Annotated in this window: 49 protein-coding genes, 1 tRNA gene and 1 pseudogene (1 of these 51 cut by a window edge); 21 read left to right on the top strand and 30 right to left on the bottom strand. The window is 71.5% G+C overall.

The features are described 5' to 3' along the window. The 7 genes from ABZ857_RS15100 to ABZ857_RS15070 form a co-directional block, all read right to left on the bottom strand. A protein-coding gene (locus tag ABZ857_RS15100) for an HPP family protein (protein ID WP_357043155.1) crosses the window boundary here: on the bottom strand, positions 1-402 show its 5' portion. 156 nt of this gene lie to the left of the window's left edge; the window shows 402 of its 558 coding nt (coding positions 1-402); its start codon is at positions 400-402; its stop codon lies beyond the left edge, outside the window. Between the two features lie 2 nt (positions 403-404). After that, on the bottom strand, positions 405-1,121 hold the full coding sequence (narI, locus tag ABZ857_RS15095) for a respiratory nitrate reductase subunit gamma (protein WP_357043100.1): 717 nt from the start codon (positions 1,119-1,121) through the stop codon (positions 405-407). Beyond that, on the bottom strand, positions 1,118-1,777 hold the full coding sequence (narJ, locus tag ABZ857_RS15090; RefSeq protein ID WP_357043098.1) for a nitrate reductase molybdenum cofactor assembly chaperone: 660 nt from the start codon (positions 1,775-1,777) through the stop codon (positions 1,118-1,120). The genes narI and narJ overlap by 4 nt, the downstream gene beginning before the upstream one ends. Further along, positions 1,774-3,378, bottom strand: a complete 1,605-nt coding sequence (narH, locus tag ABZ857_RS15085; RefSeq protein ID WP_357043096.1) for a nitrate reductase subunit beta — start codon at positions 3,376-3,378, stop codon at positions 1,774-1,776. Before narH ends, narJ begins: the two co-directional genes overlap by 4 nt. Beyond that, positions 3,378-7,106 (bottom strand): nitrate reductase subunit alpha, encoded by a 3,729-nt coding sequence (locus ABZ857_RS15080; protein ID WP_357043094.1) that lies wholly within the window; start codon positions 7,104-7,106, stop codon positions 3,378-3,380. The genes narH and ABZ857_RS15080 overlap by 1 nt, the downstream gene beginning before the upstream one ends. Positions 7,107-7,790: 684 nt before the next feature. Next, complete coding sequence (locus ABZ857_RS15075; protein WP_357043092.1) at positions 7,791-7,943, bottom strand: hypothetical protein; 153 nt, start codon at positions 7,941-7,943, stop codon at positions 7,791-7,793. 188 nt (positions 7,944-8,131) lie between these two features. After that, positions 8,132-8,920, bottom strand: coding sequence for a helix-turn-helix domain-containing protein (locus ABZ857_RS15070; protein ID WP_357043090.1), 789 nt, complete (start codon positions 8,918-8,920; stop codon positions 8,132-8,134). Positions 8,921-9,143: 223 nt separating this feature from the next. On the opposite strand from ABZ857_RS15070, the gene ABZ857_RS15065 reads away from it, so the two are divergent. The 4 genes from ABZ857_RS15065 (at position 9,144) to ABZ857_RS15050 (ending at position 13,745) form a co-directional block, all read left to right on the top strand. Beyond that, positions 9,144-9,557, top strand: a complete 414-nt coding sequence (locus tag ABZ857_RS15065; protein WP_357043088.1) for an RNA-binding S4 domain-containing protein — start codon at positions 9,144-9,146, stop codon at positions 9,555-9,557. 23 nt (positions 9,558-9,580) lie between these two features. Next, on the top strand, positions 9,581-9,733 hold the full coding sequence (locus ABZ857_RS15060) for an HAD hydrolase-like protein (RefSeq protein WP_357043153.1): 153 nt from the start codon (positions 9,581-9,583) through the stop codon (positions 9,731-9,733). Between the two features lie 870 nt (positions 9,734-10,603). Continuing rightward, entirely contained in the window at positions 10,604-12,088 is a 1,485-nt protein-coding gene (locus tag ABZ857_RS15055; protein ID WP_357043086.1) for a hypothetical protein, read from the top strand. A gap of 46 nt (positions 12,089-12,134) precedes the next feature. Then, positions 12,135-13,745, top strand: coding sequence for an SMI1/KNR4 family protein (locus ABZ857_RS15050; RefSeq protein ID WP_357043084.1), 1,611 nt, complete (start codon positions 12,135-12,137; stop codon positions 13,743-13,745). Positions 13,746-13,786: 41 nt separating this feature from the next. Here the strand turns inward: ABZ857_RS15050 and ABZ857_RS15045 are convergent, their stop codons facing one another. Both ABZ857_RS15045 and ABZ857_RS15040 read right to left on the bottom strand, forming a co-directional pair. Next, positions 13,787-17,830 carry a discoidin domain-containing protein gene (locus ABZ857_RS15045; protein ID WP_357043082.1) on the bottom strand — a complete coding sequence of 1,348 codons (4,044 nt, stop codon included), beginning with the start codon at positions 17,828-17,830 and terminating at the stop codon, positions 13,787-13,789. Between the two features lie 174 nt (positions 17,831-18,004). Continuing rightward, positions 18,005-18,466, bottom strand: coding sequence for a TetR/AcrR family transcriptional regulator C-terminal domain-containing protein (locus ABZ857_RS15040; protein WP_357043151.1), 462 nt, complete (start codon positions 18,464-18,466; stop codon positions 18,005-18,007). Positions 18,467-18,513: 47 nt separating this feature from the next. Between ABZ857_RS15040 and ABZ857_RS15035 the strand changes: the two genes are divergently transcribed. The 4 genes from ABZ857_RS15035 to ABZ857_RS15020 all read left to right on the top strand — a co-directional run bounded on the left by ABZ857_RS15035 (position 18,514) and on the right by ABZ857_RS15020 (position 23,312). Next, on the top strand, positions 18,514-18,936 hold the full coding sequence (locus tag ABZ857_RS15035; protein ID WP_357043080.1) for a hypothetical protein: 423 nt from the start codon (positions 18,514-18,516) through the stop codon (positions 18,934-18,936). Positions 18,937-19,070: 134 nt separating this feature from the next. Further along, positions 19,071-20,999, top strand: a complete 1,929-nt coding sequence (locus ABZ857_RS15030) for a Xaa-Pro dipeptidyl-peptidase (RefSeq protein WP_357043078.1) — start codon at positions 19,071-19,073, stop codon at positions 20,997-20,999. A gap of 95 nt (positions 21,000-21,094) precedes the next feature. After that, positions 21,095-21,985, top strand: coding sequence for a DUF4429 domain-containing protein (locus ABZ857_RS15025; RefSeq protein WP_357043076.1), 891 nt, complete (start codon positions 21,095-21,097; stop codon positions 21,983-21,985). A gap of 79 nt (positions 21,986-22,064) precedes the next feature. Continuing rightward, a complete protein-coding gene (locus tag ABZ857_RS15020) occupies positions 22,065-23,312 on the top strand; it encodes an endonuclease Q family protein (RefSeq protein WP_357043074.1) in 1,248 nt (415 codons plus the stop codon). A 42-nt stretch (positions 23,313-23,354) separates the two neighbouring features. On the opposite strand, the gene ABZ857_RS15015 is transcribed toward ABZ857_RS15020, so the two are convergent. Both ABZ857_RS15015 and ABZ857_RS15010 read right to left on the bottom strand, forming a co-directional pair. Continuing rightward, positions 23,355-23,792 carry a hypothetical protein gene (locus tag ABZ857_RS15015; protein ID WP_357043072.1) on the bottom strand — a complete coding sequence of 146 codons (438 nt, stop codon included), beginning with the start codon at positions 23,790-23,792 and terminating at the stop codon, positions 23,355-23,357. 74 nt (positions 23,793-23,866) lie between these two features. After that, positions 23,867-24,238 carry a hypothetical protein gene (locus tag ABZ857_RS15010; RefSeq protein ID WP_357043070.1) on the bottom strand — a complete coding sequence of 124 codons (372 nt, stop codon included), beginning with the start codon at positions 24,236-24,238 and terminating at the stop codon, positions 23,867-23,869. A gap of 56 nt (positions 24,239-24,294) precedes the next feature. Between ABZ857_RS15010 and ABZ857_RS15005 the strand changes: the two are divergent. Next, positions 24,295-24,471, top strand: a pseudogene (locus tag ABZ857_RS15005) (transcriptional regulator); the annotation flags it as partial. 176 nt (positions 24,472-24,647) lie between these two features. Here ABZ857_RS15005 and ABZ857_RS15000 read toward each other — a convergent pair. Beyond that, positions 24,648-24,721: transfer RNA gene (locus tag ABZ857_RS15000), tRNA-Lys, on the bottom strand. A gap of 123 nt (positions 24,722-24,844) precedes the next feature. On the opposite strand from ABZ857_RS15000, the gene ABZ857_RS14995 reads away from it, so the two are divergent. After that, entirely contained in the window at positions 24,845-25,693 is an 849-nt protein-coding gene (locus ABZ857_RS14995) for a MoxR family ATPase (RefSeq protein WP_357043068.1), read from the top strand. Next, a complete protein-coding gene (locus ABZ857_RS14990; RefSeq protein ID WP_357043066.1) occupies positions 25,690-27,045 on the top strand; it encodes a VWA domain-containing protein in 1,356 nt (451 codons plus the stop codon). The genes ABZ857_RS14995 and ABZ857_RS14990 overlap by 4 nt, the downstream gene beginning before the upstream one ends. Positions 27,046-27,117: 72 nt before the next feature. Here the strand turns inward: ABZ857_RS14990 and ABZ857_RS14985 are convergent, their stop codons facing one another. Then, positions 27,118-27,885 (bottom strand): nuclease-related domain-containing protein, encoded by a 768-nt coding sequence (locus ABZ857_RS14985; RefSeq protein WP_357043064.1) that lies wholly within the window; start codon positions 27,883-27,885, stop codon positions 27,118-27,120. 152 nt (positions 27,886-28,037) lie between these two features. Between ABZ857_RS14985 and ABZ857_RS14980 the strand changes: the two genes are divergently transcribed. Beyond that, entirely contained in the window at positions 28,038-28,685 is a 648-nt protein-coding gene (locus ABZ857_RS14980; protein ID WP_357043062.1) for a TetR/AcrR family transcriptional regulator, read from the top strand. Here ABZ857_RS14980 and ABZ857_RS14975 read toward each other — a convergent pair whose 3' ends face one another. Genes ABZ857_RS14975 through ABZ857_RS14960 form a run of 4 tightly spaced genes read right to left on the bottom strand, consistent with a single transcriptional unit; the run spans position 28,686 to position 33,217 of the window. Beyond that, positions 28,686-29,870 (bottom strand): acyl-CoA dehydrogenase family protein, encoded by a 1,185-nt coding sequence (locus tag ABZ857_RS14975; RefSeq protein ID WP_357043060.1) that lies wholly within the window; start codon positions 29,868-29,870, stop codon positions 28,686-28,688. It abuts the gene before it with no gap. Then, positions 29,867-31,039: an acyl-CoA dehydrogenase family protein gene (locus ABZ857_RS14970; RefSeq protein ID WP_357043058.1), complete on the bottom strand. Its 1,173-nt coding sequence runs from the start codon at positions 31,037-31,039 to the stop codon at positions 29,867-29,869. The genes ABZ857_RS14975 and ABZ857_RS14970 overlap by 4 nt, the downstream gene beginning before the upstream one ends. 6 nt (positions 31,040-31,045) lie before the next feature. Next, on the bottom strand, positions 31,046-32,266 hold the full coding sequence (locus ABZ857_RS14965; RefSeq protein WP_357043056.1) for an acyl-CoA dehydrogenase family protein: 1,221 nt from the start codon (positions 32,264-32,266) through the stop codon (positions 31,046-31,048). Next, complete coding sequence (locus tag ABZ857_RS14960; protein WP_357043054.1) at positions 32,267-33,217, bottom strand: phosphotransferase family protein; 951 nt, start codon at positions 33,215-33,217, stop codon at positions 32,267-32,269. Between the two features lie 119 nt (positions 33,218-33,336). On the opposite strand from ABZ857_RS14960, the gene ABZ857_RS14955 reads away from it, so the two are divergent. Next, entirely contained in the window at positions 33,337-33,915 is a 579-nt protein-coding gene (locus ABZ857_RS14955) for a GNAT family protein (protein WP_357043052.1), read from the top strand. A 107-nt stretch (positions 33,916-34,022) separates the two neighbouring features. Here ABZ857_RS14955 and ABZ857_RS14950 read toward each other — a convergent pair whose 3' ends face one another. Then, positions 34,023-34,607 carry a TetR/AcrR family transcriptional regulator gene (locus tag ABZ857_RS14950; RefSeq protein ID WP_357043050.1) on the bottom strand — a complete coding sequence of 195 codons (585 nt, stop codon included), beginning with the start codon at positions 34,605-34,607 and terminating at the stop codon, positions 34,023-34,025. Between the two features lie 68 nt (positions 34,608-34,675). Here ABZ857_RS14950 and ABZ857_RS14945 point away from each other — a divergent pair, with 68 nt between their 5' ends. Beyond that, the gene (locus ABZ857_RS14945; protein ID WP_357043048.1) at positions 34,676-35,812 is read left to right on the top strand and encodes an FAD-dependent oxidoreductase; all 1,137 of its coding nucleotides are present in this window, start codon (positions 34,676-34,678) and stop codon (positions 35,810-35,812) included. Positions 35,813-35,833: 21 nt separating this feature from the next. On the opposite strand, the gene ABZ857_RS14940 is transcribed toward ABZ857_RS14945, so the two are convergent. The 3 genes from ABZ857_RS14940 to ABZ857_RS14930 all read right to left on the bottom strand — a co-directional run bounded on the left by ABZ857_RS14940 (position 35,834) and on the right by ABZ857_RS14930 (position 38,364). Continuing rightward, a complete protein-coding gene (locus ABZ857_RS14940) occupies positions 35,834-36,721 on the bottom strand; it encodes a DMT family transporter (protein ID WP_357043046.1) in 888 nt (295 codons plus the stop codon). A gap of 169 nt (positions 36,722-36,890) precedes the next feature. Then, the gene (locus ABZ857_RS14935) at positions 36,891-37,829 is read right to left on the bottom strand and encodes a hypothetical protein (protein WP_357043044.1); all 939 of its coding nucleotides are present in this window, start codon (positions 37,827-37,829) and stop codon (positions 36,891-36,893) included. Positions 37,830-38,007: 178 nt separating this feature from the next. After that, positions 38,008-38,364, bottom strand: a complete 357-nt coding sequence (locus ABZ857_RS14930) for a VOC family protein (RefSeq protein WP_357043042.1) — start codon at positions 38,362-38,364, stop codon at positions 38,008-38,010. A 128-nt stretch (positions 38,365-38,492) separates the two neighbouring features. Between ABZ857_RS14930 and secA2 the strand changes: the two genes are divergently transcribed. Beyond that, positions 38,493-40,760 carry an accessory Sec system translocase SecA2 gene (secA2, locus tag ABZ857_RS14925; RefSeq protein ID WP_357043040.1) on the top strand — a complete coding sequence of 756 codons (2,268 nt, stop codon included), beginning with the start codon at positions 38,493-38,495 and terminating at the stop codon, positions 40,758-40,760. Positions 40,761-40,800: 40 nt separating this feature from the next. On the opposite strand, the gene ABZ857_RS14920 is transcribed toward secA2, so the two are convergent. Then, positions 40,801-41,769, bottom strand: coding sequence for a hypothetical protein (locus ABZ857_RS14920; RefSeq protein ID WP_357043150.1), 969 nt, complete (start codon positions 41,767-41,769; stop codon positions 40,801-40,803). Positions 41,770-42,650: 881 nt separating this feature from the next. Between ABZ857_RS14920 and ABZ857_RS14915 the strand changes: the two genes are divergently transcribed. Next, positions 42,651-44,522: a LamG-like jellyroll fold domain-containing protein gene (locus ABZ857_RS14915; RefSeq protein WP_357043038.1), complete on the top strand. Its 1,872-nt coding sequence runs from the start codon at positions 42,651-42,653 to the stop codon at positions 44,520-44,522. Positions 44,523-44,567: 45 nt separating this feature from the next. Here the strand turns inward: ABZ857_RS14915 and ABZ857_RS14910 are convergent, their stop codons facing one another. Both ABZ857_RS14910 and ABZ857_RS14905 read right to left on the bottom strand, forming a co-directional pair. Continuing rightward, on the bottom strand, positions 44,568-45,893 hold the full coding sequence (locus tag ABZ857_RS14910) for a lanthionine synthetase LanC family protein (protein ID WP_357043036.1): 1,326 nt from the start codon (positions 45,891-45,893) through the stop codon (positions 44,568-44,570). Between the two features lie 379 nt (positions 45,894-46,272). After that, positions 46,273-46,680: a VOC family protein gene (locus ABZ857_RS14905; protein WP_357043034.1), complete on the bottom strand. Its 408-nt coding sequence runs from the start codon at positions 46,678-46,680 to the stop codon at positions 46,273-46,275. 150 nt (positions 46,681-46,830) lie between these two features. Between ABZ857_RS14905 and ABZ857_RS14900 the strand changes: the two genes are divergently transcribed. Both ABZ857_RS14900 and ABZ857_RS14895 read left to right on the top strand, forming a co-directional pair. Next, the gene (locus ABZ857_RS14900; RefSeq protein ID WP_357043032.1) at positions 46,831-47,280 is read left to right on the top strand and encodes a pyridoxamine 5'-phosphate oxidase family protein; all 450 of its coding nucleotides are present in this window, start codon (positions 46,831-46,833) and stop codon (positions 47,278-47,280) included. Next, a complete protein-coding gene (locus tag ABZ857_RS14895) occupies positions 47,280-48,284 on the top strand; it encodes a zinc-binding alcohol dehydrogenase family protein (protein WP_357043030.1) in 1,005 nt (334 codons plus the stop codon). Before ABZ857_RS14900 ends, ABZ857_RS14895 begins: the two co-directional genes overlap by 1 nt. Here ABZ857_RS14895 and ABZ857_RS14890 read toward each other — a convergent pair. Both ABZ857_RS14890 and ABZ857_RS14885 read right to left on the bottom strand, forming a co-directional pair. Then, on the bottom strand, positions 48,271-48,750 hold the full coding sequence (locus ABZ857_RS14890) for a CBS domain-containing protein (protein ID WP_357043028.1): 480 nt from the start codon (positions 48,748-48,750) through the stop codon (positions 48,271-48,273). The genes ABZ857_RS14895 and ABZ857_RS14890 overlap by 14 nt on opposite strands. Next, entirely contained in the window at positions 48,747-49,445 is a 699-nt protein-coding gene (locus ABZ857_RS14885) for a CBS domain-containing protein (protein WP_357043027.1), read from the bottom strand. Before ABZ857_RS14885 ends, ABZ857_RS14890 begins: the two co-directional genes overlap by 4 nt. 130 nt (positions 49,446-49,575) lie before the next feature. Between ABZ857_RS14885 and ABZ857_RS14880 the strand changes: the two genes are divergently transcribed. Beyond that, positions 49,576-51,234: an FAD-dependent oxidoreductase gene (locus tag ABZ857_RS14880; protein ID WP_357043025.1), complete on the top strand. Its 1,659-nt coding sequence runs from the start codon at positions 49,576-49,578 to the stop codon at positions 51,232-51,234. Further along, a complete protein-coding gene (locus tag ABZ857_RS14875; RefSeq protein WP_357043023.1) occupies positions 51,231-52,679 on the top strand; it encodes an ATP-binding protein in 1,449 nt (482 codons plus the stop codon). The genes ABZ857_RS14880 and ABZ857_RS14875 overlap by 4 nt, the downstream gene beginning before the upstream one ends. 71 nt (positions 52,680-52,750) lie before the next feature. On the opposite strand, the gene ABZ857_RS14870 is transcribed toward ABZ857_RS14875, so the two are convergent. Next, a complete protein-coding gene (locus ABZ857_RS14870) occupies positions 52,751-52,990 on the bottom strand; it encodes a transposase (protein ID WP_357043021.1) in 240 nt (79 codons plus the stop codon). Positions 52,991-53,218: 228 nt separating this feature from the next. On the opposite strand from ABZ857_RS14870, the gene ABZ857_RS14865 reads away from it, so the two are divergent. After that, a complete protein-coding gene (locus tag ABZ857_RS14865; protein ID WP_357043019.1) occupies positions 53,219-54,076 on the top strand; it encodes an NAD(+)/NADH kinase in 858 nt (285 codons plus the stop codon). A 270-nt stretch (positions 54,077-54,346) separates the two neighbouring features. On the opposite strand, the gene mgrA is transcribed toward ABZ857_RS14865, so the two are convergent. The 3 genes from mgrA to ABZ857_RS14850 all read right to left on the bottom strand — a co-directional run bounded on the left by mgrA (position 54,347) and on the right by ABZ857_RS14850 (position 56,761). Further along, a complete protein-coding gene (mgrA, locus tag ABZ857_RS14860; protein ID WP_357043017.1) occupies positions 54,347-55,342 on the bottom strand; it encodes an L-glyceraldehyde 3-phosphate reductase in 996 nt (331 codons plus the stop codon). A gap of 118 nt (positions 55,343-55,460) precedes the next feature. Beyond that, positions 55,461-56,087 (bottom strand): alpha-ketoglutarate-dependent dioxygenase AlkB, encoded by a 627-nt coding sequence (locus ABZ857_RS14855; RefSeq protein ID WP_357043015.1) that lies wholly within the window; start codon positions 56,085-56,087, stop codon positions 55,461-55,463. A 29-nt stretch (positions 56,088-56,116) separates the two neighbouring features. Further along, positions 56,117-56,761 carry a hypothetical protein gene (locus ABZ857_RS14850; protein ID WP_357043013.1) on the bottom strand — a complete coding sequence of 215 codons (645 nt, stop codon included), beginning with the start codon at positions 56,759-56,761 and terminating at the stop codon, positions 56,117-56,119. Between the last annotated feature and the right edge of the window lie 180 nt (positions 56,762-56,941).

The following is a 56,941-nucleotide window of genomic DNA, read 5'->3' as shown; positions in this document are numbered from 1 at the left end:
GACGATGAGTGTCGTCGCGCCACCGGGCGGATGCCACACGTCGCCGAGCAGCATGCCGGCCGAGGCCAGGAGCAGAGCGACCGCGACAGCGGCGACCCTGCGCCCGTCGGGGTGGGAGAGGTTGGCCCCGGCACGGGTGAGCCCGGTGACCGTCAGCGCCGTGTACCCGGCCGTCGCGCTCACCAGGTGTCCCAGGACGGTGTTCCGGGGGCTCGCGGTGGGGGCGGAGGCGGCGGTCAACGCCAGGAAGATGGTCGGTCCCAGGGAGGGGAAGACGAACGGCTGGCCGGTCAGGCACGCGATCACGGCGGGGACGGCAATGCACAGGGCGGCTTGGACCGCCGTGCCGACCGCCTGCCGGGCGGCCTTCCGTCGCGGCGGTACGACGCGCGGCGGCGGCATGGTCACCGTGCGACACCGCGACCGGCGCGTACGCCGGCGGACGCGCCACGTGACCGATAGACGATGTACGGACGCACGAGGTAGCCCAGGGGAGCCGCGAAGGCGTGCACCAGGCGGCTGAACGGCCAGAGCGCGAACAGCAGCATCCCGGCCGCGGTGTGGAACTGGAACACGAACGGCGCGTGCGCCATGGCGGACACGTCGGGGTCCAGCACGAACAGCGTGCGGAACCACACCGAGACCCCGAGGCGGTAGTCGTAGGAGCCGGTGGTCGACCCGACCAGGGTCGTCCACAGCCCGGCCAGCAGGACGGTCACCAGCACCGGGTAGAGCAGGCGGTCGCCGCGGCTGGTGGTCCGGCGCACAGCGGGCACCCGCAACCGCCGCCACAGCAGGATCGCCAGCCCCGCGACGGCGGCCAGACCGGCCGCGCCGCCGACCACCAGCGCGTTCTCCCGATAGACGGACTCGGGCAGCCGCAGCGCGTTCGTCACGCTCTCGGGCACCAGCATCCCGATCACATGGCCGGCGACGACGAACAGCAGCCCGAAGTGGAAGATCGGGCCCCCGACGCTCAGCAGACGGCTCTCGTGCAACTGGCTGGAGCGGGTCGTCAGCCCGAAACGGTCGTAGCGATAGCGCCAGATCGATCCCGCCACGAACAGGACCAGCACCAGGTAGGGCAGGACTCCCCACAGGGCGATCTGCAGATGTCTCACCGGTGGCCTCCTCGCGGTCCGGCGGAGTAGGCGTCCAATCCCGCGTCCAATCCCGTGTCCAATCCCGCGCCCGGACCCGCGTCCAATCCCACGTGCTCGACCGGCGGATCGGCCTCGGCGGTCGTCTCCCCGGCCCGGCGGCGCCGCGCGGGCGCCGCCTCCGGCAGGGTGGTCAGCACCGCCTCCACCACGTCGGCATAGGGGCTGCCGAAGTCGTCCAGGGCCGACCTCAGCCGGCGCAGACCCGGGACGTGCTCCCGGAGGAGCGACTCTCCGGGCTCGGGGCAGCGGGCGGAGAACTCGAGCATGACGGGCAGGAAGTCCGGGAGCTCGGTGTCGTCGGGCCGCCAGCCGGCGGCTCGGTACACGGATTTGACCCGGGCGAGCGACATGCCCCTCCGGCGGGTGTCGCCGTCGGCGTAGTAGGTCATGTAAAGGGTGCGGCGGCGGCTGCGATCGAACGTCGCCACGTAGTCGGCGGCGAACCGGATCGGGTCGGCCCCGGCGGCACCCGCGCAGAACCTGCCCAGTGCCGTGGCCGCCTGACGGGGCAGCGCGCCAAGCGTTTGCTCCACCAGCGACAGCCGCGACGGCCAGTCGTCGCCGGGGTAGACGAGCAGCAGGGAGGCCGCCTGGCGTACGGCGGGCCGCGTCACCGCCCGCCCTCCGTACGCGGCGGGAACAGACCCGCGGGCAGCCCCTTGCCGTCCCAGTTCAGCAGGTTGATCCGCCCGCGCAGCCGGTCGTCGCCCTCGGCGCGCGGCGGAGCGTGGAAGGCGGCGGCCCCGGCGCCCGTCTCCAGCATGCCGGGCCCGCCGGGCGTCTCCAGGCCGCACCCGTGGGCGGCGTCGTCACCGCCGGTCCTGGCGGCGTACGCCGTGGGGATGACGTACCGCTCGTCGTACTTGGCCAGCGCCAGCAGGCGGTACATCCGCTCGATCTCGGCCGGTTCCATGTCCACCCGCGCCGCGATGCCGGGGTCCGCGTCCTCGCCGAGGTTGAGCCTGCGCATGTGCGCCCGCATCGCCGCCAGCCTGCGCAGCGCCGCCTCCACCGGCGCGATGTCGCCCGCCGTGAACAGCCCGGCCAGATAACCGAGCGGAATGCGCAGGGACTCGATCGCGCCGAACAGGTTCCCCACGTCCTCGCCGTCGTGACCGGTGCCGGCCAGCGCGTCCACGATCGGCGACAGCGGCGGCACGTACCAGACCATCGGCATGGTCCGGTATTCCGGGTGCAGCGGCAGCGCGACGCGATACCGGGAGATGAGCGAGTACACCGGCGACCTGCGTGCCGCCTCCACCCACTCGTGCGGGATGCCGGACGCCTCGGCGGCCGAGGCGACGGCCGGGTCTCCGGGGTCGAGGAAGCAGCCGAGCTGGGCGGGGTAGAGATCCTCCTCACGCGGCACCGAGGCGGCCTCGCCCACCCTGTCGGCGTCGTAGAGGATGACACCGAGGTAGCGCAGCCGGCCGACGCACGTCTCCGAGCACACCGTCGGTTCCCCGGCCTCCACCCGCGGGTAGCACAACGTGCACTTCTCGGCCTTGCCGGTCTGGTGGTTGAAGTACACCTTCTTGTACGGACACCCGGTCACGCACATGCGCCAGCCCCGGCACCGGTCCTGGTCGACCAGCACGATGCCGTCCTCCACCCGCTTGTACAGAGCGCCGGACGGGCAGGCGGCGACGCACGACGGATTGAGGCAGTGCTCGCAGATGCGCGGCAGATAGAACATGAAGGACTCTTCGTACTGCAACCGCACATCGTCGCTGATCTTCCGCAGCACCGGGTCGCCCGCCAGGTGCCCGGGCCCGCCGCCCAGGTCGTCGTCCCAGTTCGGACCCCAGGTGACGGCCATCGGCCGCCCGTCCACCAGCGAGCGGGGCGGGGCGGTGGGCACGTCCTCACCGAGCGGCGCGCTGGTCAGGTTGTCGTAGTCGTAGGTCCACGGCTGGTAGTAGTCGTCCAGCAGGGGAAGCTCGGGATTGGCGAACAGGCGGGCCAGCCGCCGGGCCCTGCCCCCGGCCCGGGGCACCAGCCGGCCGTGCGCGAGCCGCCAGCCGCCCTTCCACCTGTCCTGGTCCTCGTAGCCGCGCGGATACCCCTGCCCCGGGCGGGTCTCGACGTTGTTGAACCAGACGTACTCGGTGCCCGCACGGTTGGTCCAGGTCTGCTTGCAGGTCACCGAACACGTGTGGCAACCGATGCACTTGTCCAGATTCATCACCATGGCGATCTGGGCCATCACCCGCATCAGTAGCTCACCTCCTGGGAGCGGCGGCGTACGACGGTCACCGCGTCGCGCTGGTTGCCCGTCGGGCCGTAGTAGTTGGGGGCGAAGCACAGCTGGCCGTACCCGCCGATGAGATGGCTCGGCTTGATCAGCAGCTTCGTCAGCGCGTTGTGCACGCCGCCGCGGCGGCCGGTGGCCTGCGACTTCGGCACGTTCACCAGGCGCTCCTGCACGTGGTACATGAACACGGTGCCCTGGGGGATGCGGTGCGAGACCACCGCGCGGGCGACCACGACGCCGTTGGCGTTGACCGCCTCGATCCAGTCGTTGTCCGCGACCCCGATCGCCTCGGCGTCCTGCACGCTGATCCAGATGACCGGGCCGCCGCGGGCCAGCGTCTGCATCAGCAGGTTCTCCTGGTATTCCGAGTGGATGGACCACTTCGAGTGCGGCGTGAGATAGCGGACGCGGACGGAACGCCCCTCGCCGGGGGCGCCCGGCCCGGACTCGCCCAGCGCCGCCATGTCCAGGGGCGGCCGGTAGATCGGCAGTTGCTCGCCGAGCTCGGCGATCCAGTCGTGATCGAGATAGAAGTGCTGGCGCCCGGTCAGGGTGTGCCACGGCTTGCCGTGTTCCACGTTGATGGTGAACGGCGCGTATCGGCGGTCCGCGGCCTCCTTGCCCGACCACTCGAAGCTCGTCCCCGCGAACACCGGCCGGTCCTGGGTGTCCGAGAAGACCGTCCTGCGCTCCGCCACCGAGGCGCCCAGCTCCGCCAGCTTCGACGACGTTCCGCAGCGGCGGTCCAGCGCGGCGAAGCCCTCCGCCGCGATGCGCCCGTTCGTGGTGCCCGACAACGCCAGGATGGCTTCGCAGAGCTTGACGTCGGTGTCGAGCAGCGGCCTGCCCGCCGCCGGTCCCGAGTCCGCCCGGCCGCACCGCGCGGCCAGCCAGGCCGCCTCCGGCCCCGCCTTGACGGTGACGCCCTTCACCGTCATGCCCAGCTTCTCCGCCAGCGGGCCGAACGTCCCCAGCTTGTCGGCGATCGCGGTGTAGTCCCGCTCCACCAGGGAGAACGCCGGAAGGTTACGGCCCGGCTCGGCCGGACATCCGGCTTCCCGCCAGTCCGGCACCCGGCCGCCGGGCTGAGCCGTCTCGGCGGGGGTGTCGTGCTGCAAGGCGGTGGCCACCAGGTCGTAGGCGACGTCGAGGCGGCCCGCCGCCAGCTCGCCGAGCTTGCGGGCCAGCCCGTGGAAGATCTCGAAATCGGTGCGCGCCTGCCAGGGCGGGCTGATCGCCGGGGAGAAGGCGTGCACGTACGGATGCAGGTCCGTGCTCGACAGGTCGTGCTTCTCGTACCAGGTCGCCGCCGGGAGCACCAGATCGGCGAACAGCGTGGTCGAGGTCATCCGGAAATCCAGGGCGAGCAGCAGGTCGAGCTTGCCGAGCGGCGCGTCGTCACGCCACGCGACGTCCCGCGGGCGCGCCTCCGGCGGAGCCTCCCGCGCGCTCGCGCCGTCCTGCGCCCCCAGCAGATGGCGCAGGAAATACTCGTTGCCCTTGGCCGACGATCCGATCAGGTTGGCCCGCCACACCGTCAGCACCCGCGGCCAGTTCCCCGGCGCGTCCGGGTCCTCGCACGCGAAACCCAGCCGGCCGGCCGCGACCTCGTCGGCCACCCATCTGGCGGGATCGCGGCCGCTCGCCCTGGCCTGCTCGCCCAGCGTCAGCGGGTTGACGGAGAAGGTCGGATACGACGGCATCCAGCCCAGCCGGGCCGACTGCGCGAGCAGGTCGACGGTGTGCCTGCCGGCGAACAGCCCGGGGCCCGCGGCGCTCGACAGCGCCGCGGCCGAGAAGCTCTCGTACCGCCACTGGCAGGTGTGCAGATACCAGTACGGCGTGCCGGCCATCTGCCGGGACGGCCGCACCCAGTCGGCGGCCGTCGCGAGCTGCTGCCAGCCCGTGAACGGCCTGACCTTCTCCTGCCCGACGTAGTGCGCCCAGCCGCCGCCGTTGACTCCCTGGCAGCCGGTCAGCAGCAGCAGCGAGAGGAAGGACCGGTAGATCGTGTCGGAATGGAACCAGTGGTTGGTCCCCGCCCCCATCACGATCATCGCCCTGCCGCCGGTCTTCTCCGCCGTCGTGGCGAACTCCCTGGCGATGCGGGCCACCTGCCCGGCGGGCACCGAAGTGATCTGCTCCTGCCAGGCGGGCGTACACGGGAGGGACGGGTCGTCGTAGCCCGTCGGCCACCGCCCGGGCAGCCCCGGCCGGGCCACCCCGTACTGCGCGAGCAGCAGGTCGAACACGGTGGTCACCACCCGCCCGGCCACCCGCCGGACCGGCACCCCGCGCCGGACCACACCCGACGGGTCGTCGAAGCGCGGCAACACCACCTCGACGCTCTCGACGCTCTCGACGCCCTCACCACCCTCACCGCCCTCGCCGTACAGGCTGAGCAGCGGGTCGACGTCGCCGAGGTCCAGGGTCCACCGCCCGGCGCGGTCCTCGTCCCACCGGTCGCCGAGGGTCCCGCCGGGGACGACGGGAACGTCCCGCCGCGCGTCCACGAGCACCGGCCGCCACGCGGCGCCCTCGTCGGCGCCGAGCCCGGCGTCCGCCGCGGTGACGAACTTGCCCTGCACGTAGCCGCCGTCCTCGTGCTCCTGCAACGTCACCAGGAACGGCAGATCGGTGAAGCGCTTGACGTAGTCGGCGAAGTACGGCACCTGCCTGCGGACGAAGCACTCCGTGAGGATCACGTGCCCCATCGCCATGGCCACCGCGGCGTCGGTCCCCGGATGGGGATGCAGCCACTCGTCGGCGAACTTGGTGGCGTCGGAGTAGTCCGGCGAGACGACGATCACCTTCTGCCCGCGATACCTCGCCTCGGCCATCCAGTGCGCGTCCGGCGTACGCGTCACCGGGACGTTGGACCCCCACAGCAGCAGGTAGGCCGCGTCCCACCAGTCGGCCGACTCCGGCACGTCCGTCTGGTCGCCGAACACCTGGGGCGACGCGATGGGCAGGTCGGCGTACCAGTCGTAGAACGACAGCATCGGGGCCCCGATGAGCGACATGAAACGCGCGCCCACGGCGTGCGACGCCATCGACATCGCCGGAATCGGGGAGAAACCGGCGACCCGGTCCGGCCCGTAGGTCCTGATCGTGTGGACGTGGGCCGCGGCCGCGATCTCCAGCGCCTCCTCCCATCCGATCCGTACCAGGCCCCCCTTGCCGCGGGCCGCCTGGTATCGCCGCCGCTTCGCGGGATCGGTGGTGATCTCCTCCCACGCCGCCACGGGATCCCCCAGCCGCGCCCTGGCCTCGCGGTACATCTCCACGAGCACTCCCCGGGCGTGCGGGTACCGCACGCGGGTGGGCGAGTAGGTGTACCAGGAGAACGCGGCTCCGCGCGGGCAGCCCCGCGGCTCGTACTCCGGCCGGTCGGGGCCCACGCTCGGGTAGTCGGTCTGCTGCGTCTCCCACGTGATCAGGCCGTCCTTGACGTACACCTTCCACGAGCACGACCCGGTGCAGTTCACCCCATGTGTCGAGCGCACGACTCTGTCGTGCGCCCACCGCTCCCGGTAGGGAGCGTCGTTGACGCCCTGATCGGTCCGGTACAGAGCCCGCAGGTCCGGCGTCGTCTCCGCCCGGTGCAGCAGCCTGCCCGCCTGCAGGAGCCGCTCCGCGGCGGTCGCCGCCGCCTGCTCCACGGCCCCCCGATATCTACGGTTGAACATGTCACGACCTCCCTGCGGCCGGCGGCCTTCGGAGATTCGAGTAAGACGATCGCCCCGATCATCCGGCGATTACTCGCGCCGAGAGGCGTTTTTATCACGGACGCTCTCCGCATGGAATATCCCGGCGTGGCCACACATTTCCATGCCATCCGAAATCACGGGCGAACGGGATGCCGAAAAAATGCGGGGAGGTAATCCGGTGTGAAATTCACCACTTCCGAGGCGGGTCGGCGCGGCCGGCTTTGACAGCCGCTCACAGTGCGTAGTGTCCGCAGGCCCGGCGCCAGACGCGCGTCACGATTGCACAAGGCAAACTCGCGCACCTCAGGCGCCCATCGGTGAACATCCAATGAATTACGACGGTGACCGGGAGTCGCCACGACAAAAAGGTCACGGTCGGCAACGATCTTATGAGGACTTTACCGGGAGAGGCCTCTCCGCGTTTTGAGGAGTTACGCGGACCGGGTCGCCCGAGGTGGTCACGGCGTCCATTTCCAGATCATGGGACTGGGCCGGGCCGGCGGCACGTGCTGTGGGCGCCGGATAAACCGATCGATTCCCGGCGGGCACGCGGACATCATGGCGGGCATGAAGCACCGCAAGGGTTCCGGCCGCCAGGTCGGCCTCGCCGTGCGCGGTGACGCCGATGCTGATGGTGAGGGCGATGAAGGCCGCCTCGCCGGGTCAGCCGCCGCTCCCGTCCCCTGGCACGTCCGGGGTCGGCGGCGTCGTGACGAAGTGCTGGATGTCACGGATGATCGTGGCGGGGGTGTAGCCGTGCGCGCTGGCCCAGCCGAGTGCCGCGAGAGCCACCGCGACCAGGATGAGGAAGGACATGCACCCTCCCCGGCGGGGCGGCCGGAAGTCGCTGAACCTCTGGTTGACCCCTCGCTGGTGTTCCTGCTGGGCCTGCCTCGCTGCCCGTTGACCCGGATCCGGAAACACGCACGCCCTCCCATGCCCTGCCGCATCGCCGGATTCAGGATGGGGATGGGCACCGCACGCCGACAAGGCGGCCGGGTCACTCAGTGACCCGCGGGCAGCGCTTCCTGCGGAAGGCCGGTCGCGCGGAGTTCGGCCTCCAGGTCCGCCGCCTGCCGTACCAGGGCGGCGCGCAGGGCGGGGGCGGCCAGCGAGCCGGTGCGCCCGGCGATCCCGAGGATGCCGGTGACGGCTCCTCCAGGGCCGCGGAGCACCGCTGCGAGGCAACTCCAGCCGAGCCGCGTCTGCTCGTCTTCCCGCGCGACGCCGGTGTCGCGGGCCTCGGCGAGCAAGGACCGCATCCGGCGCGGGTCGGTGACAGAGTACGGCGTGAGCCGCCGCCATCCGGCGGACAGGATCCGGGCGGCCCGCTCGGGTTGATGCGCGATCTCCAGGCGACATCCGGCGACGAGGACGACGCTGGAGCCGATCAACTCCGCCGTCGGCCACCTGGCGCGGATCGCTGCGTGGTGCTCCCGTCCGCAGGTGGCTCCGGTAAGGGTGAGCGCCCCGCCGTGCACGGTACTCAACCAGGCGATTCCGCCGGGCGCCCGCTGGCGCAGGTCTGCGAGGACGGGCTGCGCCGCGAGCGCTGCCGGATGCCGCGCCAGGGCATGCAGCCCGTACCGCGCCAGCGTGCCGCCCGGCACATACCCGTCGTCGGCCCGGTTCAGTAGCCCGCGCGACACGAGGCTGGCGGCGATCCGCCGTACCGTCGGTTTGGGAATGCCCGTCCGCCGGGTCAGCTCCGCCAGCGGCAGGGGTCCGCTTGCGGAGGCGACCGCGTCCAGGATCGCAGCGACCCGCCCCACCACGGTTCCGTCATCAACCACGCCCGCCACCAGACAAGAAGCAGCTGAATACCCTGCAAGCGAGAACACTCGGCGCGACCACACCCTGATGGGAAGTATATGGACCCAAGCCCCGATGACCAGTCGCCGCTGCTCACGATCCTTCAGCAGGCGGGTGAAAGGGGCAGCGGGGCCGAGCTCAGCTTGCCCTTGGCCAGGCGGGCTTGCCTGCCGGCGATCGCGCCGTTCTCAGTACAGTGGCGGGGTGTCGGGTGAGCAGGTGAGCGCGCGGGTGGACATCTGGATCTGGTCAGTACGGCTGACCAGGACTCGTTCGATCGCGTCCGACGCCTGCCGGGGCGGTCACGTCCGCGTCAACGGTGTGCGGGTCAAGCCCGCACACGTCGTCCGGGTCGGTGACGAGGTCCGTCTGCGGCACGAGGGGCGCGAACGCATTGTGGTCGTCTCCCGCATCATCACCAAGCGCGTCGGCGCCCCCGTGGCCGCCGAGTGCTACGTCGACAAGAGCCCTCCGCCTCCTCCACGCGAGGAGGCCGTGACGGTGGCCGTCCGGGCTCGTGGCGCGGGGCGTCCCACAAAACGCGAGCGCCGCAGTATCGACAGGCTGCTCGGGCGCCCGGTGGTGGAGGGGCGGGACCGTCGGGCACGCCCGGAGTGAACGGCCATGCCGCATCGAACTGGATGCGGAGTTCTTGGGTGATCGGCGACAACCCCACCACCGGCATAGCCGGTGGACGAGCCGCGGGCCTCCGCACGATCTGGATCGGCGGTGGAGCCGGCCGAGTGCCGGCCATCATCATGAGCGGTTGTGACGGCAAGCTGACGACAGAATGATGGCAGACCGTCAGCATGAGCACCGCTTCTCTCCGGTAGACGGTTTGTGATTGCCGGGGAAACTGATGGCAGTTGAGTGGCCCAAGCCTCATGCTGGTCCCTATGGACGTTGACTTGCCTGAATGGGATCTACTGCAGCGCTTCATCGATAATCCCGGACTCAGCGATGCGGGCAAGCTCGCACTCGAACACGTACTTCATCTGCTTGAGGACACGCTCGGTCCCTCCTGGGTTCGACGGCAGTATCGGAAGCGTGGGCGGTTACCTGCGGAAATGATGTTGTTTGCGTCTCACCGTGCCGCCCTCCCGCAGTTTCTGATGCTAGGGCTGCGGCTTCGCGCTGCCGCAGGTGAGCCCACGTTCCAAATGGAACCGTCACGTTCCGGGGGGTCCCACGCGAACGTGACATCGCCCACCGCCTTCGTCATGCGGTTAGAGTGAAGGCCCTCCAAAGCCTCGGACCAACTCCAACGTGGCTCCGACTCGACGCGCTTGACGGTTTGTTTCAGTTCACAGACTGGGCGCGTACGGCAGGATCCGAGCGAGTGGCGCTCCTCCATGATCTTCTCCAGCCAGTTGTCTCCGTCGCACCGCATTTGTATGGCGTTATTTGTAGCTGGGGTCTGACTGTTTCCATTGGAGCCACAAATCGGGCCGTAGAAGAAATGACTGTCGAGACGTCAAACGGCGCACTGCTGCGACGCCTCCTGGGGCCGCATTTGGCGCGAGAGACGGTCATAGTCTCTCTCCGGCCGGAAGCTGACTCGATGGCACATGCTTGGGCTGCCGCCTACGCCGGAGAACCCTCCTGGCTGGATAAGGACCTTACCGCCGCAGGATTGCCCTCCCTTGAGGCTTTCTGGGGGTGAGGTGGTCGATCCCATCGAGACGCTCATCGCCAGGGCCGCACGGGGCCACCTCTACGTGTTGTGGGACCTGTGGACGGCACTGCTCCGGGCGGCGGCCGATCGCGAGCACGCCGAGCGCACTCTCGACGCCCTGGCGGCGGCCCCGCCCTGGCTGTGGCCCGAACTCGACCCCGCCCGGCGTTCGACGTGGTACGCAGCACCCACAGTCGCTACGGCGCCTGAGCCACGCGGGCTGTGGCGCCGGCGTCGCAAGCCCGCGGTATCGGACACCCCGCTCGCCGTGCTGGCGGCAGCCTGCGCCCACGACGGTCACGAGCGGGAGCGCGCTGTCCGGCACTCCGCCATGCGCCACGATCCGCGGCTGCTGCCGATCCTGGTGATCCGTGCCGCCGACTGGGTGCCCGAGGTGCGGTCGGCCGCGGCGGACGTCTTGGACCAGGTTCTCGCGGCGCCCACCGCGACCGTCATGGAGACCGTCGCGCCGGTCGCCGTACGGCTCGGGGGACGGCGACGCGGCGAAGCGGTCGTCCGCATGGTGCGTGACGCGATCACGCGGGCGAGCGACGAGGTCCTCACGGCCCTGCGGAGCAGCGCCGACATCCCCACGCGCCGGTTCGCCTACCAGGCCTGCCTCGACGGCGGGCGTCTCGGCGAGGCGGACCTGGTTCACGCGGCGCAGCACGAGGAAGACGTGACCTGTCGGACGCTGTGCGCGGAGGCGGTCGCCGGGCTGGACCGTCCCGACCTGCTGCGGCTGCTCCTGGCGAACCGAGCGGCCCGGGTGCGCGCCACGGCGCTGACCGCCCTGGTGCGGCTCGGCGCGCCGCAGCACGGAGAGCGGATGCTCGGCGACCGCTCCCCGGTGGTTCGGCTGACCGCGCAGTGGGCGGTCCGGCGGGCGGGCGGCGACCCGGCGGAGTTCTACCGCCGGCTCCTGGCCGGCGGGCCCCGGCACGGCATCAGGGACCTGGTCGCCGGCCTGGGCGAATGCGGCACTCCCGCCGACGCCCGGATCGTCCTGCCGTATCTGGCCGACGAGAGCCCGCGCGTCCGGGCGGAGGCCGTACGCGCCGCGTGCCGCCTGGGAACGCGGGCCGACCTCGCCGCGATGCTCGTCGATCCCGCGCCGGTCGTCGTCCGCCACGTCGCCAAGGCTCTCCGCGACGCGCCTCCGCCGGAGGACCGGTTGTGGCCGTTGCTCGACGGCGGCCGTCCCCCGCACGTACGACGGGCGGCTCGCCGGCTGCTGGCCGGGACGAGCGTGTGGAACGCGCTCAAGGCCGACCTCGTTCTCCTGACCGGGCCGGACGAGTCGCTCCGCGAGCAGGCCCGGGCCGGTGTGGACGACTGGCTCGCGCGGCAGGCGGCCGGCGCGTACGCGGGACCACCCGAGCGGCTCCGCGAGTTGGCGGCGCTGGTCGAGAAGGCGTACGACGCGCTGGGCGAACGGACCGCGCACGTCCTGCGCTGGCACTTACGCATATAGGCCGATTTTCCGGCGCGAAGGCGGACAAGATCGGTAAGGTGCGCGGGTGGTCGGACCCCGATGGGCGCGCGTCGTGCCGCCGGCGCTCGTGGCCGTGCTCCTGATGGCAGGGCTCGCGGGCGAGCCGGACCTCATGGAGGACGCGGTGACGTGCTCCTCCGTGTCCATGGGCGACACCGTGTCGCTGTCCTGCGACGATCCCGAGCTCGAAGCCGAGATGAAGGCCAACGCGCTCACCCCGGAGGAGGCGAAGGCCATCGGCTGTCCGCCCGTCCAGTGGGACGACGACGACGAGAGCATCGCCTGGCCCAAGGAGACGCAGGAGCCGGTCTTCATGGGCGACGAGCCCGCGTACACCCCGCGTACGCCCGATCCTGCGGTCGCCGCGCGCGTGAACCAGGCGTGGGACCGGGTCGAACGCTGGCTGGGCGCGCACGCCTCGGCCACGCTGCGGCAGCTCAAGTTCGGCGCCGGCCCGCAGAACCTCGCCCGTTGGGAGGCCACGCACGACCGCCGGCTGCCCGACGACCTGTACGCCTCCTACCTGCGGCATGACGGCGCCGACGGCAACCTGGGCTCGGGGTTCCGGCTCCCGCCCTCCTACGGGCTGCTCGACCTGTCCGATATCGACTACATCAACTGGGGCAACTGCCAGGACCTGGTGATGGAGGGCGACCGGGACGCGGCCGACCCCGAGGACGGGGTGTGGCACGGCAGCCTCCTGGCCATCGGCAGTGATGCCCGCGGCCAGGAGCTGTTCGTCGAGCCGCGTACGGGGCGCGTGGGCGAGGCCAGGTCGCAGGAGAAGCTGAGGTACGACGGCCCGATGGGCTGGCCGTCGCATGTCGCGATGCTGGAGGCGCTGGCCGGCGCGCTGGAGCGGGGTGAGGCGCTGCGGGACTGGTATCCGGTGGTCACGGCGGGCTGCGAGCTGCGCTGGGCCGAAGACCCCGCCCCCGTGCGGCCGGGCTGCGCCGGCGGCCCCCGGCCGTCCCCCACCCCCACGCCCACAGTGGAGCCGACCCCGGAGAAGCCGACGGCCGAGGAACGGCGGGCCGGCGGGTGCCTGCCGGCCCGTCGTACGCCCCGGGTGCGGATGCCGGGGCCGCGCGTCACCGCCGAGGTGAACGCGGTGTGGCGGCGCATCGAGCGGTGGCTGGCCCGGAAGGCGCCCGCGACGTACAAGCTGCTGCGACCTGCGGCCCGCCCCCTGGACATCGCCAGGTCGGAGGCGGCGATGGGGCTGCGCTTCCCCGACGACCTGCGCGCGTCGCTGTTGCGGCACGACGGCGGCGGCTCGTGGGGGTTCGGGCCCGCCCCCTTCTACGAGCTGATGTCCGCCAAGCACATCCGCTCGGAGTGGAAGATGCTGTGCGACATCGGGGACGACTCGCTCGGCTACTGGTGGCACGGCCGCCTGATCCCCTTCGCCTACGCCAACGACGGCGGGAACCTCTTCCTCGACACACGTACGGGGAAGACCGGCGAGTTCTTCAACGAGGAGGGGATCACGCTGGAGGGCGACGTGGTGTGGCCGTCCTACCTGGCGCTGCTGAAGGCGACCACGAGGTCGCTGGAGACCGGCAGGCCGATCCGCGGCTGGCGGCCGAAGGTCGTCAAGGGCGAACTGCAGTGGGAGAGCACCACCCGACGGTGACGCCCCCGGGCCGTGTCAGGCGGGCCCGGGGGCTGCCCCGATCAGGTGACGGTCACCACCGCCTTGGCCTCGACCGTGCTGCCTGCCACGTGGCCGGTGACGGTGAAGGTGCCCGGGGCGGCGTACCGCTCGGGACCGACCGCGTCCCACGTGACCTTCACCCGGCTGTCCTTCGAGCCGTCGTTGTAGGTGGCGACGACGCTGCCGGGCAGCGACGGAGCCGTTCCGGCCCGCGTGGTCACGCTCTCCTCGGCGATCGAGGTGACGGTGACCGCGTCGGTGGTGCGCACGTAGACCGTGGCGTGGACCGCGTCGCGCACCCCCTCGGCCAGGCCCGCGACCGTGAAGCTGCTGCCGCCGGTCTTCACCTGGTCGAGCGTGACCGGCTGCCAGGTGACCTTGGCCGTGCCCCGCCCGCCGTCGGCGTACGTCGTCTCGACGGAGGCCGGCAGCTCGGGCAGCGTGTTCACCAGCGTGGGCACGTGCACGGGCCGCACGCCGTCGGGCCGCACCGCGTACGTCTTCCACTCCAGCAGTCCGACCGAGCCCTGCCCCGACTGGAGCACCACGCGCAGCCGGGTCGTGGTCACCGGGTCGAACGACACGGTGTTGTACGTGTCGGCGGCCACGGGGTAATCGGCCTGGATGTCCTTGAACGCGGCGCCGTCCCAGTACTGGATCTTCCAGGAGGCGGGGACCCGGACGCCGCCACCGTCGTCGAAGAAGTAGACGTCCGACTTGTGCACCTTCACGGGCGCCGGCCATTCGAGCTGCACCCACTGCGTGCCCTGCTGGGGCCAGGTGCCCCAGCGGGGGTTGACGGCGTCGTTGGACCGCGGCGGGTCGATGCCGTCGTTGACCGCGCTCACCTTCTCCCAGGGTGAGGTGTAGGAGGCGGTGGGCGTCGCGTTCGCGGCGACGTTCACGTCCTCGGCCTGCTCGGTCGCCGTGACGGTGACCGTCGTCCTGGTCGTCAGCGCGCCGTCCGTGGCGGTCAGCCGCACCCGGTAGGTGCCCGCCTTCGTGAACGAGACCGTCGTGCCCGTCGCGCCGGACGGGTCGCTGAAGAACGCCTCACCCGGCCCGTCGACGACGTCCCAGGCGGCGGTCAGCTGCCCGGACGGCAGCCCGTCATCCTTGACCACCGCGTTCAGGCGCACCTGGCCCGGCCGGTTCACGCTCTCGTCCTGGACGACCAGCGCGTACGGCGCCCGGTTCTTCCCGGACGGCGGCCGGCCACCGGTGGAGAACGCCTGCACCTCCTTCAGGCCGGTGGCGTACCCCGGCCGGTGGGTGACCACCACACGCAGCTTCGCCGTGGTGATCGACGGGAAGCGCACCTCGTTGAGGTTGGCCCGGGGGTAGACCGGCGACTTGGCCTGACCGGGCACGTCCTTCCACTCCGACCCGTCGAGGTACTGGACCGTGTAGAGCGCGGGCTCGCTGTATCCGCCCGTCTTGCGGTCGTTGGAGAAGTACAGCCGCACGTCGTCCACGGGCCGCGCCGAGCCGAGGTCCACCTCCAGCCAGTCGGACGCCTTGCCCGACCCCTTGCTCCCCCAGTAGGGCTCGTTGATCGTGAAGCCGTCCACCGCGCCCGCCGGGTCGCCGTACGAGGCGGTGGCGGACTTCACCAGGTTGGGCGCGTCGCTGTCGAGCGGCACCCCGGCCTTGGCGAAGAGGTCCTCGATCCTGTCGCCCTTCAGCTTGACCTCGGTCGGCGCCTTGAGCCGGCGCGCGGCCTCGCTGTGCAGCACCGTGCCGCCCTCGACGCGTCCTGTCGCGGGGTCCCAGACGGCGTGGGCCAGGCCCGCCAGGGTGACCTTGCGCCTGCCGTCGATGAAGATCGAGTAGCCCTCGGGCACGCCCCGGTACTTCACGTCGCCGTCCGGCTTGTCCCAGACGATCGTCAGGTCGTGGCCCCGGTAGTCGACGTCGTTGACCGTGAAGTGGTCCCAGCCGATGTCCACCGGCCACAGCTCGACCTTCGCGTCGTCACGCGGGCGCAGCCCCATGACGTCCTCGATGACCGTCCAGTTGCTGCTGCCGAGGATGGTGTGGTGGATCCAGGAGCGGTAGTCGATGCTCTTGGTCCGCGGGTTCCAGTTGGCCCAGAACTCGTTGGCGTCCGGCCAGCGGGTGTCGCCGCCGACGAACTGCGCCCAGGCGTTCCAGTAGAGCAACTGCTTGTACATCTCGGGGGTGATGTACGGCGAGGAGTACTCGTGCAGCGCCTTGGAGAACAGCGAGAAGTCCCGGGTCGAGTTGATCTGGGAGAAGTTGTTCGACCCCGGCTTGCCCTGGGCCGCCGCCTCGGCCTTGTCCTTCTGGTTGGCCGTGTAGAAGGGGAAGATCGGATACTCGGCGGGGTCGGTCCACAGCCGCAGCGCCTCGCGGTATTTCGGCTCGTCGGCCGGCACCAGCCCGGTGGCGAACGGGATGTAGTTGTTGGACTCCTTCCACGGGATCAGGTTGCCCGTGCGCAGGTCGCGGTGCTTGAACACCTTGTCCTTGTCGTCCCACAGCAGCGTCAGCACGCCGTTCTTGACCTTGTCGGCCACGCCGCGCAGCTCGGCCGCCTTGGCGGTGTCGCCGATCAGCTCGTACGCCTTCGCGGCGGCCGTCGCGTTGGCGTAGACGTAGGCGCCCTCGGCCCGCTCGTTGGCGCCGCCGTAGTAGTGGAACGACACGGCGTCCGCGTCGTTGCCCGTCATCGCCTCCCAGTCGTACTCGATGACGCCGTTCTTGTTGGAGTCGTACGCGTTGAGCTGGCCGTAGACGTCCTTCTCGGCGTACCGCGCCAGGTTGCGCAGGATGCCGGGCTGTCCGCCGTGCAGCCGGTAGCTCTCCAGCGCGCTGGCCGAGATGTACTGCGTGTAGCTGTTGCTCCAGTTCTCTGGGTCGCCGGGGTTGTCGGTGTACTTCGAGTTCTTGGAGACCTCACCCGCCGACACCCACGGCCCGTAGGAGTAGACGGGGTCGCGCAGATACTTGAGGTCCTGGATGAACATCGGCACGGTCAGCACGATCGCGTTGTTGTAGCCGAGCGCGCCCTCGACCGATGTGGGGAACTGGAAGTCGTTGCCCGGGATGTCCGCGTCGAGGAAGTTGAAGCGCATCAGCCACCAGCGGTAGTAGACGAACTTCTTGATGTTCTCGTCCGGCACGTCGATGTAGGGCACGTTGTCCGCCCACCAGGCGTTGTAGTCCTGCATCTGCCTGGTCAGCGCCTTCTCCGGCGAGCGTCCCTTGTAGCCGTCGTACTCCTCGCGGGAGCCCGGCAGCTCCTCGGTGACCAGCCCGAGCTGCACCTTGGTCCGCACGGTCCTGCCCGGGCCGACGGTCAGCGTGCCCTTCAGCGCCGCGCCGTCCACCTTCAGGCCGTCGCCGCTGAGCCGGGGAAAGATCGTGGTGAGCCGGTTCTTGGCGGTCACCACCCCGGTCAGCTCCCGGTCACCGTCCGCCGTCTTCGCGTACGGCGAGGTCACGGTCACCGGCACCGAGCGTTTCGCCGTGCCGGTGTTGGTGATCGCGAGCGTGGTGACCAGCACGTTCTCGTGCGTGATGAACTTCTCGACCACGACCGACAGGCCGTCGCCGGTATAGACGCCCTCCCAGTGGCTGGGCGTCTGCAGCCGCTCGGCGACGTTCTCCCGCAGGGCGGTGCCCAGGTCCACGGCGTACGCGTCGCGGTTGTCGATGCTCTCCCAGTAGGCGAGGCTGCCGCCGAACCCGATCACCGACGGGTCGTGCTCCTTCATGAACGCCGCCCTGCCCCGGCTCATCAGCCACGGGCCGGCCGGGTCGTCGCCCTTGCGGGCCAGCATGCGGTCGATCCAGTAGGAGTCGCCGCCCTTCTCCTTGTCGTAGATGGCCCGCATCATGCGCCGCGGGTCGTACTTCACCGGCTCGTCGGGAACCGGGTCGCCACCGGTGAAGACCGGCAGGCCGAGCTGGTCCTGGGACTGCGCCGGCAGGATCTCCGGCGCGGCCGACGCCGGGGTTGTGAGCGTTAACAGGCTGCCGCTCAGCATTGTCAGCGTTAACAGCCCGGCTGCCGCCGGGGTCCGCCAACGTGGCTTCATGACCTCTCCTTCCGGCATCCCCCCGCGACGCACAAAACGCACTAAAAGGTTTTCGGTAACGTAAAAGAAACCCGCAGCGCTGTCAACGGTCATGATCTAAGGACAGGTCAGAGGCGATCCGAGCGTTACGAAAAGGTTTTCGTGATCTTGAGAAGATATCGGCCGACGGCGCGATCACGCCAGCCGGGCGGCGATCCCGTCGAGGACGAAGTCGAGCCCGATCGCGAAACGTTCCCCGGGCGTGGGGCCGGCCGGACGGGTGAGCCATTCCGTGAGGTGAGGCAGGCGGCCGTCGGCGGCGGCCAGGTCGCGGAGCGTCGCGATGGCGGCATGCAGCCGGGCGTCGTCGTCCAGGCCGTGGCGCCGCTCCAGACGAGCCTCCTCGCTCTCCTGCAGGGCGCTGCCGAGGACGTGCCTGTCGATCAGCGCCGCATAGGTCATCGCATCACCGACGGTCGCCCCCTGCCGTACGAGGACGGTGAGCATGAACTCCAGCCTGCGCATCATGTGCGGACCGGCCGGAGGGCGGGCGTGGACCAGCACGGCGAACCAGGGGTGCCGCGACGTCATCCGCCGGGTCTCCAGGGCGAGCGTGCGCAGGTCGCCGCGCCAGTCGCCGCCGGGCTCCCCGGGCAGCGGGATCTCGACCCGAGGTCCCAGGCCCGGCCGATCCCCTGCAGATCATGCATCTGATGTCCGGCAAGCTCGCCATGCTCGGCTACCGGGACGGCGAACTCGCGGTCCGGCATCCGGCGGCGGACACCTTCGCCCTGCTCACCGCGCAGCTCGCGGGGGCCGGCCGGGTGACCCGGGTGCGGCCCGACGACCCGCCCGGCCTGTACGCGTTCGAGGTCGAGCGTGCCGGACGGAGGCCGCTACTGGTGCTGTGGAACCGGCGCGACACGGCCGACGACACAGCTGACGTCATGGTCGACGGGGAGGACCGGCCGCCCGTCCCCGTCTCCTGGCCCTGGCCCGCTTCCGCCGCGACGGCCGTGGACGCGTTCGGCCGGCCTCACGCCGTCGAGGTCCGCGAGCGGCGGCTGCGCCTGGCCGTCTCCGACACGCCGGTGTTCGTGAGCACCGTCGTCAGTCCCGGAACCTGATCGGATGCACGGCCTCCCGGCTCATCACACAGCAGGACCAAGGTGATGTCGATCGCATAAAGGGATCTTGTCGTCATACGGACACGCATGGAGATTTGCGGGGGATTTTCCACACCCCCCTCTGGAGGCTCTCCGTGCTGTTACGAGCAGCCGTCGCCGCCGTCGCCGTGACCGCGATCGCCGCGGTCCCGGCCCACGCGGCCACCGCCGCCCCGGCCATCACCGTCGACCAGGGACGGACCCAGCCGGTCTTCTCCTACGCCGACGCCGTCCGCGAGCATGTCTACGTCGAGTCGAGCGTCGACAGCGACTCCGACGGCCGTCTCGACCGGGTCAGGGTCGACATCATCAGACCCAGGGAGTCGGGGCCCGGGCTCAAGGTGCCGTCGATCATCGACGAGAGCCCCTACTACGACAACTCCGGGCGCGGCAACGAGGCCGAGCGCAAGGTGTACGACGCGGCGGGCGAGCCCGTCAAGTTCCCGCTGTTCTACGACAACTACTTCGTGCCGCGCGGGTACGCCGTCCTCAACGTCGACATGGTCGGCACCACCAAGTCCGACGGCTGTCCCGACGTGGGCGGCAAGGCCGACGTGCTGGGCGGCAAGGCGGTCGTCGACTGGCTGAACGGCCGCGCCGCCGCCTACCACGACGACGGCACCCCCGCGGTGGCCGACTGGAGCACCGGCAAGGCCGGCATGATCGGCAAGTCGTACGACGGCACGCTGGCCAACGCGGTCGCGGCGACCGGGGTCGAGGGCCTGGAGACGATCGTCCCGATCTCCGCCATCAGCTCCTGGTACAAGTACCAGCGCTCCAACGGCGTCATCTACAACTACAACTACATGTCGTACCTGTCCCGGGTGATCGACACCGACCCGGCCGCCAAGTGCGCGGCGAAGCGGGCCCAACTGGACGTGGACGCCGACGACGCCACCGGCAACTACAACGGCTTCTGGGCCGAGCGCGACTACGTCGCCGGATCGCTCGGCGACGCCTCGAAGGTGCACGCCAGCGTCTTCGTCGTGCACACCGTCAACGACCTGAACGTCAAGCCCGACAACTTCTCCGTGTGGTGGCAGGCGCTCGCCGACCGGAACGTGCCGCGCAAGATCTGGGTCGGCCAGTATCAGCACGTGGACCCCTTCGACTTCGAGGGGCGCCGCGACCTGTGGGTCGACACGCTGCACCGGTGGTTCGACCACTGGCTGCTCGGTGTGGACAACGGGATCATGCGGGAGCCCCGCGCCGACGTGCAGGTCGGCCCGGCCGAGTGGATCACCCAGCGCGACTGGCCGACGCCGGCCGCATCGACCCACTTCTTCCGCCCGTCCGCCGATGGTTCACTGAACCTCAACCCCGGCAGGAACGGCGAGACCGCGAGCTTCACCGACATCCGCCAGTCGGAGGACGCGATGGTCGCCGACGTCGGCACGGCCAAGCCCGGCCGGGTCTCCTTCACCACCGGTGAGCTGCCGCGCGACCTGCGCATGTCGGGCACGCCCGAAGTGGACCTGCGAGTCTCGCTCGACAGGCCGACCTCGAACCTCACCGCGCTTCTCGTCGACTTCGGCGAGGACACCCGGGTCGACTGGCGCCGCGGACAGGGCGTCACCACCCTCGCCGAGGAGGACTGCCACGGCGACAGCACCGCCGCCGACGACGGCTGCTACCGGAAGGTCGTCACCAACCTGGCCACCCGGCCGCTGGAGGTCGTGGCCCGCGGCTGGATCGACGCGCAGAACCGCGACTCGCTCTCCGAGTCGTCGCCGCTGACTCCCGGCACGTACGCGCAGGTCAAGTGGAAGACGCTGCCGCAGGAGTACGTCTTCAAGAAGGGCCACAGGATCGGGCTGGTGATCGCCGGCACCGACTCGAACTACAGCGGCGAGCGGGCCACCGGCACGACCGTCACCATCGACCTGCACAAGAGCCGGGTGCAGATTCCGCTCGTGCTCGGCGTCGGCCACGCGCTGAACGGCGGTGACATTCCCGAGGACAAGGGCACCTGGCACGGTCCCCAGCAGATCGACCTGCCGGTGCCGGACAACAAGCTCTACTGATCCCTGACCGTCCTTCGACACGGCGCCGGGACCCCCGTCCCGGCGCCGTCGTCCGAGCGGTTCAACGGTCCCCGCCTTCGTCGTAGTGTGATCGCATGACCGAGATCGTCGTGGAAGACGGCTCATGGACGGTCGATGTCGAGGCGGTGAAGATCACCCCCGGCAGCGGCCGCGACGTCCACGAGGTGCGCAAGGTCCTCGGGGCCCTGGTGGTGCCGTTGGAGGCCGTGGCGGGTGCCGTGTTCGAGCCCTCTCGCAAGGGCGGGCACCTGCGGCTGCGGCTGCGGCCCGGCGCGGACCCCCTGACCGAGGTCGGTGCCGGGCTGCTGGCCGCCCCCGCCGACCCCTACCGGCTGGCGATCCCCAAGGAGCGCAGAGCCGCTGCGGAGTACATGGCCGGCGAGATCCGCGATCTGGTGCAGCTGGCCCAGGTGCCGGAGGAGCCCTGTCCTGATTTCCTGTTGCCCGGTCCGGCCGTGCCGATCAGCGCCACGGCCGGTGACGGCACCGTGAGCTTCGACGGCGTCCGGGTCCGCCTGGAGTGGACGGGATTCTCGAAGTCGGTCAAACAGGCGGCCGGCGCGCAGGAGTTCCGGCTGTCGGATCTGACCGGCGTCGAGTGGAAGCCGCAATCGGGCCTGGCCTACGGGAGCCTGCGTTTCCACGTGCGCGGCAAGGGGCCGACCGGTCTGCCCGAGGAGGACCCGCGCTGCCTGTCCTGGGGCGTGCAGCGCTTCGGAGGGACGAGCGTGCTCGTCGGGGCCGCCGTGCTGGCGCGGCTGGCCCGCCACGCTCCGGAAGCGCCCGCCGCCCTCTCGCCCCCCGCCCCCGACGGTCGCGACCAGCTGAGCCGTGACCCGCTGAGCCGGGACCTGCTGATTCGGCGGCTCGCCGACCTGGGCGAACTGCACCGGAGCGGAGTTCTGACGGACGAGGAGTTCAGCGCGGCGAAGAAGGCGCTGCTGGACCGCGTCGCCGAACTGTAGGGGCCGGGCGGCGGGCGTTTGGACCTCTTCTGATCGGCAAACTGGTAGATCCAGGGTCAAGCCGACAGGAGAGGTCACCGTGCGTTTCCACGCCGACCTGCACATGCACTCCAGGTACGCCTACGCGTGCAGCAAGAACAGCGATCTGGAACAGCTGACCTGGTGGGCCCGGCGCAAGGGCGTCACGCTGATGGGCACGGGCGACTTCACGCACCCGGCCTGGCTGGACCGGCTCCGTACGGCTCTGGTGCCGGCCGAGCCGGGGCTGTTCCGGCTGCGCGACGACCTCGACCGCGAGGTCGCGGCGGCGCTGCCGGGCAGCGTGGCCGCCGCGCCCGTGCGGTACATGCTGTCGGTGGAGATCTCCACCGTCTACTCTCAGGGTGGCCGCTCCCGGAAGATCCACCACCTCGTCTACCTGCCCGGCTTCGAGCAGGTCGAGGAGTTCAACCGCGGCCTCGCCAAGGTCGCCGACCTCGGCGTGGACGGCAGGCCCACCGTCGGCATGGGCTCCCGTGACCTGCTGGAGGCCGTCCTGGCCTGCGGCGAGGGCGCCTACCTGGTGCCGGCGCACGTCTGGACGCCGTGGTTCGGCGTGTTCGGCTCCAAATCGGGGTTCGACGGCCTCGAGGAATGCTTCGGCGACCTCACCGAGCACGTCTTCGCGCTGGAGACCGGGCTGTCCGCCGACCCCGCCATGATGTGGCAGGTCTCCGGCCTCGACGGTTATCGGCTGGTCAGCTACTCGGACGCGCACTCGCCGCCCATCGTCGGCCGGGAGACCACGATCTTCGAGGCCGACCTGGACTACTTCGCGATCGAGCGGGCTCTGCGCACCGGCGCCGGCCTGTGCGGCACGACCGAGTTCTTTCCCGAGGCGGGCAAGTACCACGTCGACGGCCACCGCAAGTGCGGCGTGCGACTCGACCCGGAGCAGACGCGCAAGCTCGGCGGCCTCTGCCCGGTGTGCGGCAGGAAGCTCACCGTCGGCGTGCTGAGCAGGGTCGAGGACCTCGCGGACCACCCGGCGGGCAGGAGCCCGCGCGGCGCGGCGGGCTTCCGCAACCTGGTCCCGCTCCCGGATCTCGTGGCCGAGACCCTGGGGGTGGGCCCGAAGAGCAAGAAGGTGGGCGCGGAGACCGACAGGCTCGTGGCCGCGCTCGGCCCCGAACTCGCGATCCTCGGCGACCTCCCCCTCGACGACATCGCCGCCTGCTCGCCGCGCCTCGCCGAGGCGATCGGCCGTCTGCGGAACGGCGAAGTGACCAAGGACCCCGGCTACGACGGCGAGTTCGGCCGGATCCGCACCCTCGGCTCCCCCACGTGATACCTGGTGATCGCGTTCGCACACCTTTTGCATTCCTCGCCGTTACTGTCGCGCCTCTCCAAAAGGTAGTTGATCCGCGACATCCAGGTCTCCTTCGATAGTGACCACCACGATCCACGATCGGTCCTCAGCGAGGAAATAGTGGTGTTCTGGTATCTCAAGCAACGCGGCCACGACCGAATGCGCGTTATCGCTGGTGAAGCGTACGCCGTAAGGTGACAGCCCGTCGCCGACGTGTTCAACCGCCGAACCGGGACGAATGCGCTGACATATCTCCCTGGATGCCATGGACGTCAGCTGATCGTCGTCATCGGTCTCCCAGTGCCTATGCTTTCCCGGGGCTCGACCCCAATCGATTTTGGTCCCGGAGAACGGGAAGTACATGCCAACCCAGCCAATGACCGCCGACTCATCATTACGGTCCAGGTTGCGAAGCGGAGGAACGGCATAGACCGTCTCCTGCCAGTAGTCACCAGTCATCACAGTGGATTCGGTGGCGAACTCATGATGCGGCCCCTTCTCCTTGCCACTCCGAACATTAACGGGAGCGGGGGTCAGAGGTAGGTGACGCCGGTCAGGGCCTCGGCGGCGGTCCACAGGCGCCGCCCGACGCTCGGGTCGGCCACCTCCGTGCTGGGGCGGACCTCCACGACCCGGCCTCGCATCTCGAAGAAGCCGGAGGGCCCGAAGAACTGACCGCCGCGCACACCGGGCGCGGTGGCGGCGAAGAGCTGGGGCAGCGCCCCCCGCTCGGCCGGCTGCGTCACCAGCAGCCCGGATCGGGCGAAGATCCGCCCGATCCGTCCGCGGTGCTCCCAGGCCCGGGGGGTGAGATTGCTTCTGGACAGCCCGGGGTGGGCGACGACGCTGACGACCGGCGAGCCTGCGGCGCGCAGGCGGCGGTCGAGTTCGGCGGTCGTACGCATCTGCCTGGGAACGCCAGACCTACCTTCGGCGCGGACCTCACCGGCAGACTGTCGGCATGGCTGTCGACCACCCGTACGCCCGTGAGCTCGGCGACTTCCTGCGTGCCCGGCGCGGCCGATTGCGCCCGCAGGACGTCGGCCTGGAGCCGGGGCCCCGGCGCAAGGTGGCCGGCCTGCGGCGCGAGGAGGTCGCGCTGCTGGCCGGGCTGAGCACCGATTACTACCAGCGTGTGACTCCTCCGTCCCCTAAAGAGGACGGCTTCTCGCTTTCCCTGGCTCAGGTAGCCGGAGTAGGCGACGGCCAAGCCCGGCACCGCGGACGCCGAACGCCTCCAGCTGCTCGCGTCCCTGCGCGCCACCCGGGAGACGCGGAAAGCCCAGGCCGAACGGCCTGGGCTTTCCGACGAGGTGCGCCGCCAGGGACTCGAACCCCGGACCCGCTGATTAAGAGTCAGCTGCTCTAACCAACTGAGCTAGCGGCGCAGAGCTCTTAGAGGTTATCGCAGCCCTCCCAGCAGTCCAAATCAGAGCAGAACAGTCCAAATCAGAGTGGTCAAAATCGGGCTAGAGTAGAACAACATTCGGTATCAGCGGTTGGGAGCGCACATGTGGTTCGCCTCGCCTGACGAGGTCCGGGGGCGGCTGGCGGCCGTCGACTACCTTGCCGACGACGGGATCGCGACATCGGTGTTCCTGGCCGGAGCGCTGGGCAAGCCGCTGCTGGCCGAGGGACCGGCGGGGGTGGGCAAGACCCAGCTCGCCAAGGCCGTGGCGCAGGCCACCGGCGCCCGGCTGATCCGCCTGCAGTGTTACGAGGGCCTGGACGAGGCACGGGCGCTGTACGAGTGGAACTACAAGAAGCAGCTGCTGCGCATCCAGGCCGACGACGGCGCCTGGGACGACATCTTCTCCGAGGAGTTCCTGCTGGAGCGCCCCCTCCTGAAGGCGATCAGGAGCGAGGAGCCCACCGTGCTGCTCATCGACGAGACCGACAAGGCCGACGTCGAGGTCGAGGGGCTGCTGCTGGAGATCCTGTCGGACTACCAGATCACGATCCCCGAGCTGGGCACGATCACCGCCGCGCGCCGGCCCTACGTCGTGCTGACCTCGAACGCGACCCGGGAGCTGTCGGAGGCGCTCAAGCGGCGCTGCCTCTATCTCCACCTCGACTACCCCACGCCGGAGCGGGAGCGCGACATCCTGCTCGCGCAGGTGCCCGCACTGCCCGAGAGCATCGCCGACCAGCTCGCCCGTACGGTGGCCACGCTGCGGGCGCTGGAGCTGAAGAAGTCGCCCTCGATCGCGGAGACCGTCGACTGGGCGCACACCCTGCTCGCGCTGGGCCGTACGGAGCTGGACGAGGCGCTGATCGGCGAGACGCTGGGCGTGGTGCTCAAGCACAACTCCGACCAGGTGCGGGCCGCCAAGGAGCTCGGCCTGCCCTCCCGGTCATGACGACTCCGGCGTCCCTCGTGGACCGGCACGTGGGGTTCGTCCACGCCCTGCGGGAGGCCGGGCTGCCGGTCTCCCCGGCCGAGGGGCTCGACGCGGCCCAGGCGCTCATGGTCATCGACCTGGCCGAGCGTGAGACGCTCCGCGAGGCGTACGCCGCGACGCTGGTGAAGCGGCCCGCGCACCGGCCGGGCTTCGACATGCTCTTCGACCTGTGGTTCCCGGCCGTCGCGGGCGACGGCACGGCCACGGCGGTCCCGGAGGAGGCCGAGCTGCCCGAGCTGCGCGAGCGGCTGGCGGAATTGCTGATGGGCGATCCGGCCGACCCCGCGTTCCGGGAGTTCGCCCGGGCGATGGTCGGGCGGTTCGGGCAGGTCCAGGCCGCCCCCGGCAGGCAGTCGTGGTTCTCCTTCCCGGTGCTGCGCGCGCTGTCGCCCGAGACGCTGGTGGCCCGGATGCTCGCCGCGATGCTGGACGAGCGCGGCGGCCTGCCGGAGAAGGTCGCCCGGCGGCATCTCTCGCGGACCATCGAGGCGTTCACGGAGGCGGTCGCCTCCGACGTACGCCGCAGGATCGCCGAGGAGTCGGGGGTCGAGAAGATCGCCAGATCGGCGGTCCGGCCGCCGATCGACCAGGTCGACTTCCTGCGCGCGACCAAGGACGAGCTGGCCCGGCTCCGGCGAGAGGTCTACCCGCTGGCTCGCCGCCTGGCCACCCGGCTGTCGATCCGGCAGAAGCGGGGACGGCGGGGCCGGCTCGACTTCCGGCGCACCGTGCGTGCCTCGCTGTCCACGGGCGGGGTTCCGCTCACCACCCACCTGCGCCCGCCCCGCCCGCACCGGCCCGAGCTGGTCGTGCTGTGCGACGCCAGCGACTCGGTCTCCACGTTCTCGCACTTCACGCTGTTGCTGACGTTCGCGCTGCGGGAGCAGTTCACCAAGGTGCGGGCGTTCGCGTTCGTGGACACGGTGGATGAGATCACCGGCTTGTTCGCCCCGGGCGCGGACGTGCTGGACGCCATCGGACGCCTCACCGACGAGGCCGACATCGTCAGGTTCGGCCGCACCGACTACGGCCACGTCTTCGAGCGCTTCGCCGAACGGTTCCCTGACGCCGTTGGCCCCCGGACGTCGCTGCTGATCCTGGGCGACGCTCGGTCCAACTACCAGGCCCCGGCGCTGGGCACGCTGAAGCGGCTGGCCGGGCGGGCCAGGCACGCCTACTGGCTCAACCCCGAGCCCCGGGCCCAGTGGGACACCGGGGACTCCCTCGCCACGTCGTACGGCTCGGTCGTCCCCATGCACGAGTGCCGCAACGTCGCCCAGCTCGCCGCGTTCGTCGAGACGCTGGCCTGAAACGCCGGCCTGAAACGCCGGCCTGAATCGAGACCCTTCGCCCGAATCGATTCCGGCCCGCGTCCGCGTTGCTCAGCTCATGCGGCGCAGGATGCGGGCCGCCGTTCGGGCCAGCAGTTCGATCTGCTCCTCGGTGAACTCGGTGGAACCGTGCGTGCGGATCCAGCGGGCCACCCTGGCCGGGTAGGCGACGGTCAGCCCCTCTCCGTGCAGCACGCCACCCCTGGCCTTGATCTTCCCGCCGTGCACGGCGAGCACCGGGGCGATGGAGACCTCGATGCCGGTCTCCTTGGTGAGCAGCGCGGCCATCGAGCCGGCGGCGGAGATGAGGCCCTTGGCGACCGAGGTGCCGAACTTCTCGTCGAAGAACAGCCGCTCGCCATAGCGCGCGATCAGGGTGTCGGGCGACCACGCCTCGTTGTCCACGATCCACACGCCGCCAGGCCCGATGACGAGGTGGTCGATCGACGCCTCGCCCGGCACGGCCCGGCCGTCCATCACCCGGTAGCCGTGCCGGCGCAGCCCGAGACGCAGCAGCCGTCCGGTGCGCACCTCACCGCGGCGCTTGCCCCGCCACACGGCCGTACGCTCGTGCAGGCGCCAGGCGACGAACAGGTCCGTGCCGCCCGCGAGGGCGGCCAGCCCGAGGCCGGCGGCGAACATGTTCAGCCCGAGCCGCGGGCCCACCAGGTTGCCGACGACGAACCCCGCGAAGGTGATCGCGGCCCGGACCCGGATCCGGTTCTTGCGTCCGGCGAACCAGAACGTCTCGTACAGGTTCTGCGGCGAGGCGCCGGTGAACTTCTCGTCCCTCGGGACGTAAATGGACCCACTGGGCACGCGAACCCCCCACACTAGGCATGCGGCTTTCTCCGGGATACCCGAGCGGGAATCCCAACCCTCCTAAGGTGAGGGAAGTAGCGCAATTACGCCAGTGCCGACGCTTGACCGACCAGTCGGTATGCTTGACCCGAGAGACGAAGGAGGTCGGCATGGCCCGCCGCGCAGCTGGAGAGCGCCGCCTAACGGGGGATCGCGTCAACGGGGAGCGCCCCGCCAACGGGTCCCTGGAGGAGCCGGTGCGGCAGCGCCTGCTCGCCGAGGCCACCCGGCTGTTCGCCGAGCGGGGTTTCGAGAGCACGTCGGTGCAGGAGATCGTCGCGGCGGCCGGCGTAACCAAGGGCGCCATGTACCACTACTTCGATTCCAAGGACGACCTGCTCCACGAGATCTACGCCCGGGTGCTGCGCCTGCAGATGGAGCGCCTCAACCGCTTCGCCGACGCGGAGGGCCCGGTGGCCGACCGGCTGCACGCGGCGGCGATGGACGTGGTGGTGACCACGGTCGACAACCTGGACGACTCCAAGATCTTCTTCAGGTCGATGCACCAGCTCGCGCCGGAGACGTACAAGAGCGTGCGGGCCGAGCGGCGGCGCTACCACGAGCGGTTCCGCGACCTCGTCGTCGAGGGGCAGCGCGACGGCGTCTTCCGCGACGACATCCCGGCCGAGATGGTGGTCGACTTCTTCTTCGGCTCGGTCCACCACCTCGGCACCTGGTATCACCCCGACGGCCCGCTGACCGGCCAGGAGGTCGGCCGTCACTTCGCCGACCTCCTGCTCAACTCTCTGCGTCCGTAATCAGAGCGGCGCCGGGAGATCTGCCGGGCCGGCCAGCGCCTCACGATGGTCGCCCGGCGTGCCCAGCGCGATCTGGTCGGCCTTGGCCCGCTTGAGATACAGGTGCGCGGGGTGCTCCCAGGTCATCCCGATGCCGCCGTGGAGCTGCACGCACTCCTCGGCGGCGTGCACCGCCACCGCTCCGCAGTGGGCCTGCGCCACCGCGACGGCCATCGCCGCGTCGTCGCCGAGCGGTCCCGCCGCGGGCGCCTCCGCCAGCCGGGCGGCCGCGTTGCGCGCCGCCGCCCTGGCCCCCACGACCTCCAGCCACAGGTCGGCCAGCCGGTGCTTGACCGCCTGGAACGACCCCACCGGCCGGGCGAACTGCCGGCGTTCCTTCACGTACGCGACCGTCGTGCTGAGGCACCACTCGGCGACGCCGAGCTGTTCCGAGGCGAGCAGCCCGGCGCCGCGTGCCAGGGCCTCCCACACCCACGGCACCTCCAGCCCGTCGGCCCGCGCGACGATCCGCGCCGGCGCCGCCGCGAACGACACGGTCGCGATGGGCCGGGTCAGGTCGAGCGAGGTGACCGGCGTCACCTGGACCGCCGGGGACGCCTCGACCGCGCACAGCCCCACGCACAGTTCCGTTTCCTGGGGCAGCCGCACCGGGACGAGCAGGACGTCGGCGACCTCCGCGCCGATCACCCCGGTGACCGTGCCGGTCACCGTGCCGCCCTCGCCGAGGATGGCCCCGTGTTCATGACACGGAGTCGGCGGCGCGTACGGCGAGGCGGCGAACGACACCGCGAGCGCGGCCGTCGCCTCCCCGGCGGCCAGCCGTCCCAGCAGCTCTCCCGCGATGTCTCCCCCGGCCGTCAGCAGGGCCTGGGTGGCCAGGACGGCGCTGCTCAGGAACGGCACGGGAGCCACGGCCCGGCCCAGCTCCTCCAGCACGACGGCGGCCTCGCGGGCCGAAGCGCCGCCCTTGTGGGAAGCAGAGCCGCCGAGCTCCTCGGGGATCAGCAGCCCGGCCACGCCGATGTCGCGGGCCAGCGCCTTCCACAGCTCCGCGTCGTACGGCGTGCCGCCCGCCGCGGCCGAGTCGGCACGGTCGAGCACGGCGGACGGGGAGCACTTGTCGGTGAGCAGGTCGCGCACGGCGGCCCGCAGCTCCTCCTCCACCTCCGTGTACAGCAGCGTCATCGGGGGAGGTCCTTCCAGGCGACGTCCTTGTCGGCGCGCGGCTCGGCGGGCAGGCCGAGGACGCGTTCGGCGATGATGTTGCGCAGGATCTCGGAGGTGCCGCCCTCGATCGAGTTGCCCTTGGCGCGCAGGTAGCGGTAGCCCGCCTCGCGGCCGACGAAGTCGACCTTGTCGGGCCGGCGGAACGTCCAGTCGTCGTAGGCCAGGCCGTCCTCGCGGCGCAGTTCCACCTCCAGGCCCGACAGCTCCTGGTGCAGCCGGGCGAAGGCCAGCTTCGTGCCCGACCCCTCGGGCCCCGGATGCCCCGCGGCGAGCTGCTCGCGCAGCCGTACGGCCGTCAGGCGCATGACCTCCGAGTCCACCCAGAGCTTGAGCAGCCGCTGGTGCAGGTCGTGGGTGCGCAGCTCGGGCCGGGAGCGCCAGGTCTCGGCGACGACGCCCATCATCGTGCGCCGGGCGGGGGTGCCGCCGATCGCCACCCGCTCGTTCATCAGGGTGGTCTGCGCGACCCGCCAGCCGTCGCCCACCACGCCCAGCCGCAGCGAGTCGGGCAGCCGCACCCCGGTGAGGAAGACCTCGTTGAACTCGGCCTCACCGGTGATCTGGCGCAGCGGGCGCACCTCGACGCCGGGCGCGTGCATGTCGCACACGAAGTAGGTCAGCCCGCGGTGTTTGGGCACGTCCGGGTCGGTGCGGGCCACGAGGATGCCCCAGCGGGCGGTGTGCGCGCTCGACGTCCACACCTTCTGGCCGTCCACCACCCACTCATCGCCCTCGCGTACGGCGCGGGTGGCCAGCGTGGCGAGGTCGGAACCGGCGCCGGGCTCGCTGAACAGCTGGCACCACACCTCCTCGCCCGTCCACAGCGGCCGCAGGAAGCGCTTCTTCTGCTCCTCGGTGCCGAAGGCGAGGATCGTCGGGGCGGCCATGCCGAGGCCGATGCCGATCCGGCCCGGCTGGTTGTCGGGCGTGCCCTTCAGCTCCCGGTCGGCTACCGCCTGCAGCTCACGGGGCGCGCCGAGCCCGCCGAGGCCCTCGGGGAAGTGCACCCAGGCCAGCCCGGCGTCGAACCGGGCGCGCAGGAACTCCAGGCGGTCCATGGCCGCCGGGTCGTGCTCCGCGAGGAAGGCTCTGGCGCGCTCGGCGACCGACGCCTCATCCCATGCCACGACACATCACCCCATGTATTTCTTGAGCTCGCGGTAGGCCAGCGACCGCTTGTGGACCTCGTCGGGGCCGTCGGCGAACCGCAGCGACCGCGCGCCCGCCCACAGCGCCGCCAGCGGGAAGTCCTGGCTGATCCCGCCGGCGCCGTGCGCCTGGATGGCCTTGTCCAGAATCCACTCCACGGTCGCCGGACCGGCGATCTTGATGGCCTGGATCTCGGTGTGGGCGCCCTTGTTGCCGACCGTGTCCATCAGCCAGGCCGTCTTCAGCACCAGCAGGCGCAGTTGCTCGATGCGCACCCGCGACTCGGCGATCCAGTCCTGGATCACTCCCTGCCGGGCCAGCGGCTTGCCGAACGCCTCCCGCGTCAGCACCCGCCGGCACATCAGCTCCACGGCCCGCTCGGCCATGCCGATGAGCCGCATGCAGTGGTGAATCCGCCCGGGGCCCAGCCGGGCCTGGGCGATGGCGAACCCGCCGCCCTCCTCACCGATCAGGTTGTCCACCGGCACCCGTACGTCCTCGAACACCACCTCGGCGTGGCCGCCGTGGTCGGCGTCGTCGTAGCCGAAGACCGTCATGCCGCGCCGTACGGTGAGACCGGGGGTGTCGCGCGGGACGAGCACCATGCTCTGCTGGCGGTGCTTGGGCGCCTCGGGGTCGGTCTTGCCCATCACGATGAAGACCCGGCAGTTGGGGTTCATCGCGCCGGTGATGAACCACTTGCGGCCGTTGATGACGTACTCCCCGCCGTCCCTCCTGATGGAGGTCGCGATGTTCGTCGCGTCGGAGGAGGCCACCTCGGGCTCGGTCATCGCGAAGGCCGACCTGATCTCGCCGGCGAGCAGCGGCTCCAGGTATTCCTTGCGCTGCCACTCGCTGCCGAACTCCGCCAGCACCTCCATGTTGCCGGTGTCGGGGGCGGCGCAGTTGGTGGCGGGCGGCGCGATGGCGGGCGACCTGCCCATGATCTCGGCGAGCGGCGCGTACTGCAGGTTGGTCAGCCCGGCCCCGTGCTCGTCCCGCGTGTCGGATGGCGGCAGGAAGAGGTTCCACAGGCCGCGCGAGCGGGCCTCGGCCTTGAGGTCCTCCAGCATGGGCGGCGGGCTCCAGCCGCTGCCGGCCGCCTGTTCGTGGAAGGCCTGCTCGGCCGGGTAGACGCACTCGTCCATGAACTCCAGCAGCCGGTCGCGGTAGCGGTTCGTGGTCGCGTCGAACGCGAAGTCCATTCAGACCTCCATGAGCCCGCGGGCGACGATCGGGGCGACCTGGTCGCCGACCTCGGCGAAGCCCTCCCCCACCGTGAGCCCCTTCGTGTAACGGAAATGGATGCCCTCGGCGATCACCGCGAGCTTGAAGCAGGCGAGACCGACGTACCAGCCGAGCCGGGACAGGTCGCGGCCGGACGCCTCGCCGTAGTGGGCGGCCAGTTCGGAGCCGGGCGGCGCCTCCCCCGCCGCGCCGCGGTCGAGCGAGGCGACCTCGCCGTACAGGAGGAACAGCGCCAGGTCGGTGAGCGGGTCGCCGAGCGTGGACATCTCCCAGTCGAGCACCGCCCGCACCTCGCCGTCGGCGATGAGGGTGTTGCCCAGCTTGAAGTCGCCGTGCACGATCGCCGGCTTGCCGGAGGCGGGCACGTCGCGGGCGAGCCGCTCGTAGAGGTCGTCGATGCCGGGGACCTCGCGGCTGCGCGAGGCGTCGAGCTGCCGCTTCCACCGGGCGACCTGCCGCTCCAGGAAGCCGTCGGGCCTGCCGAAGTCGCCGAGCCCCACGCTCTCGGGGGTGATCGAGTGCAGCGCCGCCAGCACGTCCACCAGCCCGTGGGCGAGGGCGGGGGTGAGCGGCGGCTGCCCGCCCTCGACGTGCTCCATCACGTAGAAGGGCGCGCCGACGACCTCGGCGTCCCGGCACAGGTGGTAGGTGCGCGGCACCGGGACGCCGGTGTCCTGGAGCGCGCTCATGACCCGGTATTCGCGGCCCATGTCGTGCGCCGTCGCGAGGACGTGCCCGAGCGGCGGCCGCCGCACGACGTAGGTGCTCTCGCCGTCCCTGACGACGTACGTCAGGTTGGACTTGCCGCCCACGATCAGCTCGGCGGTGAGCGGCCCCCGGGTCAGGCCCTCACCGCTGAGGTGCTCGGCGAGGCGGGTGAGGTCGAGGCCGGGCGGGTCAGGATTCACGCCGTCAGCGTACCGACCAGACGGTATGTATGTCGACACGGCCACGGCGAAGTGGTCCTCGCCATTCCGCCTCAAGTGGCCATCCGCTCGAACTGTACGTCGCCGATAACGTCGGGCACATGACCGCGAAGATGCCCTCGCCGGCCGTGCTCGACGGCCACGTCGTACGCCTTGAGCCGCTCGCCCCCGGCCACGTGCCCGACCTGTTCCTCGCGGCGCAGGACGAGGAGGTCTGGCGTCACCGGCCGGAACCCGTGCCGGAGACCAAGGAGGACATGCGCCGCCTGGTGGACAAGTTGCTCGCCGACCCGCGCACCACCCAGTTCGCGGTGGTCTTCAAGGAGACGGGCCGGGCGATCGGCTCGACCGGCTACTGGGACGTCGGCGGCTTCGACGAGAGCGTGGAGATCGGCTCCACGTGGTATGGCAGGGCCTACTGGCGCACCGCCGTCAACACCGAGTGCAAGGTCCTGCTGCTCGACCACGCCTTCGCCCTGGGGTTCGTCCGCGTGGTGCTGAAGACCGACATCCGCAACCTGCGGTCGCAGGCGGCCATCGAGCGCATCGGCGGCGTGCGGGAGGGCGTGCTCCGGCGGCAGTACCGCCGCGCGGACGGCACCTGGCGCGACAGCCCCCTCTACTCGATCCTCGACGACGAGTGGCCCGCCCACCGCGCCCGTCTGCTGGCCGCCCGTTAGACGGGAGTTTCTCGCGATCACCGTTTCACCTGGCCCCGCGTTGTCCTCTACGAAGCTTCTCCTCGTCGATCTCCATCGGGGAACACCCACGGCATGACCGGCGAAACCTACCTTCCCGAGGCGATGCGGAGAAGCTCCCGGAAGGCGGCGTCGAGCTCTTCGAGGGTCGGCACGTCCCCCGCCCCCACGACCGCGTCGAACAGCAGCCCCTCGACGTAGGCGACCATCTGCCGGCCATGCCGCACCGGGTCGGGCGAGCCGGCGGCGGCCAGCGCCGCGACGGCCTGCTCCCGGAACCGGCGCCCCATCTCGTCGTATGTCTTGCGCAGCTCGGGGCGCCGGCTCGCCTCCAGCGCCAGCTCGTATCGCGCGATCGTCGTCTCGCGGTGCACGGTGATCGCCGCGTGCATCGTCCTCGCCATGAATTCCGCCAGCCGCGCAACGTCGCCCGCACTCTCGGGCATCCCCCCATCGAGTGGCATCGCGGCGGCGAACACGGCCTCCTCACGCTCGGTGAGCCGGGCCAGCGCGAGTTCCAGCAGCGCCGCCCGCGTCCGCGCGTGGTTCGAGGTGGAGCCCGGCGGCAGCCCCGCGGCCTCGTCGACCGCCCGATGGGTCAGGCCACGCATCCCCCGCTCGGCCAGGATCGCGATGGCCGCGTCCGCGACGAGGGCCTCCCGCTGACTGCTCACCCGCTCATCGTAGAGGCGGACTACAGCTGTAGTACGCTCACTACAGATGTAGTGACGAGGAGGCGGGCATGGCGCACGCAGTGGTGGTCGGGGCGGGCATCGGCGGGCTGACGGCGGCCCTCGCCCTGGCACGGAAGGGCTGGTCGGTGACGGTCCTGGAGCAGGCGGCCTCGATCGAGCCGGTGGGCGCCGGGCTGGCGGTCGCGCCCAACGCGCTCAGGGCGCTCGACGTGATCGGCGCCGGGGACGACGTCAGGAAGCTCTCCGCGATCCAGGGGCAGAGCGGCATCCGCGTGCCGGACGGCCGCTGGCTGTCGCGGACCACCGCCGAGGACGCCACCGCCCGGTATGGCGATCCGATCGTGCTGCTCACCCGGTCGGCGCTGGTCGGCATCCTCGCCGGCCGCCTGCCGAGAGGCGCCCTGCGGGTGAACACGCGTGTCGCCTCGGTCGACCCGGCGACCGGCCGCGTCACCGTGCCGGGGGCGGAGACGATCCAGGCCGATCTGGTCGTCGCGGCGGACGGGATCAGGTCCCGGATCCGCTCGGCCCTGTTCCCCGGGCATCCCGCACCGGTCTACGCGGGCGTGACGAGCTGGCGGGCCATCGTGCCGCTGCCCGGCGTGACCGGCGCGTCGGAAACCTGGGGGCACGGGCTGGTCTTCGGGGTCATGCCGCTCGCGGGCGGCCAGGTGTACTGCTACGCCACCGCGGCGGTCCCGGCGGGGCTGCGCGCGGCGGACGAGAGGGACGAACTGCTCCGGCTGTTCGGCCGCTGGCACGACCCGATCCCGGCGCTGCTGGACGCCGCCGACCCGGCGGCCGTGCTCCGCCACGACATCCACTGCCTCGACGCCCCGCCGCCCGCCTTCCACACGGGACGGGTCGCGCTGCTGGGCGACGCGGCGCATCCCATGACGCCCAACCTCGGACAGGGGGCCTGCCAGGCCATGGAGGACGCCGTCGTGCTCGCCGACCGGGTTTCGCCTCAGGGAGATCTCGCCGCCGGACTGGCGGCCTACAGCCGGGAACGGCTGGCGCGGACGACGCCGATCGTCCGGCGGTCGCGGGCGATCGGCCGGCTCACCCGGTGGCGCGATCCGCTGGCCGTGGCCCTGCGCGACGGCGCGATGCGCGCGGCGGGCCGGCTCGGGCCGAACGTCGCGATCCGCCAGTTCGACAAGGTCTTCGACTGGCGTCCCTGACCGGCCGCGCGCGGGACGAGGTCAGGCCGCCTCGGGCGCGCTCACCGGGTCTCCGAGCCTGTCCGGCTCGGCCGGTACGGCGGCGGGCTTGGAATGGTCGGGGGCGAGGCGGCCGAGCGTGATCGTCCCGGCGATCAGCAGGCCGGCCGCGAGCAGCGCGGGGATCACCTTGTCCACTTCGGTGGGCAGCGACTCGCCCAGCAGCACGGCTCCGGCGGTGACCGAGGTGATGGGGTCGACGACCTGGACCCCGGCGTAGGCGATGCCGAAGTAACCCACGGCGTACGACTTCTGCAGCAGCACCACGGCGCAGACCAGCAGCACCGGGATGGCCAGGGTGAACCAGTGGACCAGGCGGCCGAGGTCTCCTTCGAGCCCGCCGCCGACGACCCGGACGAACGTGGACACGGTCGCGGTGACCGCCCCTGCGCCGACGGCCATCAGGAGCGCCTTCGCCGGGCCCCTCGCCCAGCGCGCCGCGGTGAACGTGACGGCGACCACCAGGGCCACGCAGCCGATCAGCCCGACAGCGTGCGCGTCCGACAGGACGGGGGTCACGTTGTGCGCCGGGACCAGCAGCATCAGGCCGAGCAGGCCGACCGCGACCGCGATCGACCCGGCGATCTCGGCCCGGCGCGGACGTCTGCCGTGCAGCGTCGCGGCGAGCGGCACCGCGAAGACGAGGGTCGCCACGCTCACGGGCTGGACGACGACGAGCGGAGCCACGCTGAGCGCCACCGCGTGCAGGGACGCCCCGGCGAAACCGATGATCCCGCCGATCCACCAGCGGGGCCTTCTGACGAGGGCGAGCGTCGCCCCCTCGCTCACCGCCTCGAACTGCTGCAGTGCCGCGCCCAGGGCGTACCCGAGGGCGCCGACGAGGGCGACGGCCACTCCCACCCAGGTCATGCGCGCCCGCCGGTGTGTCGAGAAATCACCACGCAAGCTTAGTGGGACCCGGCAGGCGGCACGGGAGCCCGCGACACAAGTGGGGCTTTCCGGGCAGCCTGCCAGATCCGTTCCCCCGCTCCCCGGGATCCGCGAGCGCCGCGGACCCCGGGAACGAGCGGTGTGCGGCTCAGTCGGCGCCGCTGGACAGGGCGATGTCGATGACCCCGGTGTTCTCCGTCACCCAGGTGGCGGACAGGCCGCCCTCCTTCACCAGGGCCTCGCCGGTGACCTTGAGCACGCCGATCCGCTTGCCCGCGAGCGCGAGTTCGAGGACGTTCAGGTTCTCGGTCACCCAGGTGGCGGACAAGCCCCCCTCCTTCACCAGTGCCGCTCCGCCGCTCCGGACGACCCCGATGCGGTTGCCGGCCAGGACGAGCTGCTTCACGGCCGTGTTCTCGGTCACCCAGGTGGCGGACAGCCCGCCCTCCTTGACCAGCGCGACGCCGTCCGCCCGGACCACGCCGATCCGGTCGCCGGACAGCGCGAGCTGCTTGACGCTGTCGTGCTCCAGCACCCAGTTCGCCGACAGACCGCCCTCCTTCACCCAGGCCCTGCCGTCGGCCGTCAGCACCCCGATGCGGTCACCCGACAGCGCGAGCTGCTTGACGCCGCCGTCGTGCTCCAGCACCCAGTTGGCCGACAGCCCGCCCTCCTTCACCCAGGCCTTGCCGTCCCCGGTGATGACGCCGATCCGGTCGCCGGACAGCGCGAGCCGCTTGACGCCGCCGTCGTGCTCCAGCACCCAGTTGGTGGACAGGCCCCCCTCCTTCACCCAGGCCTTGCCGTCCCCCGTGAGGACGCCGATCCGGTCGCCCGCGAGCGCGACCTGGATGACCCCGTCGTGCTCCAGCACCCAGCTCGCCGACAGGCCGCCCTCCTTGACCAGGGCGTCGCCGCCGACCTTGAGTACGCCGATCCGGGGCAGGGCGACGGCCGCCTGCGCGGGCCCCCGGGTCTGCGCCTGCGCGCTCGCCAAGCCCAATCCGGCCGGCAGCAGGCCGGCCGCGCAGGCGAGACCCGCCCCGAGGAGAACCAGGCCGGGGCGGGTCGCTGATCGAGTCGTCATGAGTGCCTCCGCGTCGCATCGGGCGGGCCCCCTGCCCGCCGGAATCGATCACGGAGAGACTAGATCCGATCACGTGATGTAATCATGCTTCTTGCATCGCCAGGAGAGTCAGCCACACTGTGCTCACTTCAGAACCACTGTGCTCACTTCAGCTCACTTCAGGAGCACTGGGCCCGCTTCAGGACCTCTCCGGGCACACGCAGAAAAGGTGACCCTCCGGGTCGGCGAGCACCACCCAGTCGCCCGGCTGGAACTCGGGCTTGGTCGCCCCGAGCGCGACGTACTCCTCCACGGCCTTGGCCACGTCGGGGACACGGAAGTCGAGGTGGAACTGCTTGTCGGGGCCCGGCCAGGAGGGAGCCTTCCGGTCGGGCACGCGCTGGAAGTAGATGCTCGTCGTGCCGTCGCCGATCCCCGCGTACTCCTCCTCGGCGTACTGCACCTCGAATCCGGTGATCTGGGAGTAGAACTCGGCGAGCTTCTTCGGCTCGGCGCAGTCGATGGTCATGGCGATGAGCTTCGCGATCGTTGTCATGACGGCCATCCTTCCGCGTATACCTGTCAGGGAGTGTCAGGTAGGTGCGCCACGGAAATCGGCGCCGATAGTGGGACCATGAACCGGGCATGTGGAACCAGTCCGGCAAGCGAGTCGTTGGAGCGGATGTGGCACGGGTAGGCGAATGGATCAGGCGGTTCCTGGACAAACCAGGAAGCGTCGATCTGGCCCCCTTCCAGCGGATCGTGGCCGAGGCGGGCGAGCTGGAGAGCGAGGTCACCCGGCGCGCCGACCTGCGCCCCGCGGAGGTCGATCCCGCCTGGGTCGGCTCCGCCGACTTCTGCGCGGTGATGCGGGAGGCCGCCCGCCGGGCGCTCGGCCAGCGGCCGTACGACGTGCAGCTCGTGGGCGTGCTCGCCATGCTGGAGGGTCATGTCGTGCAGATGGCCACCGGTGAGGGAAAGACGCTCGTCGGCGCCCTGACGGCGGCCGGCTTCGCGTTGCGCGGCGCCCGGGTCCACGCGGTCTCGGTCAACGACTACCTCGCCCGCCGGGACGCCGAGTGGATGGGCCCGCTGTACGAGACGCTCGGCCTCACGGCCGGATGGATCGCCGAGACCTCCACGCCCGAGGAGCGCCGGGCGGCGTACGCGTGCGACGTCACGTACGGAGCCGTCAGCGAGCTGGGGTTCGACGTGCTGCGCGACCGCCTGTGCACCGACCCGGCCGAAATGGTCGTGCCCGCCCCCGAGATCGCGCTGGTGGACGAGGCCGACTCGGTCCTGGTGGACGAGGCCCGCGTGCCGCTCGTGCTGGCCGGCACGGCCGACCCCGGCACGGCGCTGCCCGAGATGGCGGCCCTCGTGCGGCGGCTGTCGCGCGGCTACCACTACACGATCGACGAGGAGGGGCGCAGCGTCTTCCTCACCCCCAAGGGCACCGACACCGTCGAGAAGGCCCTCGGGATCGACCTCTACGAGCACCCCGGCGTGGTGACCCAGGTCAACCTCGCCCTGCACGCCCACGCGTTGCTGACCAGGGACGTCGACTACATCGTCAGGGACGGCCGGGTCCACCTGATCAACACCTCGCGTGGCCGGGTCGCCGTGCTGCAGCGCTGGCCGGACGGACTGCAGGCGGCCGTGGAGGCCAAGGAGCACCTGCCGGCGTCGGAGACGGGCGAGATCCTCGACTCGCTCACCGTACAGAGCCTCATCCGCCGCTACCCGCGCGTGTGCGGCATGACCGGCACCGCGATCGCCGTCGCGGAGCAGCTGCGCGAGTTCTACGACCTCAGGGTCGCGGTGATCCCGCCCAACAAGCCGTGCGTACGGGTGGACGAGCCCGACCGGATCTTCGCCACGCTGGAGGACAAGGAGCGGGCGCTGCTGGAGGAGATCGAGACCCGGCACGCCACCGGGCAGCCGATCCTCGTCGGCACGCTCGACGTCGCCGAGTCCGAGCGCCTGGCCGAGGCGCTGGACTCCAGGGGGCTGAGCGCGGCCGTGCTCAACGCGAAGAACGACGCCGAGGAGGCGCAGATCATCGCGAAGGCCGGCCGGCGCGGCGCGATCACGGTCTCCACGCAGATGGCCGGGCGCGGCACCGACATCCGGCTCGGCGCCGGCGACCCCGGCGAGGAGCAGGAGGTCGCCGCGCTCGGCGGGCTCTACGTCGTCGGCACCGGCAGGCACGAGAGCAGCAGGCTGGACGACCAGCTGCGGGGCCGCGCCGGGCGGCAGGGCGACCCCGGCGGCTCGGTGTTCTTCGTCAGCGGCGAGGACACGCTCCTCACCGCGTACGCACCGGACCAGTCGCTGCCCCCGGCCGGCCACGACGGCCTCGTGCGGGACGCGAACGCCGCCGGGCAGGTGGCACACGCCCAGCGCGTGGCGGAGGGCGTCAACCTGGAGATCCACCGCAACACCTGGCGCTACACGCGGCTGCAGGAGCGCCAGCGGACGGAGGTGCTGGAGCGGCGCGACCGCGTCCTGCACGGCGACACCGGGGCGCGGGCCCTGGAGCAGGCCTGCCCGGACCGCTACCGCGAGCTGTGCGAGACGGCGGGCGCGGACGCGGTCGAGCGGGCCGCCCGGCAGATCGTGCTGTATCACCTCGACCGCTGCTGGACCGAGCACCTCGGCTTCCTCGCCGACCTGCGCGAGGGCATCCACCTGCGGGCCCTCGGACGGCTGAACCCGCTCGACGAGTTCAACCGCGAGGCCGTCCCGGCCTACCGGGCGATGCTCGACGAGGTCGAGCGGCGCTCCAGGGAGACCTTCGAGAAGGCCGACGTCACCCGGGACCTCGCGGAGCAGGGCCTCAAGCGGCCCACGGCCACCTGGACCTACCTGGTGCAGGACAACCCGTTCGGCTCGGAGTGGGACCGCGTGCTCAAGCGCGTGGCCGGAGCGCTCAAGCGCCGCAAACGCTAGCTGCCGCGGGCCTCGCCCGCCCGGCAGGCGGCCGTGGCCCCTACTGCTTGCGGTGGCGGCCCGGCTGGTGCGAGGTGGCGTGGGCGGGACGGTTCAACACGGCCTTGGCGCCCACGGCGACGAGCGCGCACACCACGATCGCGACCGAGAAGGCGGGAACGGCCGCCTCTTCTAGCTGCCCGTCCACGGCCGACGCGGGGGTGAACGCCGGGGAGGCCGTCGTCTCGCCGGCCCTCGCCCCCTTCACGGTCTGCGTCGCGGTTTTCGCGCTGCTCTCCTCCGCGGCCTCCGCGGTCTTCGGCGCGGTGTTCGGCGCGGTCTTGGGGGCGGTCTTCGCGGCGGCGTTCGCCCCTGTCCTACCGGAAAGCGGGGACATCCCGGCCGCGGCGGCCTCGGCCTGCGTGTCCGGCGTGTCCGGCGAGGCGGACGGGGTGGGCAGGGTGGGTACGGCGGGCGCCGCGGACGGGGAGGCCACGGGGGCCGGGCTCTCCTTCACGGGGGGCGTGGACGTCGGAGCGGAGTCCTGCGGCGCGGCGGGAGAGGCCGAGGGAGCGGGGGTCGCGGTGGGGCAGGGCGGCGGCGGCTCCGGGTGGTCCCTGACCCCGTACGCGCCCGTCGAGAACGGCTTGGGCGCGCCCGTCTTGCCGAGGCCCTTGCCCCACTGGGTGATCACGTACTTCACCGGGATGTGGCCGAGCCCGCCCGCGTCCTCGACGGTGAGCGAGTCGGTGTTCCAGGTGCCGCCGGTCAGCTCGGCGAACGTCTTGCCGTCGAGGTCGAGCATGACCCCGCTGCTGGAGGGAACGCCGGGGCCGCGGTCGCCGATGAAGAAGTCGGCCTTCTTCCCCTTGTAGATCACATAGCCCTTGGTGCCCATCGGCCAGCTTGGGCTGGCGGCCAGGCCCTTCTGCATCGGCTTGCCCGACGCGGGGGCGCCGGTGTCGCCGTTGACACCCGACCCGTCGTCCCAGAAGTACGACGCGGTCGTCTTGCCGGCGTGCAGGACGATCTGGCCTTCGGCGGTCGGGCAGCCGACCTCGGGAACGGCGGGCGCGGCAGGCGCGGTGGCCGCGGTGGCCGCGGTGGCCGCGTCGGCGTCCTCGGGCTCCGGAGCGACCTCCTGCGTGTGCGGGGTCGTCGCGTCGTCCGCGTCCAGGAGCCATCCTGCGGCGACGAGCGTGGCGCCGTCGGCGGGTGTGTGGGGGCCCGCCGGGGCGGGGCGGGCGGAGGCGTCCTGCCGGTGCTGGGACACGGCGGTCGCGTGGTGCGTCTCGCCCTTCACGGGGCTCGTCTGCTCCCGGAGGGCGTCGGTGTGGGGGTCCGCGTAGCTGGAAATGGGGGATCTCCTGACTGGTCACGGTTGGGTAACCGGACACTAAGCCAAGAACACCCCAAATCTCGACATCTCGGACGAAAGTTTTACTTTCTGGACGAACTTCCCATGAAGTGGCAAAGTCGGATGTGACGCACCCCCTTCCCGGGGGCCGGAGGGAAGGAGGGCACGCCACGTACCGGGATCAGGACGACAGCAGGCGAGCCCGCAGGCCGGTCCCGAAAGGCGGCCGGGGTGCCGTTGTAGTTCGCGCCTCTCCGTCGCATGCTCCGTCCTTCCGTCAGGCCGTGAGGAGACCGGAGCGAAGCGTCGTGAACCAGACCGGTCAAGTCAAAGGCATCGAGCTCGCTACCCGCATTGACCTGGGCATACGAGCCGGGAGCAGGTGAAATTCCCAGCCAGGACCCGGCTGGGGTCCCGCGGCCTTCCCGGGTGCGGCGGCAGGGCCACAGGCGATTGGTTGGCCGCCGCGCCGCGCGATCTTCCCGTGCGGGCCACTTGCGGGCCATGTGCGACCACCAGGGTGAGGCCGTCACCACGATGACCTTGGAGCACAAATGAGCACCCTTCCCTCTCACGGGGGACTCGGGCGGCGCGCGCTGCTGCAGGTGGCCCTGGCGGCGCCCGTCGCCGCAGCCTCGGCCTCCGTGCTGGACGCCGCCCCGGCACACGCCGCCCCCGGCGGGGGTTCCTTCGACCAGGAGAGCCCCCGTTTCGCCATCGCCGTGCTGCCGGACACGCAGTACCTGTTCGACGAGGACAGCTCGGACCCCACCCCGCTGCGGGAGACGTTCCGCTACCTGACGAAGGAGCGCGGGGCCGGGAACATCGCGTTCATGACCCACCTCGGCGACGTGACCGAGCACGGCAGCGACCACGAGATCGAGCTGGCGGGCGAGACCTTCCGAGCCATCGACGGCAAGCTGCCGTACAGCGTGCTGGCCGGCAACCACGACGTCCGTTCGTCCACTGACGACCAGCGCGGCGACACCGCCTACCTGCGCGCCTTCGGCCCTCACCGGTTCACTCGCACCCCGACCTTCGGCGGGGCCTCGCCCGACGGCTACAACAGCTACCACGTGATCACGGCGGCGGGCCGGCGCTGGCTCATCCTCGCGCTCGACTGGCGGATCTCCGACGCCGGGCTGCGGTGGGCGCAGGGCGTCGTCGACGCCAACCCCACGCTCCCCGCGATCCTCACCACCCACGAGATGGTGTGGGCGGACGACTCGGGGCAGGCGTACCTGTCGGAATACGGGCAGCGGCTGTGGGACGGCTTCGTCCGCCGCAACGACCAGATCTTCCTGACGCTCAACGGCCACTACTGGCCGCCCGGCCGGACCGTCCTGAAGAACGACGCGGGCAACGAGGTGCACGCCCACATCACCAACTACCAGGACCGCTACTACGGCGGCGCGGCGATGATCCGGCTCTACACCTTCGACCTGGCCCGGAAGGTCATCGACGTCGAGACGTTCTCGCCCTGGTTCCTCTCCCGCCGCCCCGAGGACCGTTCTCCCCTTGAGGCGGAAACCCTGGAGCTCACCGGTCCCGCAGACCGGTTCAGCATCGGCATCGACTTCGGTCGGCGCTTCGAGCGGTTCGCCCCCCGCCCGCTGCCCGCACCACGTCCCGCCTCGGACGTCATGCCCAAGGGCACCGTCGCGTACTGGCGCTTCGACGAGTCGGGCCTGCCGGGGACGGCCGGGCGGGACGGCGGCGTGGTCGCCGCGGGGACCGTCGTCCGCGACCTGACAGGCGGCGGGAACGACCTGAAGGTGGAACTGCTCCACGACAGCGCCCCCGAGGTCCTGCGGTGGGCGGCCGACCACCACGAGGGCCAGCCCGCCCACGCGAGCCTCCGCTTCGACGGCGGCAAGGGGCCGGACCGCGGTGCCGTGCTGCGGACGGCCCCCGACGCCCCGATCACCAGCATGACCTTCGATTCGGGCTACACGATCGAGGTCTTCATCAAGCTGCCCGACCCGTTCGAGGGCGACCACGCCTGGATGGGCATCCTGAGCTGGGAGGGGCGCAACGGCGACGCGGGCAAGACGAGCGGCTGGTCGCCCGACGAGCCGACCTGCAGCCTCAACCTGTCGCCCGAGCGCTTCCTGCAGTACGTCGTCTATCCCCGGCACCGCGACGCCGACCCCACCTCGTGGAGCCACGCGCTGCCCGTCGGCCGGTGGACGCACGTGGCGGTGGTGAACGACGGACGGCGCACGGTGGTGTACGTCGACGGTTCGCGAATCGCCCGCAACCCCTCCCAGAGGTCGACCGGCATCACCACGCTCGGCAAGCCGTTCGCCGTCGGCGGCACCCAGTTCGCCGAGAAGTACGGCCAGGGCTTCTACGGCTGGATCGGTGACGTGCGCATCACGTCGCGGGCGCTGACGCCCCGCCAGTTCCTGACGCCGTTCGGCTGAGATCCGCCCGGTGGCCGGCCTCACCCGGCCACCGGCACGGTGTCCTCAGGCCTGTTCACCGCGCAGGACGGCGGCGGGGATCGGGATGGCGGGGAACGGGTTGTCCGGCAGGAGGATCAACCGGCGCGGCATGCCGCTGTGCTCCGCGGCGTCCAGATGCAGCAGGGCCGTCCCGATGCCCGCGGCTCCCACCATGTATCCGGTGTCGGCCGTGACCTCTCCGGGCCGCAGCCGCCGGTACGCCTGGTACCAGCGGAAGCCGGCCTCGTCGCCCGCGGTCGCTCGCCCTATCAGGTCGGTCGCCAGCGTGCGCGCGAAGTCGAGGTACGGCTGGCGCCCGGTGGCCGCGTACAGGCCGACGAAGCAGTCGATCAACCCGGCTGTGCCGCAGCACAGGCAGGCCACGTCCCAGTGCCCCGGGGGCCGGGACCCCGGCACGCCGCTCTGCATGATCCCGTGTGCGAGCCGTTCCACCCAGTCGAGATCGCCCGGGTCGCCGGTGACCCGGTGCAACTCGTGGAACATCCGGGCCACCCCGGCGGATCCCGAGCAGAAGCCGAGGTAGTGGAGCCGGCGCCCCTGCGGAAGGTGGTGCGGCACGAGCGCGCATCTGTCGGTGACCACGCTGACCGTCCGGACGAAGTCGGCGCCCCTGCGGGCCGCCGCGAGGAACCGCTCGTCGCGGGTCACGCCGTACAGGCGGGCGAGCAGGAACGCCGTGCCCGCCGTCCCGGACAGGAACCCCGGGGTGACGGCGTCCACGGGCAGGTCGGGGGAGGCGTCGCCGCCGAAGCGGTGCCCGGGGACGGCGAGGCCCACGATGCGCTCCCCCGCCTCGATCGCCACCTCCTCGTACGCCGGAACGCCGAGGATGCCCGCCGCGTGGAGCAGCGCGAGCACGATCCCCCCGTCGCCGCGCTGCGCCGGATCCCCGGTCCAGCCGATGCCGTCGCCGTACGGGCGGGCGTCGCGGACGAGACGGTCGGCGGCGGCGCGGGCCGCCTCGAAGACCTCCTCGTCGCCCGTCGCCCACCCCGTCTCCGCCATCGCGAAGACCAGACCGGCGAGCCCGTGGTAGAAGGTCGGGTCGCGCTGCTCCGGCCAGGTGACGGCGAGCCTGCGGGCTCCCGCGAGCGCGTCCTCCAGGTAGGCCTCGTGGCCGGTGGCGGCGGCGAGTTCGAGAAAGAACAGCACGACGCCGGCCGCGCCGGCGTAGAGGGACGAGACGTCACCGGCCCCGGCCGACCGCCCCCGGGGATCGGGGTTGGCCCGCCATCGCCGTCCCAGGTCGTCGTCGACCCCCGCCGACCGCACCCAGCGCGCGGCCGTGACGGCGGCGGTGACAGGTGTCTCGCGGGGCCAGGCGCTCATCACCCCAGTCTCCCACAAAGCTGGTAGGAAATTAAGGCTAAACTCTTCCACTCGGAAGCCTACGGGGAGTCGCGCGCCGATCACACCGTCCGCGCGGGAACGTCAGGGTGGCGCGCCGCGAGGACCGGGGTCGGCGGCGGCGCGGACGGGAGTCCGAGCAGCGTCCTGCCGTGGGCGATCGCGGCCGGCGTGTCCGGGAGGACAGGCCCGTCACGGCGGAGGTGGCCGGCCACCCCGGCGATGACTGCACGGCGAGCTTGCGCCCAGCGCGGAGCCGACCCCGAACGCCGGCGCGAGCGGCAGGGCCACCACCGCGACCGTGAGCCCGGCGATCAGGTCGCGGCCAGGACCGCAGCGCTTGAGGCGGCCGGCGACGGGTTCAGGCGGGGCGCGGCGTGAAGGAACGGTGGTCGCGCCGCAGCGGATGGCCCTCCGGGATCTCGACCAGCACGATGGGCAGGCCGTCGGGATCCTCGATCCACATCTCCACCAGTCCCCACGGTTCCAGCCGGGGCGGACGGGACACCCGCACCCCGGCCGCCACCAGCCGGTCGTACTCCCTCTGGACGTCGCGCACCTGCAACCAGATCGCCGCGCCCTCCTGTTCGGCGCCGGAGCCGCGCGGAGAGACCTCGAGGAGCCCCTGCCCCAGGAAGAACACCACCCCGGGGTCCTCCGCCGGGCCGAAATCCCGGCTGACGGCCAGGCCCAGGACGTCCCGGTAGAAACGGCGGCTCGCGGCCCGGTCGGCCGATCGCAGGAGTATGCGGCTGCTCAGCACTTCCATGTGATCGTGGTGCCCATCCGGGGCATGCGGTTAAGGATGGATTACGGCAAGCGGCGGCCAAGGCCTCTCGGGCCTTTCGTCCTTCGGGAAGTGACGGACGGCGGTGCCGCCGGGGTGCCGGGGACGAGAGGCTGGTCCCGGAGCCCGTTGATGATCACTGTGGAGGTCCAGATGGCCGAAGACACCGCGCCCGCCGGCATGCCGCGCCTGGACAGGCTCGATCGCGAGGAGTGCCTGCGGCTGATCTCGCCGGGCGGCGTGGGCAGGGTCGCCTTCAACAATCCGACCGGGCCCGTGATCCTGCCGGTGAACTACACGATCGAGCAGGGCGCCGTCTTGTTCCGCACCGCTCTCGGCGGCCCGATGGACGCCGACCTGCGCACGGGGATCGAGGGGGCCGACTTCATGGTGGCCTTCGAGGTGGACCACATCGACGAGAGCACCCGGGAAGGCTGGAGCGTGCTCGTGCGCGGCGGGGCCCACCACATCACCGGCGACGTGCACAAGAACGCCGTGGAGTCGTGGGCGGGCGGCGACCGCCCGCTCTACATCCGGATCTCGCCCAACGAGGTCAGCGGCCGGCGCATCCAGCACGCCTGATGGACGCCTGGGTCGTGGCCCGGCCGGGGCCCGTCGCGACGCGGCCGCTGGAGCGGGCCGTGCTGCCTGACCCCGTGCCCGGGCCCGGGGAGCTGCTGGTCCGCGTCGAGGCGTGCGCGGTCTGCCGCACCGACCTGCACCTCGCCGAGGGCGACCTCCCCCCGAGACGCCCCCGTACGGTTCCCGGGCACGAGGTGGTGGGACGGGTGGCGGGGCTCGGCCCGGACACGGCGGGGCCACCGGTCGGCACCCGCGTGGGGGTGGCCTGGCTGCGCTCGACCTGCGGCCGGTGCCGCTACTGCCTGCGCGGCGCGGAGAACCTGTGCCCCGCGTCCACCTACACGGGCTGGGACGCCGACGGCGGCTACGCGGAACTGCTGACCGCCCCCGCGGCGTACGTCTACCCGCTGCCCGAGGACACCCCGGCGGAGACGCTCGCCCCGCTGCTGTGCGCGGGGATCATCGGGTATCGCGCACTGGTCCGCGCCGACCTGCCCCCGGGCGGGCGGCTGGGCATCTACGGGTTCGGCGCCTCGGCCCATCTGACCGCCCAGATCGCGATCGCCGAGGGCGCGACCGTGCACGTGATGACGAGGTCGGCGGCGGCCAGGGAACTCGCGCTCCGGCTGGGCGCGGCCTCCGCCGCGGGCAGCGCCGACCCGCCGCCCGAGCCCCTGGACGCGGCCATCCTGTTCGCCCCGGTGGGCGACCTCGTGCCGGTCGCGCTGGCCGCGCTCGACCGGGGCGGCACGCTCGCGGTGGCGGGGATCCACCTCACCGACATCCCGGTGCTGAACTACCGGCACCACCTGTTCCAGGAGCGGACGCTGCGTAGCGTCACGGCCAACACCCGAGCCGACGGGCGGGAGTTCCTGCGGCTGGCGGCCCGCCACCACCCGAGGGTCACGACCACGCTCTACTCCTTCGACGCCGCCGACGAGGCCCTGGCCGATCTGGCCGCCGACCGCGTCGAGGGGGCCGCCGTCCTGCTCATGGACAGGTGACGGGCGGCACCGGCTCCAGGTGGAACAGGCCGCCCTTCACGTCCACGAGGTCGCCGGCCGGGCGCGTCGTCCTCCCGGCCAGCGCCATCAGCACGTCGGTGGTGGTGACCAGGCCCCGCAGGACCTCGTCCGGCCCGAGCACGGGCACCGCGCCGCAGTCGGAGTCGGCCATCAGCGCGGCGACCTCGGAGAGCGGGGCGTCCGAGGCGACCCGGGGGCAGCGCCGCCCCTGCACGAGCGTGCGCACCGCCGTCCGGGACTGCTCCGCGGGGCCCCCCGACCAGTGCGCGGCGACGTCCTCCCGCCCGATCACGCCGACGAGCCGGCAGCAGGCGTCCACGACCGGGAGGTGGTGGACGCCTGCCCGCCACATCAGCTCCCAGGCCATCAGCGGCGACTCCTCCGGCTCCACCGTGACGAGCGTCCGGGTCATCACCTCGGACGCGGTCATGGTCTCGACTCTCATCGGTCCTTCCCGCCTTCCGCCGGGCCGGTCCTCCGGGGCGCGCCCGCGGAGACCGCCCGGTCCATGTCGTCCGTCTCGTAGGTGATCGAGGAGTCCACGTCCACCACGCCGTCCACCCGCCAGACCTCCTCGATCAGGGCGCAGAGCTGGGACCGCCGCTCCACGCCGCCGTCGAGGTGGACGATCCCGTCCTCGACCCGTACGGCGCACTGCCGGGAGTGGCGCGACACCACCTCCAGGACGTCGTCGCGGAGGTCCTCCGCGGGCCGGCAGAACGCTCTGATCAGGTCGGACTGTTTGACCAGCCCGGTGATGCGGCCGGTCTGCCCGTCCACCACGGGAAGCTCCTTGATCCTGTTGCGGTGCATCAGCCAGGCCGCACGCCGCAGCGGGGTGTCCTCGGTGACGGTGATCGCGGGGCTGCTCATGAGCTCGGCGGCGGTGCGGCCGCTCGCCTTCCTGCGCTCCCGGCGGCGGAACGGCCCCTCGATGAGCAGGTCACCGGGCCGCCTGTCCAGGTCCTTGAGCAGCAGGTCGTCGTCGCTCACCATGCCGATCACGCGCCGGTCGCCGTCGACGACGGGGACCGCCCCGACATGGAACCGGCACATGGCGGTGACCACGTCGTTGAACGAGGCCGTCGTCTCGACGGCGACGACGAACCTGTTCATGACGTCGCGGACGGTCATCGGCATGGCGTCCTCCTTCGTCTCCCCCCAGCCTTGGCCACGACCGGCGGCGGGGCGACCGGCGAACGTCCCCGCAGGGTGGGACCTATGTCCCGGGGGTCCCGTTCAGCCAAGATCCGCCAGTACCGTGTGAGGTGTGCAGAATGCCGCGATCCTCACCGTCGATGACGACCCTTCCGTCTCCCGGGCCGTGGCTCGTGACGTACGCCGCCGATACGGCGACCGATACCGGGTCATCCGGGCCGAGTCCGGCCCCAGCGCGCTCGACGCGCTGCGCGAGATAAAGCTGCGCGGCGAGCAGGTCGCCGTCATCCTGGCCGACTACCGGATGCCCCAGATGAACGGCATCGAGTTCCTCGAGGCGGCCATGGACGTCTTCCCGCTGGCGCGCAGGGTGCTGCTGACCGCGTACGCGGACACCGACGCGGCCATCAACGCGATCAACATCGTCGACCTCGACCACTACCTGCTCAAGCCGTGGAACCCGCCGGAGGAGAAGCTCTACCCGGTGCTGGACGCGCTGCTCGACGCCTGGCTCGCCACCCCCGCCGTGACGATGCCGGAGACCAAGGTCGTGGGCCATCGCTGGTCGGCGCAGTCGTTCACGGTGCGCGACTTCCTGGCCCGCAACCTCGTGCCGTACCGCTGGCTGCGGGCCGACGAGGCCGAGGGCGTGCGCCTGCTGGCCGCCGCCGGGATGAGCGAGGCGGACGTGCCCGTGGTGATCACCACGGACGGCAAGGCCCTGGCGCGGCCCACGGAGGCCGATCTCGCCGCGCACGTCGGCATGGCCACCACGCCGGCCTCGGATCTCTACGACCTCGCCGTGATCGGCGCGGGCCCGGCGGGCCTCGGCGCCGCCGTGTACGGCGCGTCCGAGGGTCTGCGCACGCTGCTCGTGGAGCAGCGGGCCACCGGCGGCCAGGCAGGGCAGAGCAGCCGGATCGAGAACTACCTGGGCTTCCCCGACGGGGTCTCCGGCGCGCAGCTCACCGACCGGGCCCGCAGGCAGGCGCTGAAGTTCGACGCCGAACTGCTCACCACCCGGGAGGTCGTCGGCCTGGAGCGCACCGGTTCGGCCACCCTGCTGCACTTCGGCGACGGCACCGCCGTGACGGCGCACACGGTCGTGCTGGCGACCGGCGTGTCGTACCGGCTCCTGGACGCGCCCGGCCTGGCCGACCTGACCGGCCGGGGCGTCTTCTACGGCGCCGCCGCCACCGAGGCCCCGAGCTGCTCCGGAGAAGAGGTCTACATCGTCGGCGGGGCGAACTCGGCCGGGCAGGCGGCGGTCTACTTCTCCCGGTACGCCCGCAAGGTGCACATCCTCATCCGGGGAGAGGACCTCACCCGCTCGATGTCGCGCTATTTGATCGATCAGATCGAGGCGATTCCGTCGATCGAGGTTCATCCGCGCACGCAGGTGGTCGGCGGCGAGGGCCGCGACCACCTGGAGCGCCTGATCCTGTGCGACGGGCGGACCGGCCTGACGACCGCCGTGCCGGCGTCGTGGCTGTTCGTCTTCATCGGGGCGGAACCGCGCACCGACTGGCTCGGCGACGTGGTCGCCCGCGACGCAGGCGGCTACGTGCTGACCGGTTCCGACCTGCTCGCGGACGGCCGCCGCCCGGCCGGGTGGACGCCGTCCAGAGACCCCTATCACCTGGAGTCGAGCATGCCCGGCGTCTTCGCGGCCGGCGACGTACGCGCGGGATCGGTCAAGCGCGTCGCCTCGGCCGTGGGCGAGGGCGCCATGGCGGTCTCGCTCGTCCACCGTTACCTGGAGGCACGATGAGCGACCATCCGAGCGAGCCGACGCTGACACCGGACGAGCTGCGCACGCTGTTCCTGTTCGAGGCGCTGGACGACGCGCAGCTCGCCCGGTTGTCGGAGGCGGGCCGGGTGGAGCGGCGGCTCGCCGGGACCCACGTCTACCGGGAGGGCGAGCCGGCGACCTGCTTCTTCGTGCTGCTGAGCGGCACGGTCGCGATGAGCAGGCGGGTGCAGGGCGACGAGGTCGAGGTGAGCCGCACCGGCCAGCGCGGCGTGTACGGCGGCGCCACGCAGGCGTACATCACCGGTGAATTCTCCCAGCTCTACCTGAACACGCTGACCGCGCTCACCGACGCCGAGTTCTTCGTGCTGCCGGCCGAGGTGATCGGGGCGTGCGTGCGCGAGTGGTTCCCGATGGCGATGCACCTGCTGGAGGGGCTGTTCCTCGGCATGCGCGCCACCCAGACGATCGTCGGCGAACGGGAGCGGCTGCTCGCGCTCGGCTCGCTGTCGGCCGGACTGACGCACGAGCTGAACAACCCGGCGGCCGCCGCCGTGCGGGCGACGTCGGCGCTGCGCGAGCGGGTGGCGGGCATGCGGCACAAGCTCGCCATGATCGCCGACGGGCGGCTGGACGGCAGCCAGCTGCACGACCTGGTGGAGCTCCAGGAGGACGCGGTCAAGCGGTCCGCCTCCGCCCCCGACCTCACGCCGCTGGCGCGCTCCGACGCCGAGGACGCGGTCGCCGACTGGCTGGACGACCACGACATCGTCGGCGGCTGGGACCTGGCGGCGACGCTGGTGGCCGGCGGCCTCGACGCGGCCTGGCTCGACCAGATCGCCGGGGCGGTGGGTGAGGAGAACCTGGAGGCCGCGGTCCGGTGGCTCACCTACACCGTGGACACCGAACTGCTGATGTGCGAGATCGACGACGCGGTCAACCGGATCTCCGGCCTGGTCGCCGCCGCCAAGCAGTACTCCCAGCTCGACCGCGCCCCGCACCAGACGGTCGACGTGCACGACCTGCTCGACGCCACGCTGACCATGCTGCACGGCAAGATCCCCGAGGGCGTCCGCACGGTCAAGGAGTACGACCGGACGCTGCCGCTCATCCCGGCGTACGCGGCGGAGCTGAACCAGGTGTGGACCAACCTCATCGACAACGCGCTCGGCGCGATGGACGGCACGGGCACGCTGACCCTCCGCACCCGGCGCAAGGACGGTCACCTGATCGTCGAGGTCGGCGACACCGGGCCCGGCATCCCGCCCGAGGTCCGGCCCCGCATCTTCGAGCCGTTCTTCACCACCAAGCCCGTCGGCGAGGGCACCGGCCTGGGCCTGGACATCTCCTACCGGATCGTGGTCAACAAGCACCACGGAGACATCAGGGTGGAGTCGCGCCCCGGCGACACCCGGTTCCGGGTCTACCTGCCGCTGGACCAGGCGTCCCGGGAGACCGTTCGATAAAGGCGCCCGTACGGGCCCGGCCGTACAGTGTGGACGTGACTCCTCCGCTCCCTGAGGGGAGCGGCTTCTCGCTAGGCCGCTTCCGCAGCGTCGCGAAGGGCAAGCCCTGCCCTGAGAATGTCGGTGGCCGCGTTCACGTCGGCGTGCGCCTCGTGGCCACACGTCTGGCATCGGAACCGGGCTTGGGTGAGGCGGTTGTCCTTCGCGCAGTGCCCGCAGCGGGCGCAGGTGCGGGAGGTGTTGGCAGGGTTCACCGCGATCAGCTCGCGACCGGCGCTTTCAGCCTTGTGCGCGAGCACACGCAGGAACACCCCCCAACCCGCGTCCAGGATGCTCCGGTTTCGGACACCACACCACGTGCTATCCGAGGTCATACGCCCGGGGGCGCGCACCTGACGAGTCATACGACACCATGAAAGCACCGCCCATCTCATCCACCAGGGAAAGGAACCCGCGATGAGCCCGGAGAGAAAACCAGTCAGGGACGGCATTCCCCCGTCGCCGGAAGGCGACGGTCCCCTGCCGAGGTTCTGATGGGCATGGTCAGCACCGTGGGTCTCGTCCTGCACCCGCAACGCGACTCCAAGGAGGCGATCGACACGATCGTCGAGTGGGCGCGCAAGCGGGACTGCACGGTGCTCGGGCTGCCCGACGAGGTCGGGCGCATCGACTGCAGCGCGATCGCGGTGGACGCCCCGACCCTGGTCAGGCGGTCCGACCTGCTCGTCAGCCTCGGCGGCGACGGCACGATGCTGCGCACGATGCGCCTGATCGCCGGGCGGCCGACCCCCGTCCTCGGCGTCAACCTGGGGCGGCTCGGCTTCCTCGCCGAGATCGACGTGGACGAGCTGGCGCCCGCGCTGTCCGCCATCGACGAGCACAGATACACGGTCGAGCCGCGCATGGCGGTCCGGGCGACCAGCCACGACGGCCGGATGGTGACCGCGTTCAACGACATCGCCCTCGTCCGCATCCCCGGCGACGGGCTCGCGGCCGTCTCCGTCTCGGTCTACGGCGAGCCGTTCGTCCGGTACGCCGCCGACGCCGTGATCGTCTCCACCTCCACCGGGTCCACCGCGTACAGCTTCTCGGCGGGGGGCCCGATCGTCTCCCCCACCGTCGAGGGCTTTCTCGTCGTCCCGGCCGCCGCCCACTCCGCGTTCAACCGGGCGCTGGTCCTGTCGGCGGACGAGGAGGTGACGCTCGACGTGCTCCCGAGCAGTGGGCAGCTCGCGCTGGAGGTCGACGGCACCATCGGCGGCCATCTGTGCCCCGGCGACCGGCTCACGGTGACCGCGCTGCGCGCCGCCGCCCGCGTGGTGCGGCTCGGGACGACGACCTTCTACGAGCGGGCCCGCCGCAAGCTCCGCGTGAACGGCAGCGCCGAGGTCGACTGACCGGCCACCGCTCACGCCGCCGGATCATCGGGGCGGCGCCGGCGACCAGAGTCCTGCCGCGGTCCCCTCACGCAGGTGCCTGCGATAGGTCACCACCTTGTCGTCTCGGCGACATGGACACCGGAGGGGTCAAGCCGTGGGCGATCGACCCCGAGGAGGCGTCCCGGCTCTGGGACCTGTCGTGCGAGCTCACCGGCGTCGACGCGTTCTCCTGACGCGGGCGGCCGGGGCGGCACACGCGTGCCGGCCCCGGAATCGCGTCCGCATGGCCTACAGCAGGCTCTCGATCTCGGACAGCTCCTCGGCGGTGAGCGGCGGCGCGGCCAGGGCGGCGACGTTCTGTTCGAGCTGCTCGACCGAGCTCGCCCCGACCAGCACGGACGTGACCCGCCGGTCGCGCAGGATCCACGCCAGCGCGAGCTGCGCGAGCGACTGGCCGCGCTCCTGGGCGATCTTGCCCAGGCCGCGCAGGGTCTCCAGCAGCTCGGGAGTGAGCCGGTCGCGCTTCAGGAAGTGGCCGATCGCCATCCGCGAGCCGGCCGGCACCTCGCCGTCGAGGTAGCGCCCGGTGAGCAGTCCCTGCGCCAGCGGCGAGTACGCGATGCACCCCGCCCCGGCGCGCTCCAGCGTGTCCAGCAGGCCGTCCTCCACCCAGCGGTCGAGCATCGAGTAGCGCGGCTGGTGGATCAGGAGCGGGGTGCCCAGCTCGCGCAGCACGGCGGCGGCCCGCTCGGTCTGCTCGGCGGAGTAGTTCGAGATGCCCGCGTAGAGCGCCTTGCCGGAGCGCACCGCCGTGTCGAGGGCGCCCATCGTCTCCTCGATCGGGGTGTCCGGGTCGGGCCGGTGGGAGTAGAAGACGTCGACGTAGTCGAGGCCCATCCGGCTCAGCGACCGGTCGAGGCTGGCCAGCAGATACTTGCGCGATCCCCACTCGCCGTACGGCCCGGGCCACATGTCGTAGCCCGCCTTGGTCGAGATGAACAGCTCGTCGCGGTAGGGCAGGAAGTCCGCGCGCAGGTGGCGGCCGAAGTTCTCCTCCGCCGAGCCGTACGGCGGGCCGTAGTTGTTGGCGAGGTCGAAGTGGGTGATGCCCAGGTCGAAGGCCCGGCGCAGGACGGCGCGCTGCACGTCGAACGGGTGGCCGTCGCCGAAGTTGTGCCACAGCCCGAGGGAGATCTCGGGAAGCAGCACGCCGCTCCTTCCGCTGCGCCGGTACCGCATGTCGTCGTATCGGGCGGGGGCGGGGACGTAGGGGTGCGGGATCATCCGTGGCCTTTCTCGCGCGACTGGGCCGGTCCTTTGCCGCGGCCTTACTCAACGACTACCAGGAAACCGCACATGTCAACGGCCCGCCCGCCGCCCTCGGCCCGGGGCGCTCAACTGCTCACCGCACGCCTCTCGGGCGGAACTGGACGCTGATCCGGGCGCCGATCACCTTGGCCGACTTCGGGATCGCGTGCTCCCACGTGCGCTGGCAACTCCCGCCCATGACGATCAGGTCGCCGTGGCCCAGGTCGTGCCGCAGCGCCGGGCCCCCGCCGCGGGGGCGCAGCAGCAGCGGGCGCGGGGTGCCGACCGACACGATCGCGACCATCGTGTCCTGCGTGCTCCCCCGCCCGATCGTGTCGCCGTGCCAGGCGACGCTGTCCCTGCCGTCGCGGTACAGGCACATCCCCGCCGTACGGAACGGCTCGCCGAGCTCCTCCTCGTAGTGGGCGTTGAGCGCGTCCCTCGCCTCGGCCAGCACCGGGTCGGGAAGCTCCTCGCCCTCGTCGTAGAACTTCAGCAGGCGGGGCACGTCCACGACCCGGTCGTACATGTGCCTGCGCTCGGCGTGCCACGGCACCGCCTCAAGCAGGCGTTCGAAGAGCGCGTCGGCCCCCTCGATCCAGTGCGGCCGGACGTCGATCCAGGCGCCGCGCTCCAGGTGAGTGCGCCGAACAGACGAGCCGAGCGGTCCGATGCGCACATCCTCGCCCCAGTCGAGCAGTGAGGCCTGAAAAGCGGTCATACTGCCATCATATTAGAACAGTTATTCGATCATGCTCGGATCGACCGCCGGCTCGACGACCACAGGGCGACGGCGAGCCAGACGCCGCCGAGCGCGATCAGCGCGCCGTGGGCGACGCGGACCGCGGGGGTGCCGAAGAACTGCGGGATGAACAACGCGAACCCCGCGGCCAGCGGGGCGGCGCTCCACCGAGGCAGCACTCCCGACCGCGCGGCGGCGATCGCGGCCAGCACCGCGCCGGCCCCGAGCAGCGCGAGCCCGACCAGGAACATCGCGCCCGCCGCCGGGCCGTACCGGAACTCGTCGGCCAGCGCCAGCAGTGAGGCGTCGCCGTCCCGCACCGCCCTCGCGGCGATGACGTTCAGCCCGAAGACCTCCGCGCCGTAGTACGGCAGGGTCAGCCCGGCGCCGACCCACGTGACCACCGCGGCGCGCAGGGCGAGCGGCCGGTCCAGCACCAGGTAGAGCCCGAGCACCCCCAGCCCGAACAGGACGAACCCGGCCACCGCGAACAGGTGCGCCGCCACCCAGGCCGGTGACGCCATCGCGGCGGCCCCGGACAGCGAGGTCTCGTCGGAGTACGGCCGGACCACGGGATAGAGGAGGAACAGGATCCCGGCCCCGAGAAAGGACAGGCCGGTCAGCCGGGCACGGGTGGACAGGACGGCGGTCATGGCGACTCCCATCGTCGGACACGACGAACGGAGCCAGGTCGTCGCTCCGCTTCGAGAGCAATGCTCTCCTCACGGAACGACGATGTCAACACAGTCTTCTGCTCTGACAGGGGAGGGATGCGCCGGGCGCGCCGCCCGGGCGGGGGCGGCCCGGGGCGGGGGCCGGCGGGGGGGGGGCGC

It is taken from the genome of Microbispora sp. NPDC046933, assembly GCF_040644635.1.
Taxonomy (GTDB): Bacteria; Actinomycetota; Actinomycetes; order Streptosporangiales; family Streptosporangiaceae; genus Microbispora.
This window is presented reverse-complemented; position numbering and strand designations above follow the sequence as displayed.

Excerpts from the sequence above, each read along its gene's own strand:
- narH (WP_357043096.1), bottom strand. The coding sequence starts at position 3,378 with ATGCGGGTGATGGCCCAGATCGCCATGGTGATGAATCTGGACAAGTGC.
- ABZ857_RS15080 (WP_357043094.1), bottom strand. The coding sequence starts at position 7,106 with ATGTTCAACCGTAGATATCGGGGGGCCGTGGAGCAGGCGGCGGCGACC.
- ABZ857_RS15075 (WP_357043092.1), bottom strand. The coding sequence starts at position 7,943 with ATGTCCTTCCTCATCCTGGTCGCGGTGGCTCTCGCGGCACTCGGCTGG.
- ABZ857_RS15060 (WP_357043153.1), top strand. The coding sequence starts at position 9,581 with ATGCGGAGTTCTTGGGTGATCGGCGACAACCCCACCACCGGCATAGCC.
- ABZ857_RS15045 (WP_357043082.1), bottom strand. The coding sequence starts at position 17,830 with ATGAAGCCACGTTGGCGGACCCCGGCGGCAGCCGGGCTGTTAACGCTG.
- ABZ857_RS15035 (WP_357043080.1), top strand. The coding sequence starts at position 18,514 with ATGCATCTGATGTCCGGCAAGCTCGCCATGCTCGGCTACCGGGACGGC.
- ABZ857_RS15025 (WP_357043076.1), top strand. The coding sequence starts at position 21,095 with ATGACCGAGATCGTCGTGGAAGACGGCTCATGGACGGTCGATGTCGAG.
- ABZ857_RS15015 (WP_357043072.1), bottom strand. The coding sequence starts at position 23,792 with ATGACTGGTGACTACTGGCAGGAGACGGTCTATGCCGTTCCTCCGCTT.
- ABZ857_RS15010 (WP_357043070.1), bottom strand. The coding sequence starts at position 24,238 with ATGCGTACGACCGCCGAACTCGACCGCCGCCTGCGCGCCGCAGGCTCG.
- ABZ857_RS14995 (WP_357043068.1), top strand. The coding sequence starts at position 24,845 with ATGTGGTTCGCCTCGCCTGACGAGGTCCGGGGGCGGCTGGCGGCCGTC.
- ABZ857_RS14990 (WP_357043066.1), top strand. The coding sequence starts at position 25,690 with ATGACGACTCCGGCGTCCCTCGTGGACCGGCACGTGGGGTTCGTCCAC.
- ABZ857_RS14980 (WP_357043062.1), top strand. The coding sequence starts at position 28,038 with ATGGCCCGCCGCGCAGCTGGAGAGCGCCGCCTAACGGGGGATCGCGTC.
- ABZ857_RS14975 (WP_357043060.1), bottom strand. The coding sequence starts at position 29,870 with ATGACGCTGCTGTACACGGAGGTGGAGGAGGAGCTGCGGGCCGCCGTG.
- ABZ857_RS14965 (WP_357043056.1), bottom strand. The coding sequence starts at position 32,266 with ATGGACTTCGCGTTCGACGCGACCACGAACCGCTACCGCGACCGGCTG.
- ABZ857_RS14955 (WP_357043052.1), top strand. The coding sequence starts at position 33,337 with ATGACCGCGAAGATGCCCTCGCCGGCCGTGCTCGACGGCCACGTCGTA.
- ABZ857_RS14945 (WP_357043048.1), top strand. The coding sequence starts at position 34,676 with ATGGCGCACGCAGTGGTGGTCGGGGCGGGCATCGGCGGGCTGACGGCG.
- ABZ857_RS14940 (WP_357043046.1), bottom strand. The coding sequence starts at position 36,721 with ATGACCTGGGTGGGAGTGGCCGTCGCCCTCGTCGGCGCCCTCGGGTAC.
- ABZ857_RS14935 (WP_357043044.1), bottom strand. The coding sequence starts at position 37,829 with ATGACGACTCGATCAGCGACCCGCCCCGGCCTGGTTCTCCTCGGGGCG.
- ABZ857_RS14930 (WP_357043042.1), bottom strand. The coding sequence starts at position 38,364 with ATGACAACGATCGCGAAGCTCATCGCCATGACCATCGACTGCGCCGAG.
- ABZ857_RS14915 (WP_357043038.1), top strand. The coding sequence starts at position 42,651 with ATGAGCACCCTTCCCTCTCACGGGGGACTCGGGCGGCGCGCGCTGCTG.
- ABZ857_RS14910 (WP_357043036.1), bottom strand. The coding sequence starts at position 45,893 with ATGAGCGCCTGGCCCCGCGAGACACCTGTCACCGCCGCCGTCACGGCC.
- ABZ857_RS14905 (WP_357043034.1), bottom strand. The coding sequence starts at position 46,680 with ATGGAAGTGCTGAGCAGCCGCATACTCCTGCGATCGGCCGACCGGGCC.
- ABZ857_RS14900 (WP_357043032.1), top strand. The coding sequence starts at position 46,831 with ATGATCACTGTGGAGGTCCAGATGGCCGAAGACACCGCGCCCGCCGGC.
- ABZ857_RS14895 (WP_357043030.1), top strand. The coding sequence starts at position 47,280 with ATGGACGCCTGGGTCGTGGCCCGGCCGGGGCCCGTCGCGACGCGGCCG.
- ABZ857_RS14890 (WP_357043028.1), bottom strand. The coding sequence starts at position 48,750 with ATGAGAGTCGAGACCATGACCGCGTCCGAGGTGATGACCCGGACGCTC.
- ABZ857_RS14885 (WP_357043027.1), bottom strand. The coding sequence starts at position 49,445 with ATGCCGATGACCGTCCGCGACGTCATGAACAGGTTCGTCGTCGCCGTC.
- ABZ857_RS14875 (WP_357043023.1), top strand. The coding sequence starts at position 51,231 with ATGAGCGACCATCCGAGCGAGCCGACGCTGACACCGGACGAGCTGCGC.
- ABZ857_RS14865 (WP_357043019.1), top strand. The coding sequence starts at position 53,219 with ATGGTCAGCACCGTGGGTCTCGTCCTGCACCCGCAACGCGACTCCAAG.
- mgrA (WP_357043017.1), bottom strand. The coding sequence starts at position 55,342 with ATGATCCCGCACCCCTACGTCCCCGCCCCCGCCCGATACGACGACATG.
- ABZ857_RS14855 (WP_357043015.1), bottom strand. The coding sequence starts at position 56,087 with ATGACCGCTTTTCAGGCCTCACTGCTCGACTGGGGCGAGGATGTGCGC.
- ABZ857_RS14850 (WP_357043013.1), bottom strand. The coding sequence starts at position 56,761 with ATGACCGCCGTCCTGTCCACCCGTGCCCGGCTGACCGGCCTGTCCTTT.